Raw genomic sequence first — 55,998 nt, 5'->3', positions numbered from 1 at the left:
GGGCTCCCATCCCTGGCGGGTGTAGAAGGCCTGGGCCCGCCGGTTGTCGACGTGCACGTCGAGGACGGCGCTTCGCCGGCCGTCGGCCCGCCACTGCTCCACACAGGCCGCGTGCAGGGCCGTACCGATGCCGGCGCGCCAGTGGTCGGGGTCGACGTGGAACTGGAACAGCTTGACCGTGTCCGCGGGAGCGCCCTCCGGCGTACGGAACTCCGAGGTACGCAACTCCGGGGTACGGAATGAGGCGAGGCCGACGATCCGGCCCCGTTCGACGACGCACAGCACGTGGCTGCCGGGCCGCTCGATCGCCGCGCGCCAGCTGGCCACCCAGTCGACGCCGTCGTCGGGCAGACCGTCCGGGTAGTACGTCGCCCGGGCCCGCACGTGCAGCGCGGCGACGGTTTCCGCCTCGGCGGGCAGGACGCTGCGGATCACTCGGCTTCCGGTCACTCGCTCACTGATCATGCAACCGATGACGTGGTCCCGGCCACACACGGTTCCGGCGATACCGTGGGGGGAGGGCCGCCGATGTTCCCCGGCATGGAGGCACGACCACGGATCCCCTCACGCGGAACACACAACTGGCCGACGGGAGACGCCGGCCGGCGTCCTCCCCCGCTCTCACCCTCACCGCCGCCCTCCTGGGCTTCGCCCTGATCACCCTCGACGCGTCCGTGGTGAACGTGGCCCTGCCGTCGATCGACTCCGCGCTGGGCGGCGGAATGTCGGGCCTGCAGTGGGTGGTGGACGCGTACACCCTCTCCTTCGCGTCCCTGATGCTCTCCACGGGCGCCTTCTCGGACCGGGCCGGGGCCAGCCGCGCCTACGCGATCGGCATCGCGCTCTTCACGCTCGCCTCGGCGGCCTGCGGCCTCGCACCGAGCCTGCCGGCCCTGATCGCGGCCCGCACCGTGCAGGGTCTCGCGGCAGCCGTCGTCCTCCCGGCGTCACTCGCGCTGGTGCGACAGGCGTACCCTGATCCGGCCCGCCGGGCCCGGGCGACGGCCGTGTGGACGGCGGGGGGTTCGGTGGCGGTGGCCCTGGGGCCGGTGGCGGGCGGTGCGCTGACGACGGCCTGGGACTGGCGGGGCGTCTTCTTCATCAACCTGCCCCTGGGCGCCGTGGCCCTCGCCCTGCTGCTGCGCGCGCCCCGCTCCGAGCGCCGCCCGGCGCCCCTGGACCTGCCCGGCCAGGCGACGGCCGCGCTGGCCCTCACCGCCCTCGCCTTCGCGGTGATCGAGCGCGGCCCGGCGGGCTGGGCCACCGCCGTCGTGGCCGCTGTCGCGGGGGTCGCGTTCCTGCGCATCGAAGCACGGCAGCCGAACCCGGTGGTCCCGCTGGAGTTGTTCCGCAGCCGGGCGGTGACAGCGGCGGTGGCGGCGGGCGCCGCGTGCAGCGTGGCCTTCTACGGCGTGGTGTTCGTCTTCTCGCTCTTCTTCCAGCAGGTGCAGGGCCGCTCCGCGCTGCACGCCGGGCTGGTGTTCCTGCCGATGACGGCGCTGATCGGAGTGACCAACGTGCTGGCGGGAAAGCTGGCCGGCCGGTACGGCCCGCGCCTGCCGATGCTCCTGGGCCAGGGCCTCGCCGCCGCGGGCCTGCTCGCCCTGCTCCACGTCGACGCCGGCACGTCTCCCGCCCTGGTGGCCGCGCTGTTCGTCCCGCTGGCCGTGGGCTGCGGGCTGACCGTGCCGCCGCTGACCGCCTTGATGATGGACTCGGTGCCCGGTGAGCGCGCCGGCCTGGCGGCCGGCGTCCTCAACGCGGCGCGCCAGGTGGCCGGCGGCCTGGCCGTCGCCGTCTTCGGGGCGCTGGTCTCCGGCGCCTTCGTGACGGGCATGCGTATGTGCCTCGCCATCGCCGCGGCTCTGTTCGGGGTGACCTTGTTCCTCAGCTTCCGTCTCTCAGGTCGCGGGGCCAGTTGGGCCGGAACTCGAGGTGGTCATAGGTGACCACACACCCCTCCCCCATCGGCGACTGCGCCAGGAAGCCGACCAGCGCGGCCCCGGTCTCCTTCTCCTCACCCAGCGTGAACAGCCGCACGAAGATCCACCGCTCACCGTCCCGCGAGGCGTGGAAGGCGAAGGCCCGCCCGGTCCGGCTGACCCGCAGCCAGATGGAACTGCCCTCCACGGTGAACGAGTTGGCGTCGTCGGAGTGCCCCCGGGTGACCACCGTGCACACGGTGGGCACATCCGGGGAGTACTCCAGACAGAGCTTCGCCCAGGCCCGCTCCCCGACGTGCACGTACAGCACCCCGGCGTCGAACGCCGCGCCGAACCCCACGGTCACCCGTGCGATCAGCTGAAAGTCCCCTTCGGGCGACCCCAGCAGCCGCGGCGCGTCAGAGGCCGGATCCAGCCCCTCCCCGGTAGGCGGCACAAAACGATCCTGCCGCGGCCCGGCCCACCCGGTGAGCACCCCGTCCTCGTAGGTCCAGTGACCGTCGGGCCCGTAGGTACGGAAAGGGAAAGGCAGTTCGGGAAATTCGAAATCCATTGACCTATCGTCTCAGGCTCAGTGGAGACACTTGAGGGGCGCGGGGAACTGCGCGATCAGCCACGGACAACCCGCAGCCCGCAATCCACCCGCACCCCTACGGCGAACCGCGAAGCGCTACCGCTCGAGCCGCCCGTTGAACCGACGAGGCAGCCCCAGCGGATTCTCGTCCCGCAACTCCGCCGGCAGCAGAGCCTCAGGCGCCCCCTGATAGGCAACCGGCCGCAGCCACCGCTCAATGGCCGTCCCACCCACCGACGTGGACGTGGACGTCGTCGCGGGGTACGGCCCACCGTGATGCTGGGCCTGCGCCACGGCAACCCCCGTCGGCCACCCGTTCACCAGCACACGCCCGGCCAGCGGCGTCAGCTCCGCGAGGATCTCCGCCCCGCGCCCCTTGCCCGCAGCCTCGTCGGTCGACAGGTGCACCGTCGCGGTGAGGTTGCCGGGCAGCCGGTCCAGCACGCTCTTGGCCTGAGCCTCGTCCTCGTACCGGACGACGACCGTGACAGGCCCGAAGCACTCCTCCAGGAGCAGGTCGTGCTCACCGGACGTGGCAAGCTTCTCCGCCGGAACCGTGAGGAACCCCGCACTGACCGTGTGCTCGCCGCCCGCACCCGGGGTCACCGGCGTCTCGACGTCGGAGAGCTCCGCTCGCTCGGCGACCCCGGCGACGAAGTTGTCCCGCATGCGGTGATCGAGGAGAACCCCCGCGTCGGTGTCGCTGACGGCATCCGTCAGCGACTTGACCAGCCCGTCACCGGCCTCACCGGAGGGCACGAGCACGAGCCCGGGCTTCACACAGAACTGGCCGACGCCCAGCGTCATCGAGCCGGCAAGACCCTGGCCGATCGCCTCCGGCCGCTCGGCCGCCGCCGCCTCGGTGACGACGACGGGGTTGAGGGAGCCGAGCTCACCGTGGAACGGGATCGGCACCGGACGCGCGGCCGCCGCGTCGAACAGCGCCCGGCCACCGCGTACCGACCCGGTGAAGCCCGCCGCGGCGATCAGCGGGTGCTTGATGAGCTCGATGCCCGCCTCGAAGCCGTGGACGAGGCCGACGACGCCCGCGGGGATGTCGTGCGCGGCGGCGGCGCGGCGCAGGACGCTGGCGACCAGCTCGGACAGGGCCGGGTGGTCGGGGTGGGCCTTGACGACGACCGGGTTGCCGGCCGCCAGGGCGCTCGCGGTGTCACCGCCTGCGACGGAGAAGGCGAAGGGGAAGTTGGACGCCGAGTAGACGGCGACGACACCCAGCGGCACCTTGTAGCGGCGCAGGTCCGGGATGGGCGGGGTGGCGGTGTCGTCGGGGTGGTTGATGACGACGTCGAGGAAGGCGCCCTCGTCGACGATGTCGGCGAAGGCCCGCAGCTGGAAGCAGGTGCGGGCGAGCTCGCCGTTCAGGCGGACCGGGCCGAGGGCGGTCTCGGCGTCGGCGACCTCGACGAGGTGCTCCTTGGCCGCCTCGAGCTCGGCGGCCGCGCTGCGCAGGAAGGCGGCGCGGACGGTGCGGTCGGCGAGCGCCCCGCGCGTGTCGTGCGCGGCGCGGACGGTGGCGTCCACCTCCTGGGCTGTGGCCTCGACCGCAACCTGTTCACGCTGCTTCCCGGTTCGGGGGTCGACACTCCAGACTGGTGCTGCTGCCACCGCGGGTCCCTCCACATGTAATGCCGCAGTACTACTTACGTCATCACCAGGGGCGTTCGATATACTGAACGCCGTCTCTGATGATGAATGATGTGCTCGGAGACTATTTCCCGTCGAACGAAGGGGTCAAGGGCGATGTCGGCTGGCGAGACGGGGGGCGGAGCGCAGGTCAAGTCCGCGGTGCGGACGGTTGAGCTGCTCGAGTACTTCGCCGGCCGCCCCGGTATGCACTCCCTCGCGGCGGTCCAGGAGGCCGTCGGGTATCCCAAGTCCAGCCTGTACATGCTACTGCGCACGCTCGTGGAGCTGGGCTGGGTGGAGACGGACGCGACGGGCACGCGGTACGGCATCGGCGTACGGGCGCTGCTCGTGGGCACCTCGTACATCGACGGTGACGAGGTGGTCGCGGCGGCCCGCCCGACACTGGACCGGCTGTCGGACGACACGACGGAGACGATCCACCTGGCCCGCCTGGACGGCACGAACGTCGTCTACCTCGCCACCCGCCAGTCGCAGCACTACCTGCGCCCCTTCACCCGCGTGGGCCGCCGTCTGCCCGCGCACTCGACCTCGCTGGGCAAGGCGCTGCTGAGCACCTACTCCGACGAGCAGGTCCGCAAGATGCTGCCGGAGACGCTGCCGGCCCTCACCGAGCACACCATCACGGACCGGGAGAAGCTCATCGAGGAGCTGCACCAGGTGCGGGAGCAGGGTTTCGCCGTGGACCGCGAGGAGAATACGTTGGGCCTGCGCTGCTTCGGCGTGGCGATCCCGTACCGCACTCCGGCCCGTGACGCGATCAGCTGCTCGGTGCCGGTGGCGAGACTCACGCCCGCTCACGAGCAGATGGTGAAGGACGCCCTGTTCGACGCGCGTGACCGACTGACGTTGGCGACCCGGAGGCTCTGAACGGTGCGGGTGGTACTGCGAGAGGTGCACGACAGCGACCTGCCGGTGTTCTTCCGGCTGTTGAACGACCCGGAGGCCGCCCGGATGGCGGCCTTCACCGTCGAGGATCCCGCGGACCGGGACGCCTTCGACTCCCTCTGGAAGCGCATCCGCTCCTCCGACGACGTCGCGCGGACCGTCCTGGCGGACGGTGACGTGGTCGGCAGCGCGGCAGTGTACGGGGAGCCGGGCGAGCGCGAGGTCACGTACTGGGTCGACCGCGCCTACTGGGGCCGCGGCGTCGCGACAGCCGCCCTGCGCGGCCTCCTCGCCGAGGTCTCCGACCGCCCCCTCTACGCCCGCGCCGCCGCCGACAACGAGGGGTCCCTGCGCGTTCTCCAGAAGTGCGGCTTCCGCCTCAGCGCGACAGCCCGGGGCTTCGCGAACGCCCGCGGCGAGGAGATCGACGAGGTCGTGCTGACGCTGGAGGGGTGAGGCGCTGCATTCCTGCGCCATGCGCCCCTGGGCGAAGAGGCGACCGCCATCTTCCTCCAGCATCTCGCCTGATGCCCGCCCACCGCGCCCGAGCGGGTTTCATGAACACAGGATGAGAAAGCCGGGCGCATGGGAACGATCCACTCCACGTCGAACGTCTTTATGACTGGGATGAACAAGACGATCAGGCGGGCATCCGTCTTCGCGCTGCTCCTCGTGTTCGCGCTGCTGGTCAGGGCCACATGGGTGCAGTTCTACGACGGCACTGCTCTCGCAGACGACAAGGACAACCGGCGCAACGCGATCGAGACGTACGCGGAGCCGCTCGGGAACATCATCGTGGCCGGCAAGTCCGTCACCGGCTCGACCCGGTCGGGGAGCAGCGACCTCGCGTACAAACGCACGTACACGAACGGCGCGTTGTACGCGGCGGTGACCGGCTACGCCTCCCAGGCCTACGCGCCGACCCAGTTGGAGGGCATCTACGCCGACCTCCTCAACGGCACGGACACGCGCCTGAAGACCGTGATGGACACTGTCACCAACAAGCGTGCCGACCCGGGCAACGTGATCACGACGATCGACCCGGACGTGCAGAAGGCGGCGTACGACGCGCTCGGCGACAAGAAGGGCGCGGCCGTCGCCATCGACCCGAAGACCGGCAGGATCCTCGCGGTGGTGTCGACGCCGTCGTACGACCCGTCGTCGCTCACCGACGCCAACACCGCCGGCAAGGCGTGGACGAAGCTCACCAAGGACCCCGAGAAGCCGCTGACCAACCGGGCGTTGCGGCAGCCGCTCCCGCCCGGCTCGACGTTCAAGCTGGTCGTGGCGGCGGCCGCGCTGGAGGACGGGCTGTACTCGTCGGTGGACGAGAAGACGAAGAGCCCCGACCCGTACCCGCTGCCGGGCTCCTCCAACGACCTGGGGAACGAGAACCCCAACGCCCCCTGCGCCAACGCCTCCATCCGCACCGCCCTGCAGTACTCGTGCAACAACGTCTTCGGCAAGATGGCCGTCGACCTGGGGCAGGACAAGGTGAGGGCGATGGCCGACAAGTTCGGCTTCAACAACGACGCCCAGGACGTGCCGGTGCGCGCCTACACGAGCCTGTACCCCTCGGACATGGACGGCGCGCAGACGGCCCTCAGCGGTATCGGCCAGTTCGACGTCACGGCGACCCCGCTCCAGATGGCGATGGTGTCGGCGGCGATAGCCAACGGCGGCAAGCAGGTCTCGCCCCACATGGTGTCCCAGATCACCGACAGCGGTGGCGACGTCCTGAAGGACTACGACGACGACACCACCACGAAGGAGATCGTCAGCTCCTCGACCGCCGAGCAGCTGGAGTCGGCGATGCAGACGGTCGTCGAGAAGGGCACCGGCACCAACGCGAAGATCTCCGGCGCGACGGTCGGCGGCAAGACCGGTACGGCCCAGCACGGCGAGAACAACAGCCAGACGCCGTACGCGTGGTTCACGTCGTATGCGAAGGCCGGCGACAAGGAGGTCGCCGTGGCGGTCATCGTGGAGCAGTCCAACGCGGCGCGGTCCGAGGTCAGCGGCAACGGCCTCGCCGCGCCGGTCGCGAAGGCGACGATGGCGGCTGCGCTCAAGTAACCACGGGTGAGGGGACGGTCCGACCGGACCGTCCCCTCACCTCACTTGACGCCCAGGATCTGCTCGATCGGATCGATCGCGAAGTACACCACGAACAGTGCCGACGCCCCCCACAGCAGCCAGTGGACCTCCCTCGCCTTGCCGAGGACCGTCTTGATCACGACGTAGGCGAGGAAGCCCGCGCCGATGCCGTTGGTGATCGAGTAGGTGAACGGCATCACGGCGATGGTGAGGAACGCCGGGATGGCGATCTCGTACTTGTCCCAGTCGATGCTCTTGACCTGGGTCATCATCAGGAAGCCGACGGCGACGAGCGCGGGGGCCGCGGCCTGGAGCGGGACGATGGTGAGCAGCGGGGTGAGGAACAGGGCGAGGGCGAAGAGCCCGCCGGTGACCAGGTTGGAGAAGCCGGTGCGCGAGCCCTCGCCGACGCCGGCCGCGGACTCGATGTAGGAGGTTGCGGAGGAGGCGGAGGACGCGCCGCCGGCGACCGCGGCCGCGCCGTCGATGAGCAGGACGCGGCCGAGGCCCGGCACCTTGCCCTCCTCGTCCAGCAGGCCCGCCTCCGCGGTGATACCGACGACGGTGCCCATGGTGTCGAAGAAGTCGGACAGGATCAGCGTGAAGATCAGCAGCACGACGGTGATGGCGCTGGTCTGGCTGAAGGCACCGAACAGGCTGAAGTGACCGATGAGTCCGAAGTCGGGGGTGTCGACGACCTTGTCGGGCCAGGCCGGCGTGGTCAGGCCCCAGGTCTTGATGTCGGCGATCGAGTTGATGACGATCGCCACGACCGTCATCGTCACGATGCTGATGAGGATGGCGCCCTTGACCTTGCGGGCGAGCAGCCCGATGGTCAGCAGCACACCGAGGCAGAACACCAGGATCGGCCACCCGGCGAGGGTGCCGGTGCCGCCGAGCTGCACCGGCACCGTGGTGCCCGCGGCGTCGGGGATACGGCTGACGAAGCCGGCGTCGACGAAGCCGATGAAGGCGATGAACAGGCCGATGCCGACGCTGATCGCCTGCTTCAGCGGCTGCGGGATGGCGTGCATGACGGCCTCGCGCAGGCCGGTCACCACCAGCACACAGATCAGCAGGCCCTCGACGACGATAAGGCCCATCGCGTCGTCCCAGCTCATCAGCGGGGCGATCTGGAAGGCGACGACGGCGTTCAGTCCGAGGCCCGCCGCCAGCGCCAGGGGCAGGTTGCCGCCGACGCCCATGATGATCGTCATAACGGCGGCCACTAGAGCGGTGGCGGTGGTGAGTTGGACGGCGTCGAGTTGGTGGCCGAACTTGTCCTTGGCGCTGCCCAGGATGATGGGATTCAGGACAAGGATGTAGGCCATCGTGAAGAACGTGGCGAAGCCGCCGCGTATCTCCCGGCCGAAGGTGGATCCCCGCTCGGAGATCTTGAAGAACCGGTCGAGGCTGTTCACCGCAGGTGGCGAGGCACTTGACCGGTTGGCCACCTTCTGCGTTTCGGACATGGACGGACGCTCCTTGCTGCCTGCTCGAACGGTGTGCGGATGCTGGCTGGATTGTTCCCTCGTTGAACCCGTTCCAGGTTTTCGCCGTGTTACGGAATCGGGTTCGGGCGACCATACGGCGTTCGAAGCCCCGTACGAACCAGGTGGATGATCACTGCTACGCTTCCCGATCTCGTCCCGGCCCCTCCCCGGGGCATCCTCGCGTCATTCACATGACACGCACAGGCACCCCGTGAGGTGCCGGAAGTCGCACCGAGAAGAGGTCACCCGTGGGCACAGTCGTCGACGACGCCGCCTCCGTGGAATTCCATGCCTTCTTCGAACGCCACTACGCCGAACTGTCCCGTCTCGCCCACCTGTTGACCGGCGAGTCGGACGCCGCCGACGATCTGGCGGCGGACGCGCTGTTGGCCCTGTGGAACCGCTGGGACCGGGTGCGCGCGGCCGACCATCCGGTGGCGTACGCGCGCGGCGTCGTCGCCAACCTGGCCCGCACCCGCATCCGCAGCGCCGTGCGCGAGCGCCGCAGGATCGCCCTGTTCTGGTCGCAGCGCGAGGAGAAGTGCGAGAACCCGGACGTCGCGGGCGTGGTGGACGTCCAGTCGGCACTGCGTAGACTCCCCTTCCGCAAACGGGCCTGTGTGGTGCTGCGACACGCTTTCGACCTCTCGGAGAAGGACACCGCGCTCGCCCTCGGGATCTCGGTCGGTACGGTGAAGAGCCAGACCTGCAAGGGAGTGGCCGAGCTGCAGAGACTGCTCGGTACGGACAGAGCTCCGCAGAGAGTGCACGCGGCGATGGCGCGCACCGGTGAGGCCGGAGGAAGGGACCGATGACGATGCAGCGGGACGTGCACGACGAGCTGCGCGCCCGGCTGCACGAGGCGGCCGGGTCCCATGAGCCGGACCGCGCGCGCATCCTGGCCAGGATCGAGCGCGGCATGACCGAGAAGGACCGGCGCGACCACCGGACGACGCGACCGGCGGTGCTGGGCTGGGCGCGCATCGTGGGCGCCACGGCCGCCGTGGCGGGCATGCTGGCGGTCGGCGGCTACGCGGTGGCGTCGGCGGTGAAGGACGAACCCCCGCAGCAGCAGACGGTGCAGGCCTCGCCGACGCCGGTGCGCTCGCCCGACGCGACCAGCCGTCCGCCCGCCTCCCCGTCCCCGAAGCCGAGTTCCGGTGGCCGGTCGGACGCGGAGAAGCCGAGCCCGAAGCCGTCGCGCACCCCCGAGTCCGAGCCGTCCGCCTCCGGGCCCGCGCTGCCGCCGTCGGACGGGGTCGAGGACGGCCCGCTGTGGTCGGACGGCTCGGTGGACCCGCACAGCAACGACTTCTGGGCGCAGAGCAACCTCACCCTCAGGACCTCCCAGCAACTCACATCGCTGACCGTGCAGTTGAAGGTCGCCCAGACCGGCGGGGTCTCGTCGTCGGGCGCCTGGCGCTCGCTGCCCGAGGACGACTTCACGCTGAAGGTCGGCGAGAAGGACGGCTTCCTCGTCTACACCTGGGTGCTCAAGGAGGGCCGTACGGTCCAGAAGGGCGAGTGGGTGTTCGCGGGGCAGTACAACCACGACCGGGGTGGCCGGGACGCGCGCAAGGACAGCTACGGGATCACCGCTACCGCGAACGGCGAACAGCGCGCGGTGGGCGGCGACTTCGCGGCGCAGGACGACGAGGGCGACTCGTAGAGAAGTTCCGAAGGCGGGGCAACCCTTTCCTCACCGGTGGCGACCAGAAGGCGCGAGAGTCACCACGCACTTGAGGAAATGGTTCATGACTGCTCCTGCACCAGGCCGCGTCCGGCACCGTCGCGACGTCACCAAGCGGCGTGCGCTGATCGCGGGCTCCGCCGCGCTCGGCATCACCGGCGCGACGATCGTCACCACGACGATGCTCACGTCGGCCGGCGCGGCGTCCGCCTGGCCGACAGCCTCCGGCAGCAAGTCCGTCTCCTCGACGATCAAGGTCTCCGGAACCTACGACGGCAAGCTCAAGAAGTTCTCCGGTGCGGGCGAGCTGGGCGGCAGCGGCCAGGAGGAGGGCCAGGACCCGGTCTTCGAGCTGGCCGACGGCGCGGTCCTGAAGAACGTGATCATCGGCACGCCCGGTGCGGACGGCGTCCACTGCAAGGGCTCCTGCACCCTGCAGAACGTGTGGTGGCTGGACGTCGGCGAGGACGCCGCCACCTTCAAGGGCAAGTCCTCCTGCGCCGTGCAAGGAACCGACGGAGCTCGGCGTGGGCGCGGACGGAAAGACCTGCAAGTTCTCGTCATCAGACATCACGTACAAGTAAGCGGATCTTCCAGAAGTTCGTGCTGCGGGAACAACCACCTGTTCACTTTTGGCGTCTCTTCCGGTAGATGGAAGACACACCTTCTCAATAGACCTGCTGGCCTGAGCCCCCCTCGGCCAGCAGCAGCCGACCTGAGCCCCCCTCGGTCGGCGCCAGAACGCCCCGCCGGTGACGACCGGCGGGGCGTTTCAGCGCCCCCGAGGGGGCGCGGGGAACTGCGCGAGAAGCCACGGGCACCCCGCACCGTCAATGCGTCGTCGACCCGATGCTCGCGGACCCCGTCGTCAAGAACACGGTGGCCGGCAAGGAGCCATCGGCCGCGCGGGGACCGTACGCGCTCGTCGCGTCCGTCGATCTGAAGGGGGGCGTGCTCACGCCGGCGTCCCAGTTGTTCGCCGCGGACACCGTCGCCCTGCCCAGCTTCGACAGTCCCCCCTTGTTGCCCACCGCCAGGTTGCGAGCCAGTCGGGCCTTCCCCGTGGCGAAGGAGAAGCCCGCCTGGGCGTTGGAGTACGCGGTGTTCCGGTTCAGGGTCACCGCGCCGGTGTTGGAGTTCTGGGTGAAGCCGTTCAGCGTGTTGTCCCAGGCCGCGTTGTTGTTGACGACGTGGGCGACGGCCACGCCTCCCCCGCCCAGCTCGAAGCCGTTGCCGTTGCCGTTGCCGTTGCCGTTGCCGTTGCCGTTGCCCTGGAACGCGGAGCCCCCCCAGCGGTTCCTGCCGTTGCCGAAGGCCCAGGTGTGCTCGATGGTGACCGGGGAGGAGAACTGCCAGAGGTCGAGGCCGTCGTCGGAGTTGTTGTACAGCCGCGCGCCGGTCACCTTGTTGCCCGTTCCCGAGCCGAACTTGACGGCGATCCCGTCCGCGTTCCGGCCGTGCCCGGCGGGGTCGTGGTTGCCGTGGCTGTCCAGGTTCTGCACGAGGTTGTCGACCGTGTGGTCGCCGCGCAGGGTGAACCCGGAGTCGCCGTTGTGGGCCGTGACCAGGTTCTTGAAGATCCCGCCGGTGGAGGAGGTGACGACGAGGCCCTGGGCCGGCGAGTTCTGGAAGGTGAGGTTCTGGACGGTCCAGTAGCTGCCGTAGACGCCGGTGAGCCAGGAGCCTGCGGCCAGCTTGGAGCCGTCGATCCTCACCTTCTCGGCGCCGTACGCCTGGAGCGTGATGCGGTTCGAGCGGGTGCCGCTGGCGGTCGACTTGAGGGTGGCCGTCGGATAGTACGTGCCGCCGCGCACCTGGATGACGGTGCCCGCGGTGGCGTTGCGCACGGCCGACTCCAGTTGCGTGGTGCCGGCCACGGTGACCGTCGTCGTGGCGGCCTGGGCACCGCCGTTCGACAGGCCGAGGTAGACGCCGCCCGCCCCGGAGGAGAGGGCCACCGCCGCGGCGATGGAGAGCGTACCCGTCCTGCGGTGGCGTCCGGTGCTCTGACGCACTGGGCGTTCCTTTCCTAGGGGGAAGCTACGCGGTCCAGTCGCCGCCGTGGCGGATGACGTTGCCGCCCCGCCCGAAAACCCTCGAAACTTTCGCCGCCCGTCGTCCCACCCCTACCTGTTGACGTGCTGTTTCCCGCTCGTAAAACTCCGAAGGCGCCCCACCGTCCAACAGAATCCCCCACACTCCGACAGGACTGCCCATGCGCCCGAGAGTCGTGCTCGTCGCCTGCCTCGCCCTCCTGCTCACCTTGTTCACCGCCCCGCCCGGCACCGCGCACTCAGGAGCCCCACCCGTGAACCACCCCAAGTACGCCGGCTACCTCTTCGCCTACTTCACCGGCGAGGGGACCGCCGACGGCGAGCAGATCCGCTATGCGCTGAGCCGCGGCAACGACCCGCTGCACTGGCGTGAGCTGAACGCCGGCAAGCCGGTCCTGACCTCGACCATCGGCGAGAAGGGCCTGCGCGACCCCTTCGTGATCCGCTCGCCCAAGGGTGACAAGTTCTACCTGATCGCCACCGATCTCAGGATGTACCAGAACAGCAGCGGCAGCTGGGACCAGGTGCAGCGGCACGGCAGCAAGTCGATCATGGTGTGGGAGTCCACCGACCTGGTCCACTGGACCGACCAGCGCCTGGTGAAGGTCTCCCCCGACAGCGCGGGCAACACCTGGGCGCCGGAGGCCTACTGGGACGACTCCCTCGGGGAGTACGTCGTCTTCTGGGCGTCCAAGCTGTACGCCGACGACGACCCCGACCACACCGGCTCGACGTACAACAAGATGCTGTACGCGACTACAAAGGACTTCCGCACCTTCAGCGCGCCGAAGGTCTGGGACGACCCGGGCTACTCGGTGATCGACTCCACGGTCGTGAAGCACAAGGACACCTACTACCGCTACACCAAGGACGAGCGCGACCCGACCTCCAGCTCGCCCTGCTCGAAGTTCATCACCGCGGAGAAGTCGACGTCCCTGACCTCCACGAAGTACGACTTCGTCGCGGACTGCGTCGGCAAGGGCGCGATGGACCGCGGTGAGGGTCCCACGGTCTTCAAGTCCAACACCGAGAAGAAGTGGTACCTGTTCATCGACGAGTACGGCGGCCGCGGCTACGTCCCCTTCGAGACCACCGACCTCGACTCGGGAAAGTGGACTCCCTCGACGAACTACCAGCTTCCGGCCAGCCCCCGGCACGGCACGGTGCTCCCGGTGACGCAGGAGGAGTACGACCGGCTGCTGGCCGCGTACCCGGCCGGCCCCACGTCCGTCGTGGACGCGACGGTGAAGGACCAGAAGGGGTACGCGATCGTCACCGAGAGCGCCTCGAAGGTCGTGCTGCCCATGCGGCCCGGCGCGGACCTCAGGCACCTCGCCCCGAAGCTCTGGCTCGGTGAGGGCGCGAAGGTGAGCCCGAGGTCCGGTACGCGCCGCGACTTCCGCACCCCGCAGACGTACACCGTGACGGCCGCCGACGGAACGAAGCGCACCTGGACGGTCGAGGCAGTGGCCACCCGCAGCCCGGTCCTGCCCGGCCTCAACGCCGACCCCGATGTGCACTACCTGAACGGCGAGTACTGGATCTACCCGACGACGGACGGCTTCCAGGGCTGGAGCGGCACGCGGTTCAAGGCGTTCTCGTCGAAGGACCTGGTCCACTGGAAGGACCACGGCGTCATCCTCGACCTGGGCCCCGACGTGAGCTGGGCCGACAAGAACGCCTGGGCCCCGGCGATCGCGGAGCGCGACGGCAAGTACTACTTCTACTTCTGCGCCGAGCAGCAGATCGGCGTGGCGGTCGCCGACTCCCCCGCCGGTCCGTTCAAGGACGCGCTGGGCAAGCCGCTGGTCGCGAAGGGCGGATCGCTGAGCGGCCAGATGATCGACCCGGCGGTGTTCACGGACGACGACGGCCAGGCGTACCTCTACTGGGGCAACGGGCACGGTTACGTGGTCCCGCTGAACGACGACATGGTGTCGTTCGACGCGTCGAAGGTGAAGGACATCACCCCGGACAACTTCCGCGAGGGTTCCTTCGTGATCAAGCGGAACGGCACGTACTACTTCATGTGGTCCGAGGACGACACCCGCAGCGAGAACTACCACGTGGCCTACGCGACGGGACCGTCCCCGCTCGGCCCGTGGACCAAGCGGGGGACGATCCTGTCGAAGCGCCCCGAGTACGGCATCCTCGCCACCGGCCACCACTCCGTGGTGAACACACCCGGCACCGACGACTGGTACATCGTCTACCACCGGTTCGCCCTGAACGGCCCCGGCCTGCCGGGCGGTGACGGCATGCACCGGGAGACGACGATCGACCGCATGGAGTTCGCGGCCGACGGCACGATCAAGCCGGTGGTGCCGACGCTGGAGTCGGTGAAACCGGTGCGCTAGCTGACGAAGTACGTCGGGTTCGGCAGCTTGTACGTCCGGTCGGCGTGGCCGCCGTCGAGGTCGGAGTACTGGTCGCCGAAGTTGGCGATGATCTCGTACCCGAGGTCGTCCTCGATGTGCCCCCGGGTGCCGGACTTGTACTGCACCGTCGTGCAGGTCCACGTACCCGGCGTGGCGCACGCGCCGAGGTAGGACGGCGGGTGCGCCTTGTCCTTGAGGAACATGTGGTCGGCGTCGAGGTTCACATCGGCGCCGACCTTCTTCAGGTTCTCGACGGCGGCGGAGCGCTGCGCCTCGCTGAGGCCCGAATTGTAGAAGACCTCGACGCCCTTCTTCTCGGCGTACCGCACGAGCTCGGGGCTGCCGAAGACGGCCGGGCGGTCGGCCCGGTTCACGTAGGCCGCCCAACTGTCGGCGTTGTAGGTGTAGTTGTAGCGCTTCTCGTAGTCGAGGCTGAGCAGCAGCGTGTCGTCGATGTCGAACACGACCGCGGGCTTCTCGTGCCGGTGGTGGGCCTTGCGAGCGGCCTGGTCGATGTACTTGCGGGCGGCGGCGTCGAGGCGGGCGAGGTCCTTGGCGTACGGGCTGTCCGGTGACGCCTGGTAGACACCGTTCGCGTCGGCCGTGGTGCCGTAGTAGGTGTCGATGTCCTTGACCAGGAGCCCGATGTTGTACGGCTCGTGGGTGGAGTTGGCCGTTGACTGGCCTGCCGTGGCGGCGCCGGCGCCGTAGAGGCCGGCGCCCGCGACGGCACACGCTGCGGCGATCGCCGCGATACGCAGTGACTTATGCATGACAGGTTTCTACGCGCGTCACCCCCGAAGGCGCGAGACCCCACGGGCAAAAAACGGGTCAAGCGCCCCGGGATGCGGGCGGGACACAGGTCAGTTCATGGTCGATCCGATGGTCGTGCTGCCCGTCGTCAGGAACGTGGTGACGGGCAGCGCGCCGTTGGACTGGCGGGCGTTGTAGGTGCTGGACGCGTCCGTCGACCTGAACGCGGGCGTGGAGATCCCGGAGTCCCAGTTGTTGCCGGACGACACCACCGACGACCCCTTGTTGACCAGGCCGCTGCCGTTGCCCACGGCGAGGTTCTTGCCGAGCCGGGCCGCGCCGGTGGCGAAGTAGTAGCCCCACTTGGCGTTCTTGTAGGCGGTGGTGCGGTTGATGACGATCGCGCCCTTGTTGGAGTTCTCGGTGAAGCCGTTGCCCGCGTTGTCCCAGGCCGCCGAGTTGTTGACGACGTGCGCGACGACCTCGCCGTCACCGCCCAGCTTGTAGCCGTTGCCGTCACCCGCGAACGCGGAGTCGCCCCAGCGGTTCTTGCCGTTGCCCATGGCCCAGGTGTGCTCGATGGTCACCGGCGAGGAGAAGGACCAGAAGTCCAGGCCGTCGTCGGAGTTGTTGTAGAGGCGGGCCCCGGTGACCAGGTTGCCCGTGCCCGAGCCGAACTTGATGGCGAGGCCGTCGGCGTTCTCGCCGTGGCCCGCGGGGTCGTAGTGCCCGTAGGAGTCGAGGTTGCGGACGGTGTTGTTGACCGTCCCGTCTCCTGTGAGGGTGAAGCCGGAGTCGCCGCCGTTGATGGTCTTGACGTTGTTCCAGTTGGTGCCGGTGCAGGACTGGCAGACGACCGCGCTGTCCGGGGAGTTCTGGAAGGTGAGGTTGGAGACGTTCCAGTAGTCGGCGGTCAGCTTGAAGATCCAGTCGCCGTCGGGGAGGCTCCCGCCGTCGATCTTCACGGTCTCCGTGCCGTACGCGGTGAGCGTGATCGGGCTGGAGGAGGTGCCGTTCTTCGTCGACTGGAGGGTGGCCGTCGGGTAGTAGGTGCCGCCGCGCACCTGGATGACCGTGCCGGCGGTGGCGTTCTTGATCGCGTTGGACAGGTCGGTGGAGTTGCTGACGACCACGGTCGCGGCCTGGGCCTGGGTGGGGAGAACGGCGAGGCCGGCGCCGAGGGCGAGGGTGGCGCCCAGGGTCAGAGCGGTACGACGCGACATGGTGTGGGGACCTTTCGTCGAGCGGTGTGGGGAGATGTGCCGGTCACAGGACGGAGTCGAGCCATGTGAGGACCTCGTCCTGCATGCGGTCGACGAAGACATGGCCGAGGTCGGGCCAGACCTTCGTCACCAGCCGCTCCTCGGCGTGGCGGGAGCGCCAGACGGCGCGCAGCCTCTCGTGGGCCACGCGGACGCCGTCGGCGGGGAACAGCGGATCGAGGCCGCCGTTGAAGAAGAGCATCGGCCTGGGGGCGGCGATGCTCGCCACGTCTGGGAAATCCAGGAACCGGGGAAGCCCCGGGTGGAGCATGTAGTACGACGACTGCCCGCGCCGGGTGTTGTTGCCGGGCACCATCATTTCCTTCAGGCCGGTCATCCAGCAGACGGCGGCCGTGGCGGCGAGGTCGTCGCTGAGCGCGGCGGTCTGCCAGGCGCGGAAGGCTCCCATGGAGAACCCGAGGGCCGCAACCCGCCGCCGGTCGACGCGGTCGAGCCGGGCCAGGAACCCGGCCGCCCGAACGTCCTCGCGGGCCATGAGCCCGGCCAGGGAGGAGCCGAGGTTGAAGAAGTTGCTGGCCAGGGCCTGCTGCTGGTCGTAGGTGAGCGGCCCCCGGTCGCCCCAGCCCAGGGCGTCCACGGCGAGCACCACATACCCGCGCCGGGCCAGCTCGTCGCCGACGAACCGCCCGCTGAAGTACTTCTCCGCCCATCCCTGCGCGGAGGCGAGCCGGACGTCGTCGTACCAGGGCCGGACCAGCTTCTCCTTGCCGATGTCGAACCGGGCGCCGTGGTCGTGCAGGAGCAGCACGGCCGGGAACGGGCCGGTGCCGTGCGGGGTGAGCAGGGCGGCGCGGACACGTTCGTAGCGAGTGAGTGAGAGGGTGACCAACTCCCTTGTGTAGCCGTCGGCTTCGGAGCGCGGTCCGAACTCGGGGGTGTACGGGGTGTGGTCGTCCCGCTCGACGACGAGCAGGTCCTCGACCTTGGCGCGGGCGGCCCGGCGCCAGGCGCGGAAGTCGCGGATCGGGGACCGTCCCCAGGCGAGCGGGAAGTCCAGCTCGGCCTTGAGGGCGGGGTGGAATTCGGGCAGCGGACCGTCGACGACCGCCGCCTCCGCGCCGCTCACCGCGCCTGACGTGAACAGCGCGGCCCCGGCCCCCATGACGAACGCCCGCCGCCCCACCGGGTCACGGACGCTCATACGGCCTCCAGTCCCCGAGGTACGTCCGCCGGGTGTGCGTCGCGGCCTCCTCAGCGGTCAGCTGCGGGCGGTTCTCCGGCACCGAGATCACCGCCCCGGGCCCGGAGTTGGCGTACTCGCGGAACCGCATGATCTGCCACGGGTAGACCTCACGCATGTTGGTGTACGGGGTCACCGCGTCGGTCCCCGGCCCGAGCCAGGTGTCCCGCACGACCAGCGAGGGCCAGGCGGTGGTCTCGTACGACGGCACCCACGGCCGGGCGATCTTGTAGGCCGCGTCCTCGGCGCCCGAGGTCACCCGCCCGCGCAGGGCCAGGAAGCCGTGGGGGTTGGCGCGGGCCGTGGCGGGGGCGAAGACCATGCCCTTGGGCGTGAAGTCGACGTCCCGCTGGAGCGTGTGGAAGTGGCAGGCGTCGAAGACGGCCGTCGCCCGGCCGAAGACGAAGTCGACGTCGCCCTCGATGTAGCAGTGGCGGTAGTACTGCCGGTCGAAGGCGTCCAGCGCCGTCGTGTCCGCGAACAGGGTGTCCTGGTGGGCCAGCAGACGGACGTTCTCGAACCGCGACCGGTCCCCCGTCACGTACGCTGCGACCGCCTGCGTCCCCGTGTAGTCGGGGTGGTCCGCGCGCAGCCAGTCGTTGGCCAGCGTCAGGTCGCGGACGGTCAGGCCGGGCGCCGCCGAGGTGAAGGTGGCGGAGCCGGCCGTGCCGTAGGTGCCCGAGCCGTCGGGCTTCGGGGTGCCGCCCGCGTTGTCGAAGACGATGACGGCGGCGCGGGGGTCGCCACTGGCACCCCGCAGCGTCAACTCGCCCGTCTCGGCGGGGATCTTGACGACCTCGCGGTACGTCCCCGGATGCACGACGATCGTCCAGCCCGGGCCGGTCACCGCGTCCACGGCCGCCTGGACGCGGTCGCCGGGGCGGACGTGCAGGACGCGACGGCCGTGGGCGAGGGCGGGACTGCTCGCACCGACGGCTGCCAGGGCGCCGGCGGCGATGCCGGTGAGGAGGGTGCGCCTGCGCATGCTCAGCACTCCTTCCACGGCGTCCAGTCGCCGAGGTAGGCCGCACGTGTCGCCGACTCGGCCTGTTCACGGCTGAGTTGAGGCCGGTTCTCGGGAACGGTGATCTCGGCGCCCGGCCCGGAGTTGCGGTACTCGGCGAACCGCATCGACTGCCAGGGGAAGGAGTTCGACATGTTGGTGTACGGCGCGACCGCGTCGATGCCGGGGCCGAGACGGGTGTCGCGGACGGTGAGCGAGGGGCGGGCGGTGGTGTCGGAGCTGGGCACCCAGGGGCGGGCCAGCTTGTAGAAGGCGTCGGGGGCTTCGCTGGACACCAGGCTCCTGGTCACCAGGTAGCCGAGCGGGTTGGCGCCCGCCGTGGAGGGCGCGAAGACGAAGCCGTAGGGGGCGGACGCGAGGTCGGTGCGGTTCAGGGTGCGGAAGTGGCACTGCTCGAAGACCGCGGTGGCCCGCCCGAAGACGAAGTCGACGTCGCCCTCGACATAGCAGTGGGAGAAGTACTGCCGGGCGAAGACGGTCAGCGCCATGGAGTCGGCGTACAGGGTGTCCTGGTGGCCGAGGAAGCGGCAGTGGTGGAAGGCGGAGCGGTCGCCTTGGATCTTGATGGCGACGGCCTGGGTGCCGGTGATGTCGGGGTGGTCGGCGCGCAGCCAGTCGTTGGCGAAGGTGATCCAGCGGGCGGTGAAGCCTGCGGCCTGCACCGTGGTGGTGGCCGAACCGGTGGTGCCGTAGGTGCCGCCGCCGGGCTTGGGGGTGCCGGCCGCGTTGCCGTACACGATCACGACGTCACGGGGGTTCTCGGAGGCGCCGATCCAGGTCGCCTCGGTGCGGGTGGCGTCGACGGCGACGGTCTCCCGGTAGGTGCCCGGCGCGATGACCAGCGTCCAGCCGCTGCCGCTGGTGGCGGCCACGGCGTCACGGACGGAGGTGTGGTCGCCCCGGCCGAGCGGATCGACGTACAGCGTCTTCGCGTTCAAGCGGGCGGCCGGTGATCCGTACCGGCCGAACGGGCGCTGCCGGCCGGAGGCCCGCGCTGGGACCGACGCGAGGGCGAGTGCGGCGCCCGCCCCGGCGCTGGCGGCGAGGAATCCCCTGCGGGAGAGGGGACGGGGAAGGTGCGAGGACATGCGGCTGTTCCTTCGCGGTGCGGCTCGGGTGGTTTCGGGGGGCCGGGCGGTACGCGACCGTCCGCCCCGGCCCAAGTGACGGAACGTCAGCGCAGATGGCCGGCGCCCGCGTTGCAGTCGACGATGCCGGGGACGGCCTTGGCCGGATCGACCTTGGTGCGCAGGGTCGGCGTCCAGCCCGCGCCGGACTCGAGGGTCTCGGCGGGGATCTCCACGTTGTGCACGGCGATCAGGTCGACGGCCTTGCCGTTGACGTAGTTGTCGGCGGCGGTGACCGGCGAGACGTTCCACCGCTTCAGCACCTTGGCCGCGCTGATCCCCTTCGGCAGCGTGAACGCGTTGTGTTCGGCGACCAGCTGGGACTCCTTGCCGATGCCGAAGCTGTAGGCGTAGGAGGAGTCGGCGACGAAGTGGTTGTTGTAGGAGTCGACCTGCCCGAACCGCACCCGGGGCGCCCGCTCCACCAGCTGGGAGAACAGGTTGTGGTGGAAGGTGACCTTCAGCTTCCCCCGGTCGCCCGCCGCGGTGGACTCGCTGTCGCTGTTGCCGATCAGGATCGTCTTGTCGTGCTCGGTGAAGACGTTCCAGGAGGCGGTGACGTAGTTCGAGCCGCGGACGACGTCCAGCTCACCGTCGTGCTGCTGGTAGAGCATCCCGAAGTAGGTGGGCGCCGCGCTGTCGGGATGGCTGCCGTCGGTGAACGTGTTGTGGTCCAGCCACACATGGGTGGAGCCGTAGACGACGGCCGTGTCGTACTCGGAGTTCCAGTTGCCCTTGCTGCCGTCGGTGGGGTCCCACTGCGGGAAGCAGTCGACGGGGCTCTCGAAGGCGAGGTTGCGGACGATGACGTTGTCCACGGCCCTGATCTGGAGGCTGGCGCCCTTGAAGCCGGCGTTCTTGCCGACGCCGATGATCGTGGTGTTGGCGGGGATGTTCGCCTTGATCTGCTTGTCCTGGTTGGCGGCGGAGACCCGCCGCACCCCCTCCGGGCTGTCGTCGGGCTCGGCGCTGAGATCGGTGTCGAGGCCCCACGTCTCCGGCGCGTACTTCGCCAGGTAGGCGTCGAAGTCGTACCCGGACGCGGCCAGGGCGTCACACCCCTCCGACACCGCGTCGATCGTGCCCTTCACCTTGATGATCTTCGGCGCGCTGCCCCCGGCGGCGAGCGCGGCCTTGAACTCGGCCCAGGTGGTGACGGTGTAGACGTGCGCGGCATCGGCGGCCGAACCACCGGTGGTACCGCTCCCGTAGGAGGCCCACCCGTCATTGGCAGGCAGGGCCTGACGGGCCGGGTCATTCGAACGGGCCTGGGCGGTGGTACCGGTCAGGGACAGCGCCAGCGCGGTGCAGCCGATCACCGCGGCCGTTCTCGCTGTGACATGCCCATGCCATTTCCATGCGTTCATGATGCGGCTCTCCTTTTTCCAGGTCAGGGGGTGTTACGCGGCCGCTTCCGGCCAGGTGATCCACGACTCGGGAATCTCCTCGTCCACGCGACACACGTCACGCGGCCCGAGCACCCGCGTCCGCAGCAACTCCCGTACCACGAGCCGCGCCACGGCGATCGCCCCCGGCGGGTTGAAGTGCGTGTTGTCCTGCTCGGTCGCCGTCCAGTTGAAGTACGTCTTCGTCGCCTCGACACCCAGCTCCTGCCACAGCGCCAGCGACAACGCCTGCACGTCCAGCAGCGCCACGCCCTCATCGGCGGCGAGCGCCCGCATGGCCGCCGGATACTCACCGTGGCTCGGCAGGGCCTTCCCCTCGGCGTCGAACCGCCTTCGCTCCACAGGCGTCGCCAGCACGGGCCGCGCCCCACGCGCCCGAGCCCCGTCGACGTACATCCGCAGATGGTCCTGATACGTCGTCCACGGTTCGGTGTACCGAGTGGGATCGGTGGTCTTCTCGTCGTTGTGCGCGAACTGGATGAGGAGGAAGTCGCCGGCCTTGATCACACCGAGGATGGCGTCGAGCCGCCCCTCATCGACGAAGCTTTTCGAACTCCGCCCGTTCACCGCATGATTGGCAACGGGCCGATCCTTGTGCAGAAAGAAGGGCAACACCATTCCCCACCCGGTTTCGGGCGCGGCGTCTGCGTATTTCTGGGCGGCGGTGGAATCACCGGCGATGTAGATCTTTCTCTCCCGGCGGGGCCCGGCCTGTGCGGTACCACCAACCGCCGTCCCAAGAGGAACAGCGGAAAGGGCAGCAGCGGCAACCTGTCTACGCGTAAGGGACACGAGGGTGCGCCTTTCAAACAGAGGGCGAGATTTCAGGGGCGCGGAGCTGTATCAATGTGCGGCTCCGCCACGTGTGCGCGACAAGCCAGGGACGGCCCGCAGTCCGCGAACCACGAACCGCCCCACGACGAAACTCGGAATCAGCTCTTCTTCTGCTGCTTCCACTCCTCCTGCGCCTTGTTCAGCTGATCGGCCATCGTGTCCAGGAAATCCTTCGCACTCATCTTCCCGAGCAGCACCTTCTGGAAGTTCGGCTCGTTGTCCGCCTTGGAAATCGTGTTCCAGTCAGGCAGGTAGTACGGCAGCTGAACAATGGTCGTAGACCCATCGGTCAGCGCCGCCGCAGCCAGCTTCGTGGGCTCGGCCTTGCTCACCCACGTGTCCTTCGCCGCCTCCGTGTTCGCCGGCACCTGCCCCGCCGACTCGTTGAACTTCGAGTTCTCGGCCTTCGAGGTCGCGAACTCGATGAACTTCCACGCGGCTTCCTTGTTCTTCGAGCTCTTGAACAGTCCGAGCCCGTCCACCGGGTTGGACACCTGGACCCGCTTACCGGCGGAGCCGGCCGGCTGGGGAATACCCCGGAACTTCTCGACCCCCAGCGCCTTCACGTGATCCTGGTACGACCCCAGATTGTGATTGAGCATTCCGATCTTGCCGGAGTCCCACTGCGCGACCATCTTGGTGAAGTCGTTGTTGAGGTCGGCGGCCGGAGTGACCTTCTTGAAGAGGGCCGCGTACTTCTCGAGCGCCGCCACGTTCTTCGGATCGTTCACGGTGGTCTTCTCACCGCTCGCGTCCCAGAAGGAGGTGATCCCGGACTGCCCGTACATCGCGTCCAGCGCCTGGGCGATGGAGCCGGCACCGCCGCGGATGGTGTAGCCGAACTCGTTCTTCTTGGCGTCGGTGAGCTTCTCCGCCGCGGCGTAGAACTTGTCCCACGTCGTCGGCTCCTCCAGGCCCGCCGCCTTGAACAGGTCCGTGCGGTAGTAGAGGACGCCGTTGTTGGCGGAGGTGGGGATCGAGTACAGCGCGTCGCCGCCGCCCGCGGACTTCAGCGACTCGACCATCGCCTCGTTGAGCTTGCCCTTGAGCGAGGACTTGCCGAGGCGGTCGTCCAGGGGCTCCAGCGCGTTCTGGGCGGCGATCCCGGCGGCCATCGCCGCGCCGACACCGCCGACGTCGGGCAGGCCACCGCCCTGGATGGCGGTGTCGACCTTGGACTGGTACTCGGTGGAGGCGATCCCGACGTACTCGACCTTGATGTCCGGGTTCGCCTTCTCGAAGTCGGCGATGATCTGCTTCCAGATGTCGGTGCGGACACCGCCGTTGTTGTCCCAGAAGACGATCTTGCCCTTGCCGCTGCCCTCGGACCCCTTGTCACCGCCGGAGCCGCTGCCGTCGTCACCGCAGGCGGTGGCGGTCAGGGCGAGGACGGAGCCCAGGGCGACGGCGATGGCCGCGCGCCTGCTTCTGCGGATGCTGCTCTTCATTGGTCGGCTCTCTCTTCTGGATCAAACGGAGATATGAAGTTGTGGGGGGTCAGTGGCGGGCGTACGGCGCCCAGTCGTCGTTGCCCTTGAGGTACTCGGCGACGGTGTGCGTCCTCGCGTCCCCGTCGCTCATCTGCGGCCGGTCCGTGGTGACGTCCGCCCGGCCCGTGGTTCCGGTACTCCGTGCACCGCGTGTCCTTCCACGAGAACCCGCTCATGTCGGTCCACGGCGCCGGGGACGTCCAGGGGCACGCCGATCCACCGCTGCGGCCCGGAGAACTTCTTCACCAGCGCGGGGACGGCGGCAGCGGGATCCAGCCGGTAGCCGTAGAACTCCCTGGGGTCGAAGGCGGCGCCCCATGCGTCGGTCCGACCGCTCGTGTTCCTCAGGATCGACCCGCGCTGCACCAACTCCGCGGTGGTGTCGGCCTGGTAGGGATGCTGGACCCCGTCGTAGTAGCTGTTCTCGATGACCATCTTGGTGCGGCCCCGCGACCAGTTCCCGTACGTCCACACCGGGTCGCCGTCGTCCACCTGTGCCGAGAGGTAGTTGTTGTAGAGGTGGGCGTAGGCGCAGTTGTCCGCCGAGGGATTGCGCTGCTTGGTGCCGGTGAACCAGTTGTGGTCGATGGTGATCTGCGTCCGGACGTTGGTCGTCCAGCCGATCCCGAACGCCTTGTTGTGGTCGCTGAACTGGTTGTAGGAGACGGTGATGTACTGGCTGTCCTTGCGGATGTCGAGCAGGCCGTCGCCCATGTGCGTGAAGCGGTTGTGGTCGATCCAGACGTGGTCGACGGTGTCCATCTGGATGGCGTCGAAGTCGGTGGTCTTGCCGTCCCAGTCGCCCTCGACGTAGGAGTCGCGGATCGTCAGGTTGCGGATGATGACGTTGTGCGTTCCGGGGTTGAGGTGCAGTTCACCGTGGACGATCTCGCCGGTGTCGCCGACGCCGATGATCGTCTTGTTCGAGGCGACGACGATGTCCGAGCCGAAGGGTTCGACGGCGACCGCCCCCGCCACGCGGATGACGTACGGCTCCTCGGCGGCCGTGTACTTCGCCAGCGCGGCCTGGTCGGTGACCGTGACGACCCTGCCGCCGGCCCCGCCCGTGGTGCCTCCGGCGAGCGAGGCGAAGCCGTGGGCCTGGTCGGTCCAGCGGGAGGCCGCCGGGGCGGACACCGCGGCGGGGGCGGATGCGGCGGCCCTCGCCTCTCCGATCGCGCCCAGTCCCAGGGCGGCGACCAGGCCCGCGACCGCGGCCAGGGCGGCACCCGGTCTGGGCAAGCGCTTGCTATGGAAGTGCGTCATTGCGGCTCCCAACAGGCGTGACAGGGGTACAGAAGCAGTGGTTACAAGTCGGTGATCCGGAACTGCGTGAACGTGGCGGCGCCCGCGTGCCCCGCCCCGACGGGCGCGAGGGCGAACAGGCCGAGCAGGGCGCCGACCCAGCGCCACGGGGTGGCGGCGAAGACGGGACCCGACGGGGTCGGGCCGTCACCGAGGTCGTAGAAGAAGCGGCAGCGGGCTCCGGCGCCGATCTCGATGCGCAGCCGGACCCGTCCCTCGGGCGCTGGTGCCGCGGCAGGCAGCGTTTGCCCGTCAAGGAGCGGCGCCCGGTGCGTGCTATCGGCGTGCCGGCGGGAAGTCCTCGTACTGGACGTACCGGGGCTTTCGGCCGGTGCGGCGGGCGTGCGTGCCGGGCGTCGCGACGGGGCGAACGTTGCCTGCCGCGGCACCTGGCGTGGATGGGCGGCGTCGCGTTCCTTGTCGGCGACCGACTCGGCGAACCGGTGCACGAGGTGGACCGTGCCGTCGGCTCCGCGCTGGAGCCCGATCCAGCCGAACGCGTCCCCGAGCACCGCGAGTCCGGCCCGCGCCCCGGGCTCCTCGCTGTGCAGGCGCAGGTCCACCTCGACGGCGGACGGGGTGCCGGGCAGCCGCTGGGTCAGGACGTTCGGCAGTCTGCGCAGGTCGTGCGCGTCCACCGAGCGGACGCAGGCCAGCCGCAGGCCGTCGCCGGAGTGCTGGGTGGCCCAGCCGTCCTGCGGGTTGGCCGTCCACTGCCACTGCCGTCCGAACCGTCCGCCGGGGAAGTCGTCGTCGGTGGCGGGCGCCGCGTACGGCTGCGGCGGGAGGTCGGGCCGCCTGTGTACGGCCACGGGGGCGCCGTCGTCCCCGATCACCGGCCAGCCGTCGCTCCCCCAGCGCATCGGCTGGAGGTGCACGACCCTGCCGTAGGGCCCACGTTGCTGGAAGTGCAGGAACCAGTCCTCGCCGGACGGGGTGCGCACCCAGCCGCCCTGGTGGGGGCCGTTGACGTCGGTGTCGTTCTGTTCGAGGACGATCCGTTCCTCGTACGGTCCGAAGAAGTCCCGTGCGCGTAAGGCGCCCTGCCAGCCGGTCTCCACTCCCCCGGCGGGCGCCAGGATCCAGAACCAGCCGTCGTGCCGGTAGAGCTTGGGGCCCTCCAGGGTGAACCAGCCGGGGATGCGGTCCGCGTCCACGATCAGCTTGCCCTCGTCGAGGAGGGAGGTGGCGTCGGGGTGCATACGGTGGCCGGTGAGGCGGTTCTTGACGCCGGAGCGGGACTTGGCCCAGGCGTGCACGAGGTAGGCCTCGCCGGTCTCGTCGTCCCACAGGGGGCAGGGGTCGATCAGGCCCTTGCCTTCCTTGATGAGGTGCGGTTGGGTCCAAGGCCCCCTGATCTCGGGGGCGTTGACATGGAAGATGCCCTGGTCGGGGTCGCCCCAGAAGATCCAGAACCGGTCATCGTGGTGGCGCAGGGACGGGGCCCAGACCCCGCAGTCGTGGCGCGGGGAGGTGAACTCGCTCCCCGGCTCCAGGCGTTCCAGGGCGTGGCCGACCAGGGTCCAGTGGACGAGGTCGCGGGAGTGCAGCAGCGGCAGGCCGGGGGCGCGGCCGAAGCTGGAGGCGGTGAGGTAGAAGTCGTCGCCGACGCGGACGACGTCCGGGTCGGACCAGTCGGCGTTGAGGACCGGGTTCGTGTAGGTCTCGGCGGTCACGGGCTCACCGCCTTGCGGACGAGGGCGGCGGCCCCGTCCCGGTCGAGGCGGCCGTCGGCGACGACGGTGACGATCCGGCGGACGACGGTCTCCCCCGGCGGGATGGGCAGCCGCTCGTCGTGGGCCAGGGACGACCCCACGCCCGGGTACTCCTCGACGCGCACGAACCACGGATCCCTGCGGGTCTGTTCGGTGGCTCCGGCGAAGACCAGCGTCCAGGTGCCGCCGACGAGGGCGAGCCAGTCGGCGCGGCCGCCGTGGACCTCTTCCTCGCCCTCGGTGCCGGCGGTGAAGACGTCCGGGGCCTGCGCCTCCTTGCGGGCCCGCCAGAAGAAGCCGCCGTAGGCGGCGCCGGGGCGGCCGTTGGTGGCGGGGCTGCCGATGGACAGCGGGCTCTGGGTGACGTTGGTCAGGGAGAAGGTGAAGTCCAGCGCCCAGGCCGTGCCGGTGAGTTCGGTGGCCGCGACCGTGCGGCGCTCGCGCAGCAGCTCGGCTCCGGCGGCGACCCAGCGCAGCTCCTCCACGAAGCCGTCGGGGTCGCGCAGCTGGAACGCGGTGTGCCGCTGCGCGCCGTGGTTGTCGAGCTCGGCCGGGCCCTGGTCGCGGACGAAGGTGCGTCCGCCCCAGAAGTTGAACCCCTCGACGTCGGGAACGGCTACACCGACGCCGAGGTGGTGTGTGTGGTCGGCGGGGCTCAGTTCGGTGACCGCCGTGCCGGCCAGGGTGGTGACGGGGTGCAGATACGGTCGCGGGGAGAGCCGGGCGGGCAGCTCGGGCCGGGTGACGTACCGGCCGACCGGGCGGCCCGCGACCCGCAGGACCGGAGCGTCGTGGGTCGTCATCAGGTGCTCACCTCTTTCGGCTCTTTGGGGACCTTGGCGGTGAGCGCCCAGGAGGCGCCCAGTTCGGAGTAGAGGGCGAGGGTGTCGGCGGCGGCCGCGACGAGCCCGTCGATGCCGGGCACGACCCTGCGGTCCTCGTCGGGCAGCAGCTCCCAGGCGCCGTCGGGCAGCGGGGCCGGGTCGGGTGCCGTCCGGATCGCCTCGACGACCTTCATGAAGGCGCCGGTCTCGTCCGGGGTGACCAGCAGCTCGGTCCCGTCGGTGAGGTGGTCGACGAGGTTCTCCAGCAGGTCGGTGCGGCCGTACTCGTACTCCTCGGGACCGTGGTCGGCGCGCTGGAGCAGGACGCGGTCCTGCTTGTACCAGAAGGTGATCCTGCCGCGGCTGCCGTGGACGAGGACGTACGGCTCGTCGGGCTGCTCGGCGCACAGGGTCGCGGCGACGGTGACCTGGCGGTCCCGGGCGGTGGTGACGCGCACGCAGGAGGTGTCGTCGGACTCGATGTCGTTGGCGCGCAGCAGCTCGGTCTCGATGTCGCGGACGTCCTCGGCGTGGGTGGCTCCGGCCAGCGCGAGGGCGGTGGCGACGGCGTGGGCGAGCGGGTTGGTGAGCGCTCCGTCGATCACGTCGACGCCGTTCAGCCGCCGCTTGCCGGCCCAGGGGGCCCGCCGGTAGTAGGCCTGCGCGCGGGCCCAGGCGCCGGCGCCGCCGATGCCGGTGACCTCGCCGATGGCACCCTCGGCGATCAGTTCGCGGATCGCGGGCACGGCGTGCGAGCCCAGCGACTGGAAGCCGATCTGGCAGGCCACGCCGGCCTTGGCGACACCGTCGGCCATGCGGCGGAACTCGGCGTAGGAGGGGGCGGGGGGCTTCTCCAGGAGGAGGTGGACACCCCGGTCGGCGGCTGCCAGCGCCAGGTCCGTGTGGGTCGGGATCGGCGTGCAGATCACGGCGATCCGGGCGCCGGTGGAGTCCAGCAGCGCGCCGAAGTCGCTCGACTGCTCGGGGGTGCCGAGGCCCTCGGGGATCTCGTCGGCCGTCAGCGGGGTCAGCTCGCAGATGCCCGCCAGGCGGACGATGCCCTTGTCCTGGAGCCGGCGGATGTTGTCCAGGTGCCAGCGGCCGTGGCCGCGCGCGCCCGCGAGGACGATGGGTACGGTCATGGGAGCCTCCCTGCGCCCGCGCCGCGCGCCACCTCTCGGTCGGCCGCCTCGGCGCTGTCGATCTTTGTGTGCAGGGTAGGCGCCCAGCCGACGTCCGCCGTGAGATCACGTTCGCTGCCGGAGTTGTAGGCGTTGTGGATCGCGAGCAGGTCGACCGGATAGCCGTTGAAGAGGGTGCCGCTCTGGTGCAGGGCGGTGCCGTTCCAGCTCTTGACCAGGTCGGCGACCTCGACATGGCCGGGGGCGTGGAAGGCGTTGTTCTCGGCGTAGAGGGCCGACTCGGTCGACACGCCGAGGGAGTAGCGGTGGTCGCCGGAGTCCTCGGGGATCACGTACCGGTTGTTGTAGAGGTGCACCTGGCCGAAGCGGACCCTCGGGGCGCGCTGGATGACCGACTCGAACTCGTTGTGGTGCAGGGTGACCCGGAGCTTGCCGCGGTCGCTTGTGACCGTGTCGCCGTTGCCGATGAGCATCGCCTTGTCGTGGTCGGCGAAGCGGCTCCAGGAGACGGTGACCAGGTCGGAGCCGTTGGTGATGTCCAGCAGGCCGTCGTGGCGCAGGTAGTTGCGGGCGAAGCAGGTGGGCTCCTTCGCGTCCGGGTGGCCCTTGTCGGAGGCGGTGACGTGGTCGACCCAGACATGGGTGGCGCCGGACAGCCAGATGGTGTCGTAGGCCGTCTTCCAGTCGCCGAGGCCCCCGGTGTTGGGCTGCCAGACGGGGAAGCAGTCGTAGGCGTCGCGCACGTCGAGGTTGCGCAGGATGACGTTGTCCGCGTTCCTGACCTGGAGGCTCGCGCCCTTGAGGACGGCGCCCTTGCCCAGGCCGACGATCGTGGTGTTGGAGCCGACGGTGAGCACGACCCGCTCCGCCTGCTTGGCCGCCGAGGCCTGGCGGGCCTCCTCCTGCGGGCCGCTGGGCTTGGCGGAGCCCCAGGTGCGGGGGTCGTAGGCGGCGAGGTACTTCTTCGTGCTGTAGCCGTCGGTGGCGTAGTCGGCGCAGTCCAGGTGGTCCCCGTCGTCGCCGGTGTTGGCGTCGACCGTCCCGGCGATCTTGATGATCTTCGGGGTGGCGCTGCCGCCGTCGAGGGCGCGGACGAGTCCGGCGCGGTCGGTGACCGTGTACACGTGTGCGTCGTCGGCGGCCGCGCCTCCGGTGGTGCCGGTGCCGTACGCCGCCCAGCCGTCGTTCACCGGGAGGGTGTCGCGGCTGATGTCACGGGCCTCGGCGTGCGCGGGGACGCACAGCAGTCCCAGCAGTCCGACGGCGACGATGATCTGACGTGCCCTCATCCCTTCACCGCCCCCGCGCTGAAGCCGGTGATCAGCCACTTCTGGATGAAGGCGAACACGACGACCACGGGTACGGCGGCGATGATGCCGCCCGCCGCGAGGGCGCCGAGGTCGACGCTGTCCGCGCTCATCAGGGTGTTGAGGCCGACCGGGATGGTCTGCTTCTCCTGGTTGTTGAGGAACATCAGCGCGAACAGGAAGTGGTTCCAGGAGTGCACGAAGGCGAAGGAGCCGACGGCGATCAGACCGGGGCGAAGCAACGGCAGGACGACGATACGGAAGGCGGTCATCCTGTTGCAGCCGTCGACCCAGGCGGCCTCCTCCAGCGAGTACGGCACGTTCTTGATGAAGTTGCTGATCAGGATCATCGACAGCGGCAGCTGGAAGACGGTCTCCGCGAAGATGACACTGCCCAGCGAGTTGATCATCTTCAGCTCGGCGAAGATCTCGAACAGCGGCACGAGCAGCAGCGCGCCCGGCACGAACTGGGAGCAGAGCAGGGCGAGCATGAAGGCCCGCTTGATCTTGAAGTTGAACCGGGCGAGGGCGTAGCCGCCGGCCAGCGCGACGAGCGTGGTCATCAGCAGGGTCGCGACGCCGACGAGAACGCTGTTCTGGAAGTAGGTGCCGAAGGACCGCTCCGTCCAGACCTTCTCGAAGTGCTCGAAGGTGATCGGCCAGGGCACGAGCGAGGTCGAGCCGGCCGGGCGCAGCGCGAAGAGCAGGATCCAGTAGAAGGGGATCAGGGTGAAGATCAGGTAGATCCCCAGCGGCAGGTAGATCTGCCAGCGCGGTGCCTCGTCCCAGGCGCGCTCGCGCTTGGTGGGGCGGGGCGGGGCGGGGACCTCGTACCGGGGAGCCGGCGCGACCTCGGTGGCCTCCTTGGTGATCACTTCTCCTCACCTCCGAACTTGCTGAGCCGCAGATAGACCATCGAGCAGAAGAGCAGGATCACGAACGCGACCGTGGTGAGGGCGGACGCGTAGCCGAAGTTGTGGGCGTCGACTGACGTGTTGGCGATGTAGAGCGGGAGGGTGGTGGTCTCCCCCGCGGGACCGCCACCGGTCAGGGTGTAGAGCAGGTCGACGTTGTTGAACTCCCACACCGCGCGCAGCAGCGTGGCCAGGACGATGGCGTCCTTCAGATGGGGCAGTGTGATGTGCCAGAACTGCTTGAGCCGGCTGGCGCCGTCGACCTCGGCGGCCTCGTACAGGTCCTTCGAGACGGACTGGAGGTCGGCGAGGATGAGGATCGCGAAGAACGGGACACCGCGCCACAGGTCGGCGACGACCGTCGCCGGGAAGACGGTGGAGGTGTCCGACAGCCAGCTGGTGCCGTAGGAGCCGATGCCCATGTCGGCGAGGTAACGGGTGATGCCGGTCTGGGAGTTGTAGAGCAGCACCCAGATCGCGGAGGTCAGCACGCCGGAGACGGCCCACGGGGAGAAGACCAGCGCGCGGCCCAGCGCGCGGCCCACGAAGGTCTGGTTCACGATCAGTGCCAGGGCCAGACCGAACAGCAGTTGCAGCCCGACCTCGACGACGACCCACTTGCCGCTGAAGATCAGCGTGTCCCAGAACTGCGGGTCGTCGGTGAAGGCGTGGACGAAGTTGTCGAAGCCCGCGTAGCCGTTCCGCCACGGCTTGGTGGGGTTGTAGTTCTGCAGGCTGTAGTAGAAGACGCTGATCACCGGGTAGGCGATGAAGCCCAGCATGAGCAGGGCCGCCGGGGCGATCAGCAGGTACGGCAGCCTGCGCGGCGTGGCGGAGGCACGGCGCCGCCGGGGTGGCGCGGGCGACTTCGCCACGGCTGCGGCTTGGGCCATGACTGTTCTCCGTTCTCGTACGTCGTGCGTGCGTGGTGCGTGAGCGTGCGGGTGAAGCGCTTTCTCTCCGGGCAGACGGGTGCGCGGTCGTACCGCTGGGGGGGTCAGCCGGCGTAGGGGTCCTGCACCTTGCCGGGGCGGGCCAGGAACTCGAAGTCGCAGCCCGTGTCGGCCTGGGTGATCTGGTCGTTGTAGAGCGCGCCGTAACCTCGCTCGTACCGGGTGGGCGGCGGCGTCCACTCCGCACGCCGCCGCTCCAACTCCTCGTCGTCCACGTCGAGATGGAGCGTGCGTGCCTCGACGTCCAGGGTGATCGAGTCACCCGTGCGCACGAGCGCCAGCGGTCCGCCGACGTACGACTCCGGCGCCACGTGCAGCACGCACGCGCCGTAACTCGTACCGCTCATCCGGGCGTCGGAGATCCGCACCATGTCCCGCACTCCCTGCCTGAGCAGGTGGTCGGGGATGGGCAGCATGCCGTACTCGGGCATGCCCGGGCCGCCCTTGGGTCCGGCGTTGCGCAGCACCAGCACGCTGTCGGCGGTGATGCCCAGTTCCGGATCGTTGATGGTCCGCTGCATCGTCTTGTAGTCATCGAAGACGACCGCGGGACCGGTGTGCTTGAGCAGGTGCCGCTCGGCGGCGATGTGCTTGATGACGGCGCCGTCGGGGCAGAGGTTGCCGCGCAGTACGGCGACCCCGCCCTCGCTCGCGACCGGGTTCTCGCGCGGGCGGATGACGTCGTCGTTGTGGACCTGCGCGCCGGCGATCTGCTCGCGCAGGGTGTCGTGCGAGACGGTGGGCCGGTCCAGGTGGAGCAGGTCCGGGATCCGGGAGAGGAAACCGGGCAGGCCGCCCGCGAAGTGGAAGTCCTCCATGAGGTACGTCTGGCCGCCCGGGCGGACGTTGGCCAGGACGGGGACCGTGCGGGCGATGCGGTCGAAGTCGTCCAGGGTGAGCTTCACCCCGGCGCGGCCGGCCATGGCGATCAGGTGGATCACGGCGTTGGTGGAGCCGCCGAGGCCGAGGACGGTCGTGACGGCGTCCTCAAAGGCGTCGCGGGTGAGGATCTCGGAGAGGACGCGCCCCTTGTGGACTTGTTCAACGATCCTCATGCCGGCTGCGGCGGCCATCCGATCGTGCCCCGAGTCCACGGCCGGAATGCTCGACGCGCCCGGAACCGTCACGCCCAGCGCCTCCGCCGCCGCCGTCAGCGTGGACGCCGTCCCCATCGTCATGCAGTGGCCCGGCGAGCGGGCGAGGCCGTTCTCCAGCTCGGCCATCTCGCAGTCCCCGATGAGGCCGGCCCGCTTGTCGTCCCAGTACTTCCACATGTCGGTGCCGGAGCCCAGGACCTCGTTGCGCCAGTGGCCGGGCAGCATCGGCCCGGCGGGCACGAACACGGTCGGCAGGTCGACGCTCGCGGCCCCCATGAGCAGCGCGGGCGTGGTCTTGTCGCAGCCGCCCATCAGTACGGCGCCGTCCACCGGATAGGAGCGCAGCAGTTCCTCGGTCTCCATCGCGAGCATGTTGCGGTAGAGCATCGGGGTCGGCTTCTGGAAGGTCTCGCTGAGGGTGGAGACCGGGAACTCCAGCGGGAAACCACCTGCCTGCCACACGCCCCGTTTGACCGCTTGCGCCCGGTCACGGAGGTGCACATGACAGGGGTTGATGTCCGACCAGGTGTTGAGGATCGCGATGACGGGCTTGCCCAGGTGCTCCCCGGGCAGGTAGCCGAGCTGGCGGGTGCGGGCGCGGTGACTGAAGGAACGCAGGCCCTCGGTGCCGTACCACTGGTGACTGCGCAGCTCTTCCGGGCGCTTCTTGTTCACCGGCTCGTTCATACGGACCACCCGGCGGCGATGGCGGCGACCTCCGCGCGCTCGTCCTCGGGCAGCGGCCTGCTCGGGGGGCGTACGTCCCGGCGGCACAGTCCGAGGGAGGCGAGGGCCTCCTTGACGACGGTGACGTTGTCGGCGGAGCCGTTGGCCGCGCGCAGCTCCTCGAAGCGGCGGATCTGCTCCCAGACCTTCATCGCGGCCGGGTAGTCGCCGGATCGAAGCGCTTCGATCATGTTCAGCGAAACGGCCGGGTTGACGTTCACGAGCCCCGAGGTGAAGCCGGTGGCTCCGGCGGAGAAGTACGAGGGGGCGTACGGCTCGGCGAGACCGGCGACCCAGACGAAGCGTTCCAGGTCCGCGTCCCGGGCGAAGGCGGCGAAGCGGGCCGCGTCCGGGACGGCGTACTTGACGCCGATCACGTTCGGGCAGACGTCGGCGAGTTCGGCGAGCCGGACACCGGCCAGCTGCGCGTTGCGGATGTACGGGACCACGCCCAGCTCGGGCACGGCCTCGGCGATCGCGCGGTGGTAGTCGACCCAGCCGCTCTGCGAGACGTACGGGTGGACGGGCTGGTGGACCATCACCATCGCCGCCCCCAGTTCGCGGGCGTGGCGGGCGGAGGCGATGGCGGTGGGAATGTCGTGCCCGACCCCCACGAGGATCGTTGAACGATCCCCCGCCTCATCGATCGTCATCTCCGTGACGAGGCGGCGCTCCTCGGGGGTGAGGGCGTAGAACTCGCCGGTGTTGCCGTTGGGGGTGAGCGTGGTGATCCCGCCGTCGAGCAGTCGGCGCAGCAGGGCCCGGTGGGTCTCCTGGTCGACGGAGCCGTCCTCGGCGAACGGGGTCACCGGGATCGCCACCACGTCGGCCAGGGCCGCCCGCTGGGTCTCGAACGCCACGCTGCTCATGCCTGACCTTCCTCTGCCTGGGCCTCTCCGACCTCGGGGAACGCGCGCCGGACGAAGGACGCGATGTGGGCGTGCAGGGCGCGGGCCGCGCCGTCCGCGTCGCCGTCCAGGGCGAGCCGCAGGATGTCGCGGTGCTCGGCGGCCTCCCGCTCCCAGGAGGGGTCGGCGGCCCAGGCGACGGCGGAGACCAGGGCGGCCTGGTCGCGGACCTCGTCGAGCATCCGGCCGAGCAGCGGGTTGCCGCACGGCACGTACAGGGCGCGGTGGAACTCCCGGTTGGCCAGGGAGCGTTCGGCGGTGTCCGTGGCGTCGTCGGCCCGGGTCAGCGCGTCCCGCGCGGCGTCCAGGGAGGCTCCGCGCCGCACCGACCGGCGCAGCGCCTCCGGCTCCAGCAGCAGCCGCACGTCGTAGACCTCGCGCGCCATGTCCGCGTCCACCATGCGCACCGTGACGCCCTTGTACTGGTTCATCACGACCAGCCCGGTGCCGGCCAGGGTCTTCAGAGCCTCGCGCACCGGGGTCTTGGACACCCCGAACTGTGCGGCGAGCTCCGTCTCGACCAGGGCCTGTCCCGGGGTCAACTGCCCGGTCAGGATGCGGTGTTTGATCCCTTCCAGCACGTACTGCGTGCGGGACGGGATCGGCGTGGGCACAGAGGTCATGCGCGCCTCTCGGATCTCACGTATCGGATCTCACATATCGCGTCTCATATATGACGTACGAAGTACGACGCGTTGAAACTAGGAGGGCGTCCGTGTTTCGTCAATGCTTCTGACAAAGGAAGTTGGCGTTGCGTCAGACCGCTCTGGTCTCGCCCACGCGGGCGGTGGCGGTCGGCCCGCCGAACACCGAGGCCGCCCGGACGGTCGCCGACTCGGGGGTGAGGGTGGGGCCGACGTGGGTGATGAGCAGCTGCCCCACGCCCGCCTCCCGTGCCGTTCCGCCGGCGTCCTCGGGGGTCAGGTGGACCTGTTCGCCTTCGCGATGCCGATCGATGTCGGCCTCGCACAGGAACAGGTCGGCGTCACGGGCGAGCCCGGTCAGGGCGGCGCAGGGGCCGCTGTCCCCGGAGTACGCGAGCGTCCTGCCCTCGTACGCGGCCCGCAGGCCGTACGCCTCGACGTCGTGCTCGACGGCACGCGAGGTGAGCAGCAGCCCGCCGTACCGGACGGTGTGGCCGTCGTCCAGGGGGCGGAAGTCGAACGTGTCCGCCAGAAAACCCGCGTCGGGGCGACCGAAGAAGCCGGCCAACCGCTGAGCGCACGCGCGCGGGGCGTGGACGGGAAGGGGCGCGGGCGGAGTGAGGCCTCCGTATGCGAGGCCGTAGAACGCGGAGAGCAGATCGGAGTCGTGGTCCGCGTGCAGGTGTGAGATCCAGATCGCGCTCAGCCGCGCCGGATCCGTGTGCCGCTGCAACTCGGCGAAGCTGCCGGGCCCCGCGTCCACCCACACCTCGGCGCCACCGCCACGCAGGAGATACCCGGAGCAGGGCCGGTCGGGCTGCGGGTGGGGGGAGGCGGTGCCGAGGACGGTGAGGGTGAGGTCGGAAGACATGCGCGGAGCGTACGGTCGTCCCGGGCGCCGCGCCTCTCGATTACGTCCCCGGCGCCACATCTCCCGTTCTCACGGCGTGGTCGTCCGGCCCGGATCGCGTCCGCTCAGCCCTACCGCCCGGTCCAGCAGGGGCGCGTCGGCCGGTACGGGGACGACGGGGCCGAAGATCTCGCCGCGGGAGGGGTCGTCGGCGGACGCGAGGAGAAAGGCGTACGACGCCTCCAGCGCGGCCGGGTCCGGCTCGTACGGCTGGCCGGTGGCCCGGGCCAGGTCCCAGGCATGGATGACCAGCTCGTCGACCGCCACGGCACCGGCGACCGCGCCCGGCAGGTCGATGCCGCCCGCGCGGGTCATACCGGTCCAGGCGGAGGGGTCACGCCATGCGTCGGCCAGTTCGTCGAGGACCTTGGGCAGCTCCTCGCGCCAGCCGGGGCCGATGTCGGGCACGGCGGCGGTGGGGCTGGTGTCGGTCGTGACGCCCAGGTCCTTGCGCCCGGCGTCCCGGAAGGCGACGGCCAGCCCGAGCAGATGCCCGAGCATGTTGCGCACGGCGGTGCCCGGGCACGGGGTGGCGTCCGTCAGCTGCTCATCCCGCACGCCCGCCGCGAGACGGGCCACGATCCGGGTCTGCGGTCCGAGGTCGAGGGTGGTGATCTCTGCATCCATGTCAATGCAGACTTCCGCGAACCGCAGGACTCATCGGTGGCCGGCGAGATCACCGAAGAGGAGTTCCGCTGTACAGCTGTGCTCTGGAAGGCACGGTTCCGTGCGCTGACGGACCGCCTCCGATCGGGTCGGCTGCCCAGCGTCACCGGAGCAGGCTCTTCCGCCTGGCATCAACCACTCACGATCGGACGTACATGCGTACCTTCAGAGACCTCGGCCGGACCTTACGCCAGGCGATACTCGCCCTCGTCCTGGCGCTGTCCGTCGGCGCCGGAGTCCTCTCCCCGGCCCAGCCGGCGGCGGCGACGACCGGCGAGGGCCAGGTCAGCCACGTCTGGCTGGACCTGGGATCCTCTCCCGGCCCGAACCTCAGGATCGCGTACTCCTCGTTCCTCGCGAGCCTGCGCGCCGCGGTCGGATTCTCGGCCCAGGGTGTGGAGGTCACACAGCACACCACCCAGAACGAGGGCGTCGTCAGGGTCTCGCTGAGCGCCGACGACGACGGTGGAAGGCGTCGAGGGGTGGACCTCTGGATCAACCCCGCCAATCTTTACGTGATCGGGTTCTCCCCCCAGGCGACGCCCGGCGTCTCCTACTTCTTCAACGACGTCCACGTCAACGCGGCCATCCCCACAGCGCGGCAGCTCCTGCCCTTCGGCGGCAACTACAACTCGATCGTGGCCAGGGCCGGCCGCAACCGGTCGGAGATGCCGGTCGCCTTCTGGAGCGTCCGGCAGGCCGTCCTGGACCTGGCCAACCAGACGTCGGCCAACGCCCACCCGCAGACGACCGCTCGCGCCCTCATGCTGCTCATCCAGTTCACGTCCGAGGCCGCCCGCTTCAACGACCTCGAAGGTGTCTTCCGGGACGCCATGTACTCCTGGGACAGCTCGCGCACCGGCATCCCCGAGTGGCTGCAGCACATGGAGAACAACTGGGGCACGCTCTCCAACTTCTTCTGGAACATCCTCGGCATCGGCCCCAACCACAACCCCGCGCCCCTCAACATCAGTGGCCGTGAGATCAACGACGCCGACGACGTGCGCCGTTATCTGCGGACCGTGCTGCCGGCGGTGGTGGGAGGGCCTTACAACCCCGGTCACGACGAGCTGTAGGCCCGCAGCCGAGTAGGGCATCCGCCCGATCCGCACGCCCCCTCCTCAGCCCCACGATGACCGGGTATGACGACGACTTGGACGGTGTCGCGCGTGCTGCGCGACCGCGATGCGGCGCTGTATCTCGCCGCGGTGGTGGTCTCCGGCCTCGGTACGTCGGCCCTGTGGCTGGCGTCCGGTGTGTGGATGAAGGACCTCACGGGGTCGGACGGACTGGCCGCGCTGTGCACGTTCGCCCTGTGGGTGCCGTCCCTGGCGGGACCGCCCCTGGGCACGCTCGCCGACCGCGCCCGCCGCAAACCCCTGCTCATCACGGTCAACCTGCTTCTGGCGGCTCTGCTCCTGACGCTGCTCACCGTCGACTCCGCGGCGGGCCTGTGGCTGCTGTTCACGGTGCTGCTGGTGTACGGCACGGCGTCCGTCGTCCACGACGCGGCCGAGTCGGCGCTGGTCGCCGCGGCCGTCGGCCCGGAGTTGCTCGGCGCCTTCAACGGGCTGCGGACGACGGCCGTCGAGGGCATGAAGCTGGTCGCCCCGCTGGCGGGCGCGGGCCTCTACGCGGTGTACGGCGGCCCGGGCGTCGCCCTCCTGGACGCGGTGACCTTCGCGGGCGCGGCCCTGCTGTACACCTGTGTCCGGGTCCGCGAGAGCGGCCCGGTGCCGCCCACGAGCGACTGGCGGGAGCAGACCGCCGAGGGCGCCCGGCACCTGTGGCGGGACGCCCGGCTGCGGCACCTGGTCCTGGCCGGCGGTACGACGATGCTGTTCGCGGGCGTCAACGGAGCGCTTGTCTACGCGGTCGTCGAGGGCCTCGGCCACTCCCCCGCGTTCGCCGGTGTGCTGTACGCCGTCCAGGGAGCCGGATCGGTCGCGGTCGGGCTGGCCTCGGGTGTCGCCCTGCGCCGCCTGGGCGAGCGCCGGTTCGCGGTGGGCGGGATGGCCCTCACCGGTGTCGCGGTTGCCCTGCGGGCGGTGCCGTCGGACGCGGTGGCCCTGATGTGCGGCGCGGCGATCGGCGTGGGGCTGCCCTGTGTGCTGATCGCCGCGCTCACCGCCGTACAGTCCGGGGCGCCACAGCGGATGCTGGGCCGTGTCGTCGCCACGGCCAACACTCTGATGTTCGCTCCGAACGCGGTCGGTCTCGCCGCGGGGGCGCTGCTGGTGGAACTGGTCGACCACCGGCTGCTGTTGGTGGTGCTGGGCCTGGCGCAGCTGGCGGTGCTGGCTCAGAGTCCGCTGAGCCCCTTGCGTACGGCTTCCAGGTCCGCGTCCGACGCCAACCCGGCGTGATAAAGCCGCAGTTCCGTGGCCCCGAGGTCACGGGCCCGCGCCGCGTCCGCCGCCAGGGTGCCCGGGCTGCCGCCCATGCCGGAGACGACGCCGAGGTTGGCGGCGAGGACCGCGCCCGCGCGGCCCTGTTCGGCGAATGGCGTGAGCAGGCCCGGGCCGCCCGCGCAGGGCACGACCACACCGTCCGCGATGGACAGGATGTGTGCCGGGTCGACGCCGGGGTTGGCGCCGACGTGGTACGTGACGGGGTCCGCGTGCAGCAGCACCTGGAAGCCTTCGGGCGCGGCCGCACGGACCGCGGCAACCGCCGCCTCCTGGAGCGTGCGGGCGGTTTCGTCGCGCCACGCGCGCGTGGCCGCCGCCGTCGCCTCGCCGAGCAGCTTCTCCACGCCCGCCCAGCCTCCCCCATCGTCGGGCGCGCCCTGCCAGAGCGGCTCCAGCGCGGTGCGTACGGCGGCGGCCAGTTCGTCGGCGTCGAGGCCCTGGGCGTCGTACCCCTCCCGGCACGTGGAGCAGAAGCACAGCGCCATCAGGTACTGCCCGGCGTCCCCGAGGCCGACTCCGGCGGTCTTGTCGTGGGCATGCAGGTGCTGAAGGCCGTACCAGCCCAGGGACTCCAGCTCGGTGCCGCCCGCGCCGGGCCGTACGGCGGCCTCGGCGGCCAGGTCGACGAGGTACGCGCGCGTGGCGGGCTGCGCGATGCACGGGGCCCACGGGTAGCGGTCGCCGTAGGCGTTGACGACCGAGGTGCCCGGGTGTTCGGCGCCCAGGCGGGAGTTGTGCGCGAGGACCACCCAGGTGTGCACGTCCAGCCCGGCGTCGGCGAGCGCGGTGGCGGCCTCGCCGTACGCGTCGCCGGGGGCCCAGTCACCGGCCGGGTAGGGGCGCAGGGGGCGGCCCTCCCAGCGGTCGTCCGTCGGGTAGAGGACGGCGGCGTGCTCGGCGGTGACGATGCGGTGGCGCGGGTGGCGGGGGGTGAGCGCGCGGGTGGAGTGATAGGCGGCGGCGAGCGTCACCTGCTGTACGCCGAGTCCCGCGATGCGGGTCGGGGCTTCGGGGTCGCCGTTGACGTCCCAGGGGTAGACGAATGTCGACGCCTTCACGTGTCCTCCTGCGGCAGCTTCACTTGTTGTCGTCCAGCAGCGCGTACCCACGCTCGATCACCTGCGCGAGCTGCTTCACATGATCCTCGCTCGGCTCGTGCAGCGGGGGCCGTACCTCCCCCACGTCGAGGCCGCGCAGCCGTACGCCGGCCTTGACGAGGGCGACGGCGTAGCCGCGGCCCTGGGCGCGCAGTTCGACGAACGGCCGGTAGAAGCCGTCGAGCAGCCGGTGGGCGGTGGTGTCGTCGCCGGAGCCGAGGGCGGCGTAGAAGGCGCGGGCGATCTCCGGGGCGAAGCAGAACACGGCGGAGGAGTAGAGCGTGATGCCGAGGGCGCGGTAGGCGAGCTGGGTCTGTTCGGCGGTCGGCAGACCGTTGAAGTAGAGGAAGTCGCCGGGGACCTCGGAGCGGACCGCGCTGACGATGCGCTGCATGAGGTCCAGGTCGCCGAGCCCGTCCTTGAGTCCGATGATCCCCTCGGTGCGCGCGAGTGCGACGACGGTCTCGGGGGTGAACACGGCGTTGTCGCGCTGGTAGACGATGACGGGCAGGTCGGTCGCCGACGCCACCTCGCGATAGTGGCGCAGCAGGCCCTCCTGCCCGGCGATCACGAGGTACGGCGGCATGGCGAGCAGCCCGTCCGCCCCGGCCGCCTGCGCCAGCCGCGCGTACCGCACCGCGAGCGCGGTCCCGTAGCCCGCGCCCGCGACGACCGGCACCCGCCCGTCGGCCTCCTCCACGGCCGCTCGCACGCACGTCTCGAACTCCTCGGGCGTGAGCGCGTGGAACTCCCCGGTGCCGCAGCACGCGAAGACGGCGGCGGCACCGGCCTCCACCCCGAGGCGGATGTGCGCGCGGTAGGTGTCGAGGTCGACGGAGCCGTCGGGGCCGTAGGCGGTGACAGGGAAGAACAGCGGGCCGCTGGGGACACGCAGGCGTGCGGCGAGCGGGGCTGGCGTCACGGGCTCTCCCTAGAACAGGCGCTCACTCTTATGATCCTTGTTTACATTTCTGAACACATCCACCCTAAGGAGCCGCGCGAGGGACGGTCAAGCGCGCATGCCTCGCATCGGCGGCGAAGGTCCAGTTCCGCGCATACTTGACGCAGCGTGGCCGCACTCCATAGCGTGTCCACGAATGTGAATCCTGTACATGAATGCGGCTGTCGACGCAAGGAGACCCGAGGATGCCAGCTCCCCGCACCGTTCTGCTCACCGGCGCCGCCGGCGGGCTCGGCACCCTAATGCGGGGCCTGCTCCCGGACTACGGCTACGAGCTGCGCCTGCTCGACGTGCGGCCCATCGAGGGCGAGCCGGACGCGATCGCCCTGGACCTGGTCGACAAGGACGCCCTGCGCGAGGCCGTGCGGGGCGTCGACGCGATCATCCACCTCGCCGGCATCTCCCTGGAAGCCCCCTTCGAGAAGATCATGCGCTCGAACATCGAGGGCACCTACAACCTGTACGAGGCGGCCCGCGAGGAGGGCGTCGAGCGGATCGTCTTCGCCTCCTCCAATCACGCCGTCGGCTTCACCCCGCGCCCCCAGGGCGACGACCCCCTCATCCCGATCGACACCCCCCGCCGCCCGGACACCTTCTACGGCCTGTCCAAGTCCTTCGGCGAGGACCTCGCGCAGCTCTACTGGGACAAGTTCGGCCTGGAGACGGTGTCGGTGCGCATCGGCTCCTGTTTCGCGGAGCCGACCAGTGTGCGGATGCTCTCCGTCTGGATGAGCCCGGCCGACGGCGCGCGCCTGCTGCACGCGGCCCTGACCGCGGAGAACGTCGGCCACACCGTCGTCTACGGCTCCTCCGCCAACACGCGGCTGTGGTGGGACCTGACCACCGCGCGGGCGCTCGGTTACGAGCCGCAGGACGACTCCGAGCCGTACGCGGAGAAGCTGATCGCCGAGCAGGGCGACCTCGACCCGGAGAACATCGCGCACGCCTGCCTGGGCGGCCACTTCGTGAGCGACCCGCCGATCTGGCCGTACTAGGGCGTGTTGCGAACGTCCCGTCATCCGCCCGAAGGGGCAGGCGGGACGTTCGAAACACCCCTCAGAAGGGCCGAAACTCGGCGGGCGGGCACCGAACGGGCACGCCCGCCGCCGCATTCGGGCACCGGCACCGCCCGATCCCACGCCGCCCGCCACGACCGCGCAGGTCCGAGCCGGTCACTCCGCTCGCGAAACGGGCCGATACGGGCAGCATCGGGCCTGCAACAAGCCTGGTCACCACCGCGCCTCAGCTGTAGAACTTCCCCCATGGCCCTCACCGGGCCCGAACGGGCAGGAAGCGAGGTGTGTACGGATGACCTCCAGAACGGCGGAGGAGCGCCAGCGGGAGATCGTGCGGGTCGCGCGCGCCACCGGCTCGGTCGACGTCACCGCCCTCGCGGCCGATCTGGGCGTCGCCAAGGAGACCGTACGACGCGATCTGCGCGCCCTGGAGGACCACGGACTGGTGCGCCGCACGCACGGCGGCGCCTACCCCGTGGAGAGCGCCGGTTTCGAGACGACCCTCGCCTTCCGCGCCACCAGTCACGTCCCCGAGAAGCGCCGGATCGCGGCCGCCGCGGCCGAGCTGCTCGGTGACGCCGAGACGGTCTTCGTCGACGAGGGCTTCACCCCTCAGCTCATCGCCGAGGCACTGCCCCGGGACCGGCCGCTGACCGTGGTCACCGCGTCGCTGCCGGTCGCGGGGGTGCTCGCCGAGGCGGACAACATCTCCGTCCTGCTCCTCGGCGGCCGGGTACGCCCCGGCACGCTCGCCACCGTCGACCACTGGACGACGAAGATGCTCGCCGGCTTCGTCGTCGACCTCGCCTACATCGGCGCCAACGGCATCACCCGCGAACACGGCCTCACCACCCCCGACCCGGCCGTCAGCGAGGTCAAGACCCAGGCCGTCCGGGCCGCGCGGCGCACGGTCTTCGCGGGCGTGCACACCAAGTTCGGCGCGGTCAGCTTCTGCCGGTTCGCCGAGGTCGGCGTGCTGGAGGCGATCGTGACGAGCACCCTCCTCCCGGCCTCGGAGGCCCACCGCTACGCGCTGCTGGGGCCACAGGTCCTCCGGGTCTGACCTTCGAACCGACGTGTTCCGCAGGGGTTCCGCACCGAGCAGTGCCCCTTATATCCCTCTATGTCCAGGAGCGATCCATGCGCACCCAGAGCCGACGACGGCCGCCGCGAGCCACGCTCGCCGCGGCCGCCGCAGGGACGCTGCTCGCCCCGCTGCTGTCCGGCTGCTGGGTCGGTGCCGGCGGGGCGGGGTCGGGTGGCGACTCCCTCAACGTCCTGATGGTCAACAACCCGCAGATGGTGGAGCTGCAGAAGCTCACCGCCGCCCACTTCACCAAGGAGACCGGCATCAAGGTGAGCTTCACCGTCCTGCCGGAGAACGACGTCCGCGACAAGATCAGCCAGGACTTCGCCAACCAGGCCGGCCAGTACGACGTCGCCACCCTCTCCAACTACGAGATCCCGATCTACGCCCGCAACGGCTGGCTGCACGAGATGAACACGTACGTGGCGAAGGACGCGGCATACGACGAACAGGACGTCCTCAAGCCGATGCGCCAGTCCCTGACCGGCGACGACGGCAAGCTCTACGGCCAGCCCTTCTACGGCGAGTCGTCGTTCCTGATGTACCGCAAGGACGTCTTCGCGAAGAAGGGCCTGACGATGCCCGCCCACCCCACCTGGGACCAGGTCGCCGACCTTGCGGCGAAGGCGGACGGGGCCGAACCCGGCATGAAGGGCGTCTGTCTGCGCGGACTGCCGGGCTGGGGCGAGGTCATGGCACCGCTCACCACCGTCGTGAACACCTTCGGCGGCACCTGGTTCGACAAGGACTGGAAGGCGCGACTGGACTCACCGGAGTTCGAGAAGGCGACGAAATTCTACGTCGACCTCGTCCGCGCGCACGGCGAGTCCGGAGCCGCTCAGTCCGGCTTCGCCGAGTGCCTCAACAACATGACCCAGGGCAAGGTCGCCATGTGGTACGACGCCACCTCGGCGGCGGGCTCGCTGGAGGCGTCCGACTCCCCCGTCAAGGGCAAGATCGGCTACGCCCCCGCCCCCGTCGAGAAGACCGACTCCTCCGGCTGGCTCTACACCTGGGCCTGGGGCATCCAGCAGGCGTCCCGCAACCCCGGCAACGCCTGGAAGTTCGTCTCCTGGGCGTCCGGCAAGCAGTACGAGCAGCTGGTCGGCGACAAGATCGGCTGGTCGAACGTCCCCGCCGGCAAGCGTGCGTCGACGTACACCAACCCCGCCTACGTCAAAGAGGCCGCCGCTTTCCAGGAGATGACCAAGGAGGCCATCGAGGGCGCCCGCCCGGGCGACCCCGGAGTGCAGCCGCGCCCCGCGCCCGGCATCCAGTTCGTCGGCATCCCCGAGTTCACCGACCTCGGCACCAAGGTCTCCCAGGAGATCAGCGCGGCCATCGCCGGACGCCAGTCCGTCGAGTCGGCCCTGAAGAAGTCCCAGCAGCTCGCCGAGCAGATCTCCGAGGAGTACGAGGGACGATGACCGCCACGACGACAGCCCCACCGGCCGCCCTGCCCCTCCGCGCCCCGACGCAGCCCTCCGCGCGGCTGCGCGCCTGGGCCACCCGGGCCCCCCTGCTCCCCGCCCTGATCTTCATGATCGTGGTCACCCAACTCCCGTTCGTGGCCACGCTGGTGATCTCCTTCTTCGACTGGAACGCCCTCTACCCCAAGGCCCGCCACTTCACCGGCCTCGACAACTACCGCCAGGTGCTGACCGACGCGGACCTGCGCCACTCGGTGTGGACGACGGTCCTGCTGACGGTGACGGTGGTCCTGGCGAGCCTGGTCCTGGGACTGCTGCTCGCCCTGCTCCTCGACCGCAGGTTCGCGGGCCGGGGCTTGGTGCGCACCCTCCTCATCGCCCCCTTCCTGGTGGTCCCGGTGGCGGCGGCGCTGCTGTGGAAACACGTCCTGTACAACCCCGAATACGGCCTGCTCAACGGCCTGTTGCACTACGTGGGCGGCCCACAGCCGGACTGGATCTCCCACACCCCGCTGCTCGCGGTCGAGGCGTCCCTCGTCTGGCAATGGACCCCGTTCATGATGCTGATCCTGCTGGCCGGCCTCCAGAGCCGCGACCAGCAACAGATGGAGGCGGCGAGGGTCGACGGCGCCAACGACTGGCAGATCTTCCGCCATCTGACGCTCCCGCACCTGCGCCGCTACCTGGAGCTGGGCGCCCTGCTCGGCTCGATCTACATCGTCCAGAACTTCGACGCGGTGTTCACCCTCACGTCGGGCGGCCTGGGCACGGCGAACCTCCCCTACACCGTCTACCAGAGCTTCTACCAGGCCCACGAGAACGGCCTCGCCTCGGCCGCGGGCGTCCTGGTGGTCATCGGCTCGATCGTCATCGCGACCTTCGCCCTGCGCGTGGTGTCGTCCCTGTTCCGCGAGGAGGTGTCACGCGCATGAGCGTCATACGCCGAAACAGCATGGGCCTGCTCGCCTGGCTGCTGGGGATCCTGTTCTTCCTCCCCATCGCCTGGATGGCCCTGACGTCCTTCCACTCGGAGGCGGACGCGGCGACCAACCCGCCGTCCTTCACCGCCGCCCTGACCCTGGACGGCTACCGCGAGTTCTTCGGCACGGGCGGTGGGGCCAGCCCCTGGCCGGCCCTGATCAACTCGACCGTGGCGTCGGTGGCGTCGACACTGCTGGTCCTGCTCCTCGCGCTCCCGGCGGCGTACGCGCTGTCGATCCGCAGGGTGCGCAAATGGACGGACGTCCTGTTCTTCTTCCTGTCGACGAAGATGCTGCCGGCGGTAGCGGGCCTGCTGCCGATCTACCTCTTCGCCAAGAACGCGGGGATGCTCGACAACATCTGGCTGCTGGTCGTCCTCTACACGTCCATGAACCTGCCGATCGCGGTGTGGATGATGCAGTCGTTCCTGGCCGAGGTCCCGGTGGAAGTGATCGAGGCGGCGCGGGTGGACGGGGCACGCCTGCCGACGGTCCTCGCGCGCGTGGTCGCCCCGATCGCGCTGCCGGGCATCGCGGCGACGGCCCTCATCTGCTTCATCTTCAGCTGGAACGAACTCCTCTTCGCGCGGGTGCTGACCGGCGTGGTCGCCGAGACGGCCCCTGTCTTCCTGACCGGCTTCATCACCAGCCAGGGCCTGTTCCTGGCGAAGGTGTGCGCCGCGTCGCTCGTCATCTCCCTGCCGGTGCTCGCCGCGGGGTTCGCCGCCCAGGACAAGCTGGTCCAGGGCCTGTCGTTGGGAGCCGTGAAATGAAGGCCGCCGTCATCGAGTCCGTGGGCCGCGCCGTCGTCACCGAGGTCCCCGACCCGACGCCGGGCCCCCGCGAGGTCGTCGTCGAGGTCGCCGCGTGCGGCCTGTGCGGCACCGACCTGCACATCCTCCAGGGCGAGTTCGCGCCCAAACTGCCGATCGTGCCCGGGCACGAGTTCGCCGGCGAGGTGGTCGGGGTGGGCACGCAGGTCACGGAGGTCTCGGTCGGCGACCGGGTCGCGGTGGACCCCTCCCTGTACTGCTACGAGTGCCGCTACTGCCGCACCGGCCACAACAACCTCTGCGAACGCTGGGCCGCGATCGGCGTGACGACGGCCGGCGGCGCGGCGCGGTACGCGCTGGCACCGGTGGCGAACTGCGTACGGCTCCCCGAGCACGTCCGCACACAGGACGCGGCACTGGTGGAGCCGCTGTCGTGCGCGGTGCGCGGCTACGACGTCCTTCAGTCCCGACTCGGCGCCCACGTCCTGATCTACGGATCCGGAACCATGGGCCTGATGATGCTGGAACTGGCGAAACGGACGGGTGCGGCGAGCGTCGACGTCGTCGACGTCAACCCGGCCCGCCTGGAGACCGCCCGCCGACTCGGCGTCTCGGCCTCCGCCGCGAGCCCGGACGAACTGAACCGCCCGCAGGGCTGGGACGTGGTCGTCGACGCGACGGGAAACGCGGCGGCGATCCAGGACGGCCTGGACCGGGTGGCCAAGGCCGGCACGTTCCTGCAGTTCGGCGTCGCCGACTACGCGACCCGGGTGACGATCGACCCGTACCGCATCTACAACCAGGAGCTCACGATCACCGGCTCGATGGCGGTCCTGCACAGCTTCGAACGAGCGGCGGAACTCTTCGCGAACGGAGTCCTCGACCCCGAGATCTTCATCAGCGACAGGATCCCACTGGACCGCTACCCCGAGGCGCTGGACCAGTTCGCGGCGGGGGTGGGCCGCAAGATCGTGGTGGTGCCGTAGGACGCGAAAAAACCCGTGGGGGCCGTCCGCCGACCGGCTTTAACATCGCCCTCATGCCCCGCCCCCACGGTTTCCGTTACGAGCAACGCGGCCCCGACACCGTCCACATCACCCACCACAACCGCCCCGCCACGACCCTGCACGGCCCCCGGGCCGCCCAGTTCCTCGCCGAGGTCGAAGCCGGCGGGGCGGACCCCCAGCTCGTCATGGCCCGCTGGACCGGAAACTACAAGCGGGGCAACGAGCGCACGGCCCGCGACCACCCCCGAAACCGCCGCTGACCCGATCGGCCGCTGGTAAGGGAACGGTAAAGCGGCCTGGCTCGTTCACCCGGCATGACAGCTATGACCCCCGGCTCGAACATCCCTCTCTCCGCCCCGCGCGTGACGGTGGACGTCGCCGCTCCGGTGCGGCTCGACGTATCGGGCCTGCTGCTCACCGCCGACGGCAAAGTGCGCTCCGACGACGACTTCATCTTCTACAACCAGCCCGCCGGCCCGGGCGTGACGTACCGCTCGGGCGGCGGCACCGCGCCGGACGCGATCACCGTCGACACGACCGCCCTCCCCCCGGGCATCGAGAAGATCGTGGTCACCGCCAGCCCGGACGCCCCCGGCCAGAGCTTCCAGGGCATCGAACCGACCGCCACCCTCCGCAACGGCGACGACAACAGTGTCCTGGCCACCTTCACGCCCCCGCAGCTCGGCACCGAGACCGCACTGGTCGTCATGGAGATCTACCTCCGGGGCGGCGCCTGGAAGGCCCGTGCGGTCGGCCAGGGCTACGCCAACGGCCTGGCCGGCATCGCCACCGACTTCGGCGTCTCGGTCGAGGAGCCGGCCCCCGCCCCGGTCGCCCCGCCGCAGCCGGTCACCCCGCCCCAGCCCACCATGCAGCCGCCGGTGACCCCGCCGGCCCCGCCCCTGTCCACGCCCGCGGCTCCCCCGGCGCCCAGCGCCCCGCCCGCCCCGGCCCCCGGCACCGGGAAGATCAACCTCGACAAGGGCCGCGTCAGCCTCCAGAAGAACCAGACCGTCTCCCTCGTCAAGGGCGGCCGCCCGCTGCTCTCGCAGGTCAAGATGGGCCTCGGCTGGGAACCGGCGTACCGGGGCAAGGACATCGACCTGGACGCCTCGGTCATCGCCTACGGCCCGCAGCGCAACCACATCGACAGCTGCTACTTCGGCAAGCTGTCCATCGTCAACGGCGCGATCAAGCACTCCGGCGACAACCTCACCGGCGAGGGCGGCGGTGACGACGAGGTCATCGTCGTCGACCTGGGCCGCATCCCGCAGGAAGTCTCCGGCCTGGTCTTCACCGTGAACTCCTTCTCCGGCCAGAAGTTCACCGAGGTCGCCAAGGCCTACTGCCGCCTCCTCGACGCCGCGACCGGCGAGGAACTGGTCCGCTTCGACCTGACCAACGCCGAGCCGCAGACGGGCGTGATGATGGCGAAACTGATCCGCCAGTACTCCGGCGAGTGGGAGATGACGGCGATGGGCGACTTCGTGAAGGCCCGCACGGTACGCAACATGGTGAAACCGGCGGCCCAAGCCCTGTAGTCAGCCTGGCTGCGGGCAGTCGTGCCGCTGGGGCGAGGAGGGTCCCTCCCGCTCGAGCGAAGCCGGGAGTGGGGGAGGGCGGGCGCAGCGGCACCCTGCCGGCGCGGGTGAGCGCGCCCACCCCGCCCCAGCCGCGGCACCGGTCGACTGACCGACTACGGCCGCAACCCCTCCGTGAGCAGCGACAGATACCGGCGAATGTACTTCCCCTCCCCATTCGCCAACTCCGACGCCGTAGCGACACCGTGTGCAAGCCGCAGCACGTCCACCGGCTCCACATCCCTCCGCAGCGTCCCCTCCCGCTGCGCCGCCTCCACCAGCGCGGCCGACGCCTGCTTCAACACAGTGCCGCACTCCGTGACCGCCACCGGTCCGGTGTCCGTGACGGCCGACCCCATCAGCGCCTTCAGGCCCCTCACCTGGATCGTCGTCACGCAGACCTCGTTCAGCCACGCCACCAGCGCCTCGCCGGGCGGTAGTTCCTCGGCGAGTTCACCGGCCCGTGCCGCGAGTTCCTCGATCCGGCCGACGTAGGCGGCCTCCAACAGCGCGTGCCGGTTGGGGAAATGCCGGTAGAGCGTGCCGGAACCGACTCCCGCGCGCTTGGCGATGTCGTCGAGCGAGGCGTTCTCCCCGTGCTCGGCGAACGCCTCCGCCGCCGCCCTCAGCAACCGCTCGTAGTTGCGCCGGGCGTCCGCACGCATGGGCCTCACCTGCGCCATCCAGATACTCCTTGCGAGCCGGGGACACCCTCCGTATGGTACCGAGCATGAACCGGAGACAGTCCCCGCTTGACACCGTGGACCGGCCCCGCAGCCTCCCCGAGGCCGGCCAAGGCCCCCGCGACCTCCTGGACCGCTACCGGCGCGCACTGCTCGCCTCCTCGGCCGACGACCTGGCCGACCTCTACGCACCCGATGCCGTGCACGAGGTGCCGTTCCCGTTTCCCGGGCTGCCCGAGCGGTGCGACGGGCGCGAAGAGGTGCGTGCCGTGTACCGGGCCGCCTGGGGAGCCAGTCCGGCGCGGCCCGAACGCGTCATCGAAGTGGCCGTCCACGACACCACCGACCCCGAGGTGATCGTCGTGGAGCAGATCGTCACCGGGACCCTCGCCACCACCGGCGCTCCGTTCCGCGTACCGGGCCTGCTGGTGATGCGGGTGCGTGACGGCACGCTCGTGCATGTACGCGACTACATGGACGGCATGGCGGCGGTCCGCGACGCGAATTAGCGCCTCGGCAGGCACTAGAACAGCGCGCTGTAGGCGTTCAGTGCGGGCTGGCCACCCAGGTGGGCGTAGAGAACGGTGGAGTCCGGCCCGATCTCCCCCCGCGCGACCAGGTCGACCATTGCGGCCATCGACTTCCCCTCGTACACGGGGTCGGTGACCATGCCCTCGGTCCGCGCGGCGAGCCGCATCGCCTCCAGCGTGGTCTCGTCGGGGACCCCGTAGACGCCCGCGTGGTACCGCTCGTCCAGCTCGACGTCCGCCTCGGTCAGCTCCCGCTCGACGCCGATGAGCTGTCCCGTGCGGTGGGCGATCCGGGCGATCTGCGTACGGGTGGCAGCGGGCTTCGCGGAGGCGTCGACACCGATCACGCGCCGCGGCCGCGCACCCGCCTCCTCCAGAGCGGCGAACCCGGCGACCATGCCCGCCTGGGTGGAGCCGGTCACCGAACAGACCACAACCGTGTCGAAGTGGACCCCCAACTCCCGCTCCTGCTCGGCTACTTCATAAGCCCACCCGGCGAAGCCAAGACCGCCCAGCGGGTGATCGGAGGCGCCGGCCGGAATGGCGTACGGCTTTCCGCCCGCCTCCTCGACCTCCCGCAGCGCCTGCTCCCAGCTCTCCTTGAAGCCGATCCCGAACCCGGCCTTCACCAGCCGTACGTCGGCCCCGGCGAGCCGGCTGACGAGGATGTTGCCGACCTTGTCGTACACGGCGTCGGGCCAGTCCACCCAACTCTCCTGTACGAGAACACACTTGAGCCCCACCCGGGCGGCGACCGCGGCCACCTGGCGGGTGTGGTTGGACTGCACGCCACCGATCGACACGAGCGTGTCGCAGCCCTGAGCGAGGGCGTCGGCGACCAGGTACTCCAGCTTGCGGGTCTTGTTGCCGCCGTAGGCGATACCGGAGTTGCAGTCCTCACGTTTGGCCCACAGGGAGGCGCCACCGAGGTGGGCGGTCAGGCGCTCCAACGGATGCACGGGGGACGGGCCGAAGAGCAGCGGACAACGCTCGTACGAGGAAAGGGACATGGGGTGGTCCTCCCGGAGTCAGTCGCGGTCGGCGAGCTCTTCGAGGCCTCGCCAGATCTCGGCGGTGACGCGGACCGCCTCGTCCACGTCACGGTCCGCGCAGGCCTCGATGAGCCGCTCGTGCAGCCCGGCCGAACGGCAGTTGCCGCCCCCGCCGAAGCGACGCCGCTCCAGTCGGCGGATGAGGGGGGTGTAGCGGGCGACGGTCGCGGCGGCCGCGCGGTTGCCGCTCACCCGGACGAGGACGTCGTGCAGTTCGTCGTCGGCACGCAGCGCACCGTCCACGTCTTTGGCGCTGACCGCGGCCGCGAAGCGCTCGTTGGCCGCGCGCATGACGTCGATGTCGGCGTCCCGCAGCCGGGGCACGGCGACCCGGGCGACCAGCTCGTGCAGGGCACCGACCACGGCGGCCGCGTCCCGCACGTCCGAGGCCACGACCGGGGTGACCCGGGTGTAGCTCTGCGGCTTGCTCTCCAGGAGCCCCTCGTCGACGAGCCGCGCGAACGCCTCCCGCACCGGCGCCCGGGACAGCCCGAGCCGCTCCGCGAGTTCGGCGTCCCGCACCACCGCGCCGGGCTCGATCTCACCGGCGACGATGGCGTCCCGGATGGACGCGTAGGCGCGGTCCCTGAGCAGGGTGCGCGGCACGGGTCGTATGGCCTCCACGAACTGAAATGTTAGATATCAATACCCCGGGCACACAAGAGGGCCCGCACCGAAGTACGGGCCCTCAAGGCCACACGGGCAGGTCAGCCCGCCCACGGCCAGTCGGCGTCACGCGCCCTTTCCAGCAGCGGCACCATCCGGAAAGCCGCATCCGAGAGGCCGCCGAACGTGTGCCGGTTGCCCTTCCCGCTCGGACCGTGGCCCGCCCGGTACCCGGCGAGGTTCCAGGTGTAGACCGGCACGTGCGCGGGGATCTGCTCGGTCGGCTCGCCGTGCGCGTTGTACGTGTACTGCTCGTCGGTGATGATCAGCACCCGGTCGTGCTCCTTGTAGTGGCGCCGCACCGCGTCCGTGGTGTCCGTGCCGCCGAGGTCGCCGAAGCGCTCCAGGATCCTCAGCACGGACTCGCCCGCGCCGAAGTCGATCCTGTTGCTGCTCGTGCCGAACTCGACGAGATCCGCGTCCGCCGCCCGCAGCGCGAGCGCCGTGCCGAAGATCGCCGCCGCGTCGGCCCGGTTGAGCTCGGAGCGGTCGGACAGCCGCGAGTAGAACATCGACCCCGAACGGTCGACGAGCACCAGCGTCCGCCCGTTCAGCGCGGGCACGTTGGCCAGCGAGTGACCGAGCGCCTGCTCCAGCGCGTACGCCCAGCGCAGCGACGGAGCATGCCGGTACGCGGCGAGATACCGGAACGGGAACTGCCGTGAGCGCGCGACCTCCGCCGGGTCACTGATCCGAGCCGCCACCTGCGCGGCGACCTCGTCGCAGACCCCGGCCGCGTCGAAGTTCCGCAGGTTACGCACCAGCGCCATCGGCCCCATGGACGGAATCACGGCCTCCCAGGCCTCCTTGTCCATCGGCCCCTGCAGCCAGCCCGCCAGCGCCTCCCACGTCATCCCGGCCGCCGCGAGCCGCTCGGCACCGCCCTGCGAGGTGACGACCGCGCGCCGCTCCGCCACCGGCAGCGCCATGAGCTCGCGGTGCGCGGTGAGCAGGTGGTTCGACGCGGGCGGCACCGCCGTGTCCGGGTTGTGCCGGCGATCGAGGGCGTACTGGAACAGCTCGCCCTGCCACGGCTTGTCCGGGTCCGGCGCCGCGTGCACCAGGTTGAGGATGTCGCCGAAGCGGTAGCCCTTGGACGCGGTGTCGTACTTCAGCAGCGACTTGCCGCTGTAGAGACGCCGTACGGCGTCGGCGATGCCGCGCTTGACGGGCTTGGGGACGTTACGGCCGTACTGCGCCGTCCAGTAGGCGAGCAGCTCACCGGGCTCGTCGGGCCGCTGCAGCACCGAGGCCACGACCTGGCGGTTCGACGGACCGTCGCTCACGTCGGCGTCCAGGCGCGCCTTCACGTACTCGGCGGCCCCGACCACGGCAGCCGTACGGAGACCGCCCTCACCACGCAGCCAGCCGAGCAGGCCCGCCGTCCACTCCGCATCCGACACGGCAAGCTCGCGCACGAGCCGCTGGAACCGGTCGTCGCGATCCGCGCCGGCCTCGTAGAAGGTCTGCTGCGACACGAAATTCGAAACGGCGAGCAGAAAAAGCTCCGAGCGCGCGTCGCGCTCACGCCCCCGGCCACCCTCGTACGTACGGAGCACCCGGCCCGTCGAGGTGACACGCGAGACGGGCCGCGCCTTGACGGCCTTGGTGTTGAATCGCGCCATGGTGAATTCCCCCCGAATTCATTCGTGTTCCGGAGAGAGGCGCAGCAAAAGGAGGGTGCCCGAGATCAGAGGTCGGCGACGGACTTAGCCAGATGCTCTACCGATTGAGCTACACCGACCCGAAGTCGATGACGGGACTCGAACCCGCAACCGTCCGATCCAATGAAGTAACCGTTGCCTGCGCACCGGGCACCCACCATGAGCTGCGCCTCCCGAGATCAAGTCGGCGGCGGCGTTGGATTCTTTGGAAGAAGTAGCCGCTGCCATCGCACCGGGAGGTGCGTGACGTTGTGATCTCACTCTAGGAGGCGCAACTCGGCACAGGCGAGCGAATTAATTCCCGCTTCCGGGATTACCGCTTCTGCCGCTTCCAGGGGCCGGTGATGGCGAGCATGATGCCCGGCGTCTGGATGTTGGCGTACAGGGTCCGGCCGTCGGGCGAGAAGGTGACGCCGGTGAACTCGCTGAACTGGGGCTCCTCCTCGGTGCCGATGTTCAGGTCGTTGCGGGCGATCGGGTAGGTGCGGCCGCTGTCGGTGGCGCCGAAGAGGTGCTGGACGCCCTCGCCGTCCTCGGCGATGACGAGGCCGCCGTAGGGCGAGACGGTGATGTTGTCGGGGCCGTCGAAGGCGCCGTCCTTGGACGGGTCCGGGTTCACGCCCAGCAGCACCTTCAGGGTCAGGGTGCGACGCTTGGGGTCGTAGAACCAGACCTGGCCGTCGTGCTGGACGGGGCTCTCCTCACGGGCGTACGAGGAGACGATGTACGTGCCGCCGTCGCCCCACCACATGCCCTCCAGCTTGCGGGCTCGGGTGACCTGGCCGCTGGTGAACTGCTTGCGCACCGGCGTGGTCTTCGCGTCACGGTCGGGGACGTCCACCCAGTCGACGCCGTACACGGTGCCGACCTTCGTCGCACGCGAGAGGTCGTCGACGGACTTGCCGCCGGAGTCGAAGCACTTGAATGCCTGCAGGACACCGGCGTCGTCGGCGAGAGTGCGCAGCTTGCCCCGGCCGTGGCAGAAGCCCTCCGGCGGGGTCCAGCGGTACAGCAGCCCGTTCGGACCGGAGGCGTCCTCGGTGAGGTAGGCGTGCCCGCGCTTGGGGTCGATGACGACGGCCTCGTGGGCGTAGCGTCCCAGGGCCTTGATCGGCTTCGGCGCACGGTTGGCACGCCGGTCGGCGGGGTCGACCTCGAACACGTAGCCGTGGTCCTTGGTCATACCGTTGGAGCCGGCCTTGTCCTCGGTCTCCTCACAGGTGAGCCACGTGCCCCACGGGGTGCTGCCACCCGCGCAGTTGGTGGAGGTGCCGGCGATACCGACCCACTCCGCGACGTGCCCGCCGGGACGCACCTCGACGACCGTGCAGCCACCCGAAGCGGCAGGGTCGTAGACAAGACCCTCGGTGAGCGGCACGGGGTACTTCCAGCCGGCGCGCGGGCCCTTCAGCTCGTGGTTGTTGACCAGGAGGTCGCGCCGCGCGGGCCGGCGAAGGTGGCGGTGCCGTCGTGGTTGGACGGGGTGAACTCGCCGGACTCCAGCTTGGTCCTACCGCTGTAGGTGATGATCTCGTACGTGAAGCCCGCGGGCAGCGCGAGGATGCCGTCGGGGTCGGGGACCAGCGGGCCGTAGCCGACACCGCCGTGAGCGGCCGCGGACTCGTCGCCCGCGTTCTCGACGTCCGTGGACGCGAGGGCGTTCGGGGCGGTGGCGAGGGCGCCGACGCTGCCCGCCAGCGCGACACCGGCACCGGTGATCGCGGATTTTCTGGCGAAGTCCCTGCGGCTGAGCGACATGGTGTCTCCTGTGACGGTGGGGCCGTGGAGGGTGGCGGTCCTCGGGTCGGCGCAACCGTCCCGCCCAAGCCTGAACGGCAGTTGAACACAGAGCAACGCAAGCCGCTCAGCTTCCGTGAATCCGCCCCTACACCCTCCACCGCGCGGAGAGTCCCCCCGACCCAGGACACAGCACGCAGCCCCGCAGCCGCGCAGCCGCGCAGCCGCAAGACAACGGGAGCGGGGGGGGGGGGGGGGGGGGGGGGGGGGGGGGGGGGGGGGGGGGGGGGGGGGGGGGGGGGGGGGGGGGGGGGGGGGGGGGGGGGGGGGGGGG

49 protein-coding genes and 3 pseudogenes (1 of these 52 only partly in view) are annotated in these 55,998 nt (G+C 70.2%); 19 read left to right on the top strand and 33 right to left on the bottom strand.

The genetic code is table 11. From position 1 onward, the window contains the following. On the bottom strand, positions 1-465 hold the 5' portion of the coding sequence (locus AC067M_RS31180) for an N-acetyltransferase family protein (RefSeq protein ID WP_478700377.1). Its footprint begins 69 nt before the window's first position; 465 of the gene's 534 nt are visible here — the first part of the coding sequence; its start codon is at positions 463-465; its stop codon lies off the left edge, out of view. A 116-nt stretch (positions 466-581) separates the two neighbouring features. Here AC067M_RS31180 and AC067M_RS31175 point away from each other — a divergent pair, with 116 nt between their 5' ends. Further along, positions 582-1,949: an MFS transporter gene (locus AC067M_RS31175; RefSeq protein WP_478700471.1), complete on the top strand. Its 1,368-nt coding sequence runs from the start codon at positions 582-584 to the stop codon at positions 1,947-1,949. On the opposite strand, the gene AC067M_RS31170 is transcribed toward AC067M_RS31175, so the two are convergent. Continuing rightward, complete coding sequence (locus AC067M_RS31170; RefSeq protein WP_478700376.1) at positions 1,888-2,496, bottom strand: DUF1349 domain-containing protein; 609 nt, start codon at positions 2,494-2,496, stop codon at positions 1,888-1,890. The two genes, AC067M_RS31175 and AC067M_RS31170, sit on opposite strands and share 62 nt — an antisense overlap. A 117-nt stretch (positions 2,497-2,613) precedes the next feature. Beyond that, complete coding sequence (locus AC067M_RS31165) at positions 2,614-4,143, bottom strand: aldehyde dehydrogenase (NADP(+)) (protein WP_478700375.1); 1,530 nt, start codon at positions 4,141-4,143, stop codon at positions 2,614-2,616. A 135-nt stretch (positions 4,144-4,278) separates the two neighbouring features. On the opposite strand from AC067M_RS31165, the gene AC067M_RS31160 reads away from it, so the two are divergent. From AC067M_RS31160 to AC067M_RS31150, 3 genes are all read left to right on the top strand, one after another. Continuing rightward, positions 4,279-5,052, top strand: coding sequence for an IclR family transcriptional regulator (locus AC067M_RS31160; protein WP_019067473.1), 774 nt, complete (start codon positions 4,279-4,281; stop codon positions 5,050-5,052). Positions 5,053-5,055: 3 nt separating this feature from the next. Next, positions 5,056-5,526, top strand: a complete 471-nt coding sequence (locus AC067M_RS31155) for a GNAT family N-acetyltransferase (protein ID WP_478700374.1) — start codon at positions 5,056-5,058, stop codon at positions 5,524-5,526. A 171-nt stretch (positions 5,527-5,697) separates the two neighbouring features. After that, a complete protein-coding gene (locus AC067M_RS31150) occupies positions 5,698-7,146 on the top strand; it encodes a peptidoglycan D,D-transpeptidase FtsI family protein (RefSeq protein ID WP_478700373.1) in 1,449 nt (482 codons plus the stop codon). Positions 7,147-7,187: 41 nt separating this feature from the next. Here AC067M_RS31150 and AC067M_RS31145 read toward each other — a convergent pair whose 3' ends face one another. Further along, positions 7,188-8,639 (bottom strand): NCS2 family permease, encoded by a 1,452-nt coding sequence (locus tag AC067M_RS31145; RefSeq protein WP_478700372.1) that lies wholly within the window; start codon positions 8,637-8,639, stop codon positions 7,188-7,190. Between the two features lie 269 nt (positions 8,640-8,908). Between AC067M_RS31145 and AC067M_RS31140 the strand changes: the two genes are divergently transcribed. Both AC067M_RS31140 and AC067M_RS31135 read left to right on the top strand, forming a co-directional pair. Next, positions 8,909-9,475 carry a SigE family RNA polymerase sigma factor gene (locus AC067M_RS31140; RefSeq protein WP_478700371.1) on the top strand — a complete coding sequence of 189 codons (567 nt, stop codon included), beginning with the start codon at positions 8,909-8,911 and terminating at the stop codon, positions 9,473-9,475. Continuing rightward, positions 9,472-10,329 (top strand): hypothetical protein, encoded by an 858-nt coding sequence (locus AC067M_RS31135; protein ID WP_478700370.1) that lies wholly within the window; start codon positions 9,472-9,474, stop codon positions 10,327-10,329. The genes AC067M_RS31140 and AC067M_RS31135 overlap by 4 nt, the downstream gene beginning before the upstream one ends. 30 nt (positions 10,330-10,359) lie before the next feature. Here AC067M_RS31135 and AC067M_RS31130 read toward each other — a convergent pair whose 3' ends face one another. Beyond that, positions 10,360-10,605: a hypothetical protein gene (locus AC067M_RS31130; RefSeq protein ID WP_478700475.1), complete on the bottom strand. Its 246-nt coding sequence runs from the start codon at positions 10,603-10,605 to the stop codon at positions 10,360-10,362. On the opposite strand from AC067M_RS31130, the pseudogene AC067M_RS31125 reads away from it, so the two are divergent. Next, a pseudogene (locus AC067M_RS31125) lies at positions 10,532-10,855 on the top strand (pectate lyase); the annotation flags it as partial. The gene AC067M_RS31130 and the pseudogene AC067M_RS31125 overlap by 74 nt on opposite strands. Before the next feature lie 325 nt (positions 10,856-11,180). Here the strand turns inward: AC067M_RS31125 and AC067M_RS31120 are convergent. Next, positions 11,181-12,365 (bottom strand): right-handed parallel beta-helix repeat-containing protein, encoded by a 1,185-nt coding sequence (locus AC067M_RS31120; protein ID WP_478700369.1) that lies wholly within the window; start codon positions 12,363-12,365, stop codon positions 11,181-11,183. Positions 12,366-12,565: 200 nt separating this feature from the next. On the opposite strand from AC067M_RS31120, the gene AC067M_RS31115 reads away from it, so the two are divergent. Continuing rightward, positions 12,566-14,761 carry a glycoside hydrolase family 43 protein gene (locus AC067M_RS31115; RefSeq protein WP_478700368.1) on the top strand — a complete coding sequence of 732 codons (2,196 nt, stop codon included), beginning with the start codon at positions 12,566-12,568 and terminating at the stop codon, positions 14,759-14,761. Here AC067M_RS31115 and AC067M_RS31110 read toward each other — a convergent pair. The 20 genes and pseudogenes from AC067M_RS31110 to AC067M_RS31015 all read right to left on the bottom strand — a co-directional run bounded on the left by AC067M_RS31110 (position 14,758) and on the right by AC067M_RS31015 (position 36,951). Continuing rightward, a complete protein-coding gene (locus AC067M_RS31110; RefSeq protein ID WP_478700367.1) occupies positions 14,758-15,555 on the bottom strand; it encodes an HAD family acid phosphatase in 798 nt (265 codons plus the stop codon). The genes AC067M_RS31115 and AC067M_RS31110 overlap by 4 nt on opposite strands. 90 nt (positions 15,556-15,645) lie before the next feature. Beyond that, complete coding sequence (locus tag AC067M_RS31105) at positions 15,646-16,758, bottom strand: right-handed parallel beta-helix repeat-containing protein (protein WP_478700366.1); 1,113 nt, start codon at positions 16,756-16,758, stop codon at positions 15,646-15,648. A gap of 43 nt (positions 16,759-16,801) precedes the next feature. Continuing rightward, positions 16,802-17,959: a dienelactone hydrolase family protein gene (locus AC067M_RS31100; RefSeq protein ID WP_478700365.1), complete on the bottom strand. Its 1,158-nt coding sequence runs from the start codon at positions 17,957-17,959 to the stop codon at positions 16,802-16,804. Continuing rightward, entirely contained in the window at positions 17,946-18,983 is a 1,038-nt protein-coding gene (locus tag AC067M_RS31095) for a pectinesterase family protein (protein ID WP_478700364.1), read from the bottom strand. The genes AC067M_RS31100 and AC067M_RS31095 overlap by 14 nt, the downstream gene beginning before the upstream one ends. Positions 18,984-18,985: 2 nt before the next feature. After that, positions 18,986-20,110 carry a pectinesterase family protein gene (locus AC067M_RS31090; RefSeq protein ID WP_478700363.1) on the bottom strand — a complete coding sequence of 375 codons (1,125 nt, stop codon included), beginning with the start codon at positions 20,108-20,110 and terminating at the stop codon, positions 18,986-18,988. 86 nt (positions 20,111-20,196) lie between these two features. Continuing rightward, complete coding sequence (locus tag AC067M_RS31085) at positions 20,197-21,516, bottom strand: pectate lyase family protein (RefSeq protein ID WP_478700362.1); 1,320 nt, start codon at positions 21,514-21,516, stop codon at positions 20,197-20,199. Between the two features lie 33 nt (positions 21,517-21,549). After that, entirely contained in the window at positions 21,550-22,347 is a 798-nt protein-coding gene (locus AC067M_RS31080) for a rhamnogalacturonan acetylesterase (RefSeq protein ID WP_478700361.1), read from the bottom strand. A 140-nt stretch (positions 22,348-22,487) separates the two neighbouring features. Continuing rightward, positions 22,488-23,837: an ABC transporter substrate-binding protein gene (locus tag AC067M_RS31075; RefSeq protein ID WP_478700360.1), complete on the bottom strand. Its 1,350-nt coding sequence runs from the start codon at positions 23,835-23,837 to the stop codon at positions 22,488-22,490. A gap of 231 nt (positions 23,838-24,068) precedes the next feature. Beyond that, a pseudogene (locus AC067M_RS31070) lies at positions 24,069-25,145 on the bottom strand (pectate lyase family protein); the annotation flags it as partial. A gap of 41 nt (positions 25,146-25,186) precedes the next feature. Further along, complete coding sequence (locus tag AC067M_RS31065) at positions 25,187-26,860, bottom strand: glycoside hydrolase family 43 protein (RefSeq protein WP_478700359.1); 1,674 nt, start codon at positions 26,858-26,860, stop codon at positions 25,187-25,189. Beyond that, positions 26,857-27,702 carry a DUF6807 domain-containing protein gene (locus AC067M_RS31060; RefSeq protein ID WP_478700358.1) on the bottom strand — a complete coding sequence of 282 codons (846 nt, stop codon included), beginning with the start codon at positions 27,700-27,702 and terminating at the stop codon, positions 26,857-26,859. The genes AC067M_RS31065 and AC067M_RS31060 overlap by 4 nt, the downstream gene beginning before the upstream one ends. Continuing rightward, positions 27,702-28,865, bottom strand: coding sequence for a Gfo/Idh/MocA family protein (locus AC067M_RS31055; protein ID WP_478700357.1), 1,164 nt, complete (start codon positions 28,863-28,865; stop codon positions 27,702-27,704). The genes AC067M_RS31060 and AC067M_RS31055 overlap by 1 nt, the downstream gene beginning before the upstream one ends. Continuing rightward, positions 28,862-30,154 (bottom strand): pectate lyase family protein, encoded by a 1,293-nt coding sequence (locus AC067M_RS31050; protein WP_478700356.1) that lies wholly within the window; start codon positions 30,152-30,154, stop codon positions 28,862-28,864. Before AC067M_RS31050 ends, AC067M_RS31055 begins: the two co-directional genes overlap by 4 nt. Further along, positions 30,151-31,047, bottom strand: a complete 897-nt coding sequence (locus tag AC067M_RS31045; RefSeq protein ID WP_478700355.1) for a carbohydrate ABC transporter permease — start codon at positions 31,045-31,047, stop codon at positions 30,151-30,153. The genes AC067M_RS31050 and AC067M_RS31045 overlap by 4 nt, the downstream gene beginning before the upstream one ends. After that, the gene (locus AC067M_RS31040) at positions 31,044-31,979 is read right to left on the bottom strand and encodes a carbohydrate ABC transporter permease (protein WP_478700354.1); all 936 of its coding nucleotides are present in this window, start codon (positions 31,977-31,979) and stop codon (positions 31,044-31,046) included. Before AC067M_RS31040 ends, AC067M_RS31045 begins: the two co-directional genes overlap by 4 nt. A gap of 104 nt (positions 31,980-32,083) precedes the next feature. Beyond that, entirely contained in the window at positions 32,084-33,823 is a 1,740-nt protein-coding gene (gene araD, locus AC067M_RS31035; RefSeq protein WP_478700353.1) for an L-arabinonate dehydratase, read from the bottom strand. Beyond that, positions 33,820-34,731 carry a dihydrodipicolinate synthase family protein gene (locus AC067M_RS31030; RefSeq protein WP_478700352.1) on the bottom strand — a complete coding sequence of 304 codons (912 nt, stop codon included), beginning with the start codon at positions 34,729-34,731 and terminating at the stop codon, positions 33,820-33,822. Before AC067M_RS31030 ends, araD begins: the two co-directional genes overlap by 4 nt. Then, complete coding sequence (locus AC067M_RS31025) at positions 34,728-35,393, bottom strand: GntR family transcriptional regulator (protein WP_478700351.1); 666 nt, start codon at positions 35,391-35,393, stop codon at positions 34,728-34,730. The genes AC067M_RS31030 and AC067M_RS31025 overlap by 4 nt, the downstream gene beginning before the upstream one ends. Positions 35,394-35,526: 133 nt before the next feature. Beyond that, positions 35,527-36,285 carry an MBL fold metallo-hydrolase gene (locus AC067M_RS31020; protein ID WP_478700350.1) on the bottom strand — a complete coding sequence of 253 codons (759 nt, stop codon included), beginning with the start codon at positions 36,283-36,285 and terminating at the stop codon, positions 35,527-35,529. 69 nt (positions 36,286-36,354) lie between these two features. Next, the gene (locus tag AC067M_RS31015; protein ID WP_478700349.1) at positions 36,355-36,951 is read right to left on the bottom strand and encodes a TIGR03086 family metal-binding protein; all 597 of its coding nucleotides are present in this window, start codon (positions 36,949-36,951) and stop codon (positions 36,355-36,357) included. 194 nt (positions 36,952-37,145) lie between these two features. Between AC067M_RS31015 and AC067M_RS31010 the strand changes: the two genes are divergently transcribed. Together AC067M_RS31010 and AC067M_RS31005 are read left to right on the top strand one after the other, a co-directional pair. After that, positions 37,146-38,066, top strand: coding sequence for a ribosome-inactivating family protein (locus AC067M_RS31010; RefSeq protein ID WP_478700348.1), 921 nt, complete (start codon positions 37,146-37,148; stop codon positions 38,064-38,066). Between the two features lie 66 nt (positions 38,067-38,132). Further along, complete coding sequence (locus tag AC067M_RS31005; RefSeq protein ID WP_478700347.1) at positions 38,133-39,356, top strand: MFS transporter; 1,224 nt, start codon at positions 38,133-38,135, stop codon at positions 39,354-39,356. Here the strand turns inward: AC067M_RS31005 and AC067M_RS31000 are convergent. Together AC067M_RS31000 and AC067M_RS30995 are read right to left on the bottom strand one after the other, a co-directional pair. Next, positions 39,293-40,459 carry a hypothetical protein gene (locus tag AC067M_RS31000; RefSeq protein ID WP_478700346.1) on the bottom strand — a complete coding sequence of 389 codons (1,167 nt, stop codon included), beginning with the start codon at positions 40,457-40,459 and terminating at the stop codon, positions 39,293-39,295. The two genes, AC067M_RS31005 and AC067M_RS31000, sit on opposite strands and share 64 nt — an antisense overlap. Positions 40,460-40,478: 19 nt before the next feature. Next, entirely contained in the window at positions 40,479-41,420 is a 942-nt protein-coding gene (locus AC067M_RS30995) for a 5-dehydro-4-deoxyglucarate dehydratase (RefSeq protein WP_478700345.1), read from the bottom strand. A 224-nt stretch (positions 41,421-41,644) separates the two neighbouring features. On the opposite strand from AC067M_RS30995, the gene AC067M_RS30990 reads away from it, so the two are divergent. The 8 genes from AC067M_RS30990 to AC067M_RS30955 all read left to right on the top strand — a co-directional run bounded on the left by AC067M_RS30990 (position 41,645) and on the right by AC067M_RS30955 (position 49,293). After that, entirely contained in the window at positions 41,645-42,454 is an 810-nt protein-coding gene (locus AC067M_RS30990; RefSeq protein WP_478700344.1) for an NAD-dependent epimerase/dehydratase family protein, read from the top strand. Between the two features lie 313 nt (positions 42,455-42,767). Next, positions 42,768-43,538, top strand: coding sequence for a DeoR/GlpR family DNA-binding transcription regulator (locus AC067M_RS30985; protein WP_478700343.1), 771 nt, complete (start codon positions 42,768-42,770; stop codon positions 43,536-43,538). Positions 43,539-43,615: 77 nt separating this feature from the next. Then, positions 43,616-44,989: an ABC transporter substrate-binding protein gene (locus AC067M_RS30980; protein ID WP_478700342.1), complete on the top strand. Its 1,374-nt coding sequence runs from the start codon at positions 43,616-43,618 to the stop codon at positions 44,987-44,989. After that, positions 44,986-45,924 (top strand): carbohydrate ABC transporter permease, encoded by a 939-nt coding sequence (locus AC067M_RS30975; protein WP_478700341.1) that lies wholly within the window; start codon positions 44,986-44,988, stop codon positions 45,922-45,924. Before AC067M_RS30980 ends, AC067M_RS30975 begins: the two co-directional genes overlap by 4 nt. Continuing rightward, the gene (locus AC067M_RS30970) at positions 45,921-46,745 is read left to right on the top strand and encodes a carbohydrate ABC transporter permease (RefSeq protein ID WP_478700340.1); all 825 of its coding nucleotides are present in this window, start codon (positions 45,921-45,923) and stop codon (positions 46,743-46,745) included. The genes AC067M_RS30975 and AC067M_RS30970 overlap by 4 nt, the downstream gene beginning before the upstream one ends. Then, complete coding sequence (locus AC067M_RS30965; protein ID WP_478700339.1) at positions 46,742-47,731, top strand: zinc-dependent alcohol dehydrogenase family protein; 990 nt, start codon at positions 46,742-46,744, stop codon at positions 47,729-47,731. The genes AC067M_RS30970 and AC067M_RS30965 overlap by 4 nt, the downstream gene beginning before the upstream one ends. Before the next feature lie 53 nt (positions 47,732-47,784). Further along, entirely contained in the window at positions 47,785-48,012 is a 228-nt protein-coding gene (locus tag AC067M_RS30960; RefSeq protein ID WP_478700338.1) for a hypothetical protein, read from the top strand. 63 nt (positions 48,013-48,075) lie between these two features. After that, a complete protein-coding gene (locus AC067M_RS30955; RefSeq protein ID WP_478700470.1) occupies positions 48,076-49,293 on the top strand; it encodes a TerD family protein in 1,218 nt (405 codons plus the stop codon). Between the two features lie 155 nt (positions 49,294-49,448). Here the strand turns inward: AC067M_RS30955 and AC067M_RS30950 are convergent, their stop codons facing one another. Continuing rightward, positions 49,449-50,015 carry a TetR/AcrR family transcriptional regulator gene (locus AC067M_RS30950; RefSeq protein ID WP_478700337.1) on the bottom strand — a complete coding sequence of 189 codons (567 nt, stop codon included), beginning with the start codon at positions 50,013-50,015 and terminating at the stop codon, positions 49,449-49,451. A 47-nt stretch (positions 50,016-50,062) separates the two neighbouring features. Between AC067M_RS30950 and AC067M_RS30945 the strand changes: the two genes are divergently transcribed. Continuing rightward, positions 50,063-50,524 carry a nuclear transport factor 2 family protein gene (locus AC067M_RS30945; RefSeq protein WP_478700336.1) on the top strand — a complete coding sequence of 154 codons (462 nt, stop codon included), beginning with the start codon at positions 50,063-50,065 and terminating at the stop codon, positions 50,522-50,524. Between the two features lie 14 nt (positions 50,525-50,538). Here the strand turns inward: AC067M_RS30945 and AC067M_RS30940 are convergent, their stop codons facing one another. From AC067M_RS30940 to AC067M_RS30925, 4 genes and pseudogenes are all read right to left on the bottom strand, one after another. Further along, positions 50,539-51,555, bottom strand: a complete 1,017-nt coding sequence (locus AC067M_RS30940) for a 1-aminocyclopropane-1-carboxylate deaminase (protein ID WP_478700335.1) — start codon at positions 51,553-51,555, stop codon at positions 50,539-50,541. An 18-nt stretch (positions 51,556-51,573) separates the two neighbouring features. Continuing rightward, positions 51,574-52,221 (bottom strand): GntR family transcriptional regulator, encoded by a 648-nt coding sequence (locus AC067M_RS30935; RefSeq protein ID WP_478700334.1) that lies wholly within the window; start codon positions 52,219-52,221, stop codon positions 51,574-51,576. Between the two features lie 83 nt (positions 52,222-52,304). Next, positions 52,305-53,888, bottom strand: a complete 1,584-nt coding sequence (locus tag AC067M_RS30930; RefSeq protein WP_478700333.1) for a TROVE domain-containing protein — start codon at positions 53,886-53,888, stop codon at positions 52,305-52,307. A 352-nt stretch (positions 53,889-54,240) separates the two neighbouring features. Beyond that, positions 54,241-55,685, bottom strand: a pseudogene (locus tag AC067M_RS30925) (alkaline phosphatase PhoX). Positions 55,686-55,998: the final 313 nt, after the last annotated feature.

Source organism: Streptomyces sp. NPDC043427 (genome assembly GCF_056436655.1).
This window is presented reverse-complemented; position numbering and strand designations above follow the sequence as displayed.

What these genes read in the sequence shown, in the direction of transcription:
- AC067M_RS31170 (WP_478700376.1), bottom strand. Translation starts at nt 2,496, where the DNA reads ATGGATTTCGAATTTCCCGAACTGCCTTTCCCTTTCCGTACCTACGGG.
- AC067M_RS31160 (WP_019067473.1), top strand. Translation starts at nt 4,279, where the DNA reads ATGTCGGCTGGCGAGACGGGGGGCGGAGCGCAGGTCAAGTCCGCGGTG.
- AC067M_RS31150 (WP_478700373.1), top strand. Translation starts at nt 5,698, where the DNA reads ATGAACAAGACGATCAGGCGGGCATCCGTCTTCGCGCTGCTCCTCGTG.
- AC067M_RS31145 (WP_478700372.1), bottom strand. Translation starts at nt 8,639, where the DNA reads ATGTCCGAAACGCAGAAGGTGGCCAACCGGTCAAGTGCCTCGCCACCT.
- AC067M_RS31135 (WP_478700370.1), top strand. Translation starts at nt 9,472, where the DNA reads ATGACGATGCAGCGGGACGTGCACGACGAGCTGCGCGCCCGGCTGCAC.
- AC067M_RS31115 (WP_478700368.1), top strand. Translation starts at nt 12,566, where the DNA reads ATGCGCCCGAGAGTCGTGCTCGTCGCCTGCCTCGCCCTCCTGCTCACC.
- AC067M_RS31110 (WP_478700367.1), bottom strand. Translation starts at nt 15,555, where the DNA reads ATGCATAAGTCACTGCGTATCGCGGCGATCGCCGCAGCGTGTGCCGTC.
- AC067M_RS31105 (WP_478700366.1), bottom strand. Translation starts at nt 16,758, where the DNA reads ATGTCGCGTCGTACCGCTCTGACCCTGGGCGCCACCCTCGCCCTCGGC.
- AC067M_RS31100 (WP_478700365.1), bottom strand. Translation starts at nt 17,959, where the DNA reads ATGAGCGTCCGTGACCCGGTGGGGCGGCGGGCGTTCGTCATGGGGGCC.
- AC067M_RS31095 (WP_478700364.1), bottom strand. Translation starts at nt 18,983, where the DNA reads ATGCGCAGGCGCACCCTCCTCACCGGCATCGCCGCCGGCGCCCTGGCA.
- AC067M_RS31090 (WP_478700363.1), bottom strand. Translation starts at nt 20,110, where the DNA reads ATGTCCTCGCACCTTCCCCGTCCCCTCTCCCGCAGGGGATTCCTCGCC.
- AC067M_RS31085 (WP_478700362.1), bottom strand. Translation starts at nt 21,516, where the DNA reads ATGAACGCATGGAAATGGCATGGGCATGTCACAGCGAGAACGGCCGCG.
- AC067M_RS31075 (WP_478700360.1), bottom strand. Translation starts at nt 23,837, where the DNA reads ATGAAGAGCAGCATCCGCAGAAGCAGGCGCGCGGCCATCGCCGTCGCC.
- AC067M_RS31060 (WP_478700358.1), bottom strand. Translation starts at nt 27,702, where the DNA reads ATGACGACCCACGACGCTCCGGTCCTGCGGGTCGCGGGCCGCCCGGTC.
- AC067M_RS31055 (WP_478700357.1), bottom strand. Translation starts at nt 28,865, where the DNA reads ATGACCGTACCCATCGTCCTCGCGGGCGCGCGCGGCCACGGCCGCTGG.
- AC067M_RS31050 (WP_478700356.1), bottom strand. Translation starts at nt 30,154, where the DNA reads ATGAGGGCACGTCAGATCATCGTCGCCGTCGGACTGCTGGGACTGCTG.
- AC067M_RS31040 (WP_478700354.1), bottom strand. Translation starts at nt 31,979, where the DNA reads ATGGCCCAAGCCGCAGCCGTGGCGAAGTCGCCCGCGCCACCCCGGCGG.
- araD (WP_478700353.1), bottom strand. Translation starts at nt 33,823, where the DNA reads ATGAACGAGCCGGTGAACAAGAAGCGCCCGGAAGAGCTGCGCAGTCAC.
- AC067M_RS31030 (WP_478700352.1), bottom strand. Translation starts at nt 34,731, where the DNA reads ATGAGCAGCGTGGCGTTCGAGACCCAGCGGGCGGCCCTGGCCGACGTG.
- AC067M_RS31025 (WP_478700351.1), bottom strand. Translation starts at nt 35,393, where the DNA reads ATGACCTCTGTGCCCACGCCGATCCCGTCCCGCACGCAGTACGTGCTG.
- AC067M_RS31020 (WP_478700350.1), bottom strand. Translation starts at nt 36,285, where the DNA reads ATGTCTTCCGACCTCACCCTCACCGTCCTCGGCACCGCCTCCCCCCAC.
- AC067M_RS31015 (WP_478700349.1), bottom strand. Translation starts at nt 36,951, where the DNA reads ATGGATGCAGAGATCACCACCCTCGACCTCGGACCGCAGACCCGGATC.
- AC067M_RS31010 (WP_478700348.1), top strand. Translation starts at nt 37,146, where the DNA reads ATGCGTACCTTCAGAGACCTCGGCCGGACCTTACGCCAGGCGATACTC.
- AC067M_RS31005 (WP_478700347.1), top strand. Translation starts at nt 38,133, where the DNA reads ATGACGACGACTTGGACGGTGTCGCGCGTGCTGCGCGACCGCGATGCG.
- AC067M_RS30990 (WP_478700344.1), top strand. Translation starts at nt 41,645, where the DNA reads ATGCCAGCTCCCCGCACCGTTCTGCTCACCGGCGCCGCCGGCGGGCTC.
- AC067M_RS30985 (WP_478700343.1), top strand. Translation starts at nt 42,768, where the DNA reads ATGACCTCCAGAACGGCGGAGGAGCGCCAGCGGGAGATCGTGCGGGTC.
- AC067M_RS30980 (WP_478700342.1), top strand. Translation starts at nt 43,616, where the DNA reads ATGCGCACCCAGAGCCGACGACGGCCGCCGCGAGCCACGCTCGCCGCG.
- AC067M_RS30975 (WP_478700341.1), top strand. Translation starts at nt 44,986, where the DNA reads ATGACCGCCACGACGACAGCCCCACCGGCCGCCCTGCCCCTCCGCGCC.
- AC067M_RS30970 (WP_478700340.1), top strand. Translation starts at nt 45,921, where the DNA reads ATGAGCGTCATACGCCGAAACAGCATGGGCCTGCTCGCCTGGCTGCTG.
- AC067M_RS30965 (WP_478700339.1), top strand. Translation starts at nt 46,742, where the DNA reads ATGAAGGCCGCCGTCATCGAGTCCGTGGGCCGCGCCGTCGTCACCGAG.
- AC067M_RS30960 (WP_478700338.1), top strand. Translation starts at nt 47,785, where the DNA reads ATGCCCCGCCCCCACGGTTTCCGTTACGAGCAACGCGGCCCCGACACC.
- AC067M_RS30955 (WP_478700470.1), top strand. Translation starts at nt 48,076, where the DNA reads ATGACCCCCGGCTCGAACATCCCTCTCTCCGCCCCGCGCGTGACGGTG.
- AC067M_RS30950 (WP_478700337.1), bottom strand. Translation starts at nt 50,015, where the DNA reads ATGGCGCAGGTGAGGCCCATGCGTGCGGACGCCCGGCGCAACTACGAG.
- AC067M_RS30945 (WP_478700336.1), top strand. Translation starts at nt 50,063, where the DNA reads ATGAACCGGAGACAGTCCCCGCTTGACACCGTGGACCGGCCCCGCAGC.
- AC067M_RS30940 (WP_478700335.1), bottom strand. Translation starts at nt 51,555, where the DNA reads ATGTCCCTTTCCTCGTACGAGCGTTGTCCGCTGCTCTTCGGCCCGTCC.
- AC067M_RS30930 (WP_478700333.1), bottom strand. Translation starts at nt 53,888, where the DNA reads ATGGCGCGATTCAACACCAAGGCCGTCAAGGCGCGGCCCGTCTCGCGT.